Annotated in this window: 55 protein-coding genes (2 of these 55 running past the window's edge); 21 read left to right on the top strand and 34 right to left on the bottom strand. The window is 59.6% G+C overall.

The window, feature by feature from the left end:
• The 4 genes from NF676_RS14120 to NF676_RS14105 form a co-directional block, all read right to left on the bottom strand.
• A protein-coding gene (locus tag NF676_RS14120; RefSeq protein WP_252886220.1) for a TonB-dependent siderophore receptor crosses the window boundary here: on the bottom strand, positions 1–241 show its beginning. The gene continues 2,150 nt to the left of window position 1, outside the view; only the first 241 of its 2,391 coding nucleotides appear in the window; the start codon lies at positions 239–241; the stop codon falls past the left edge of the window.
• Between the two features lie 121 nt (positions 242–362).
• Positions 363–1,343: a FecR domain-containing protein gene (locus tag NF676_RS14115; protein WP_252886219.1), complete on the bottom strand. Its 981-nt coding sequence runs from the start codon at positions 1,341–1,343 to the stop codon at positions 363–365.
• Entirely contained in the window at positions 1,330–1,848 is a 519-nt protein-coding gene (locus NF676_RS14110; RefSeq protein WP_252886218.1) for a sigma-70 family RNA polymerase sigma factor, read from the bottom strand. Before NF676_RS14110 ends, NF676_RS14115 begins: the two co-directional genes overlap by 14 nt.
• 270 nt (positions 1,849–2,118) lie before the next feature.
• Positions 2,119–3,207: an NAD(P)/FAD-dependent oxidoreductase gene (locus NF676_RS14105; protein WP_252886217.1), complete on the bottom strand. Its 1,089-nt coding sequence runs from the start codon at positions 3,205–3,207 to the stop codon at positions 2,119–2,121.
• Between the two features lie 365 nt (positions 3,208–3,572).
• Here NF676_RS14105 and NF676_RS14100 point away from each other — a divergent pair, with 365 nt between their 5' ends.
• The gene (locus NF676_RS14100; protein ID WP_252886216.1) at positions 3,573–4,409 is read left to right on the top strand and encodes an MliC family protein; all 837 of its coding nucleotides are present in this window, start codon (positions 3,573–3,575) and stop codon (positions 4,407–4,409) included.
• Between the two features lie 273 nt (positions 4,410–4,682).
• Here the strand turns inward: NF676_RS14100 and NF676_RS14095 are convergent, their stop codons facing one another.
• Complete coding sequence (locus NF676_RS14095; RefSeq protein ID WP_252886215.1) at positions 4,683–5,684, bottom strand: zinc-dependent alcohol dehydrogenase family protein; 1,002 nt, start codon at positions 5,682–5,684, stop codon at positions 4,683–4,685.
• Between the two features lie 108 nt (positions 5,685–5,792).
• Between NF676_RS14095 and NF676_RS14090 the strand changes: the two genes are divergently transcribed.
• Complete coding sequence (locus tag NF676_RS14090; RefSeq protein WP_252886214.1) at positions 5,793–6,674, top strand: LysR family transcriptional regulator; 882 nt, start codon at positions 5,793–5,795, stop codon at positions 6,672–6,674.
• 186 nt (positions 6,675–6,860) lie between these two features.
• On the opposite strand, the gene NF676_RS14085 is transcribed toward NF676_RS14090, so the two are convergent.
• The 10 genes from NF676_RS14085 to NF676_RS14040 all read right to left on the bottom strand — a co-directional run bounded on the left by NF676_RS14085 (position 6,861) and on the right by NF676_RS14040 (position 14,707).
• Positions 6,861–7,490: a cysteine hydrolase family protein gene (locus NF676_RS14085; protein ID WP_207809576.1), complete on the bottom strand. Its 630-nt coding sequence runs from the start codon at positions 7,488–7,490 to the stop codon at positions 6,861–6,863.
• 84 nt (positions 7,491–7,574) lie between these two features.
• On the bottom strand, positions 7,575–8,603 hold the full coding sequence (locus NF676_RS14080) for a D-cysteine desulfhydrase family protein (protein WP_252886213.1): 1,029 nt from the start codon (positions 8,601–8,603) through the stop codon (positions 7,575–7,577).
• Between the two features lie 98 nt (positions 8,604–8,701).
• Positions 8,702–9,358: a DsbA family oxidoreductase gene (locus tag NF676_RS14075; protein ID WP_252886212.1), complete on the bottom strand. Its 657-nt coding sequence runs from the start codon at positions 9,356–9,358 to the stop codon at positions 8,702–8,704.
• Complete coding sequence (locus tag NF676_RS14070) at positions 9,355–9,570, bottom strand: tautomerase family protein (protein WP_024012974.1); 216 nt, start codon at positions 9,568–9,570, stop codon at positions 9,355–9,357. The genes NF676_RS14075 and NF676_RS14070 overlap by 4 nt, the downstream gene beginning before the upstream one ends.
• 204 nt (positions 9,571–9,774) lie before the next feature.
• Positions 9,775–10,227 carry an HvfA family oxazolone/thioamide-modified RiPP metallophore gene (locus NF676_RS14065; RefSeq protein WP_252886211.1) on the bottom strand — a complete coding sequence of 151 codons (453 nt, stop codon included), beginning with the start codon at positions 10,225–10,227 and terminating at the stop codon, positions 9,775–9,777.
• 281 nt (positions 10,228–10,508) lie between these two features.
• Positions 10,509–11,285 (bottom strand): HvfC family RiPP maturation protein, encoded by a 777-nt coding sequence (locus NF676_RS14060; RefSeq protein WP_252886210.1) that lies wholly within the window; start codon positions 11,283–11,285, stop codon positions 10,509–10,511.
• The gene (locus NF676_RS14055) at positions 11,278–12,162 is read right to left on the bottom strand and encodes an HvfB family MNIO-type RiPP peptide maturase (protein ID WP_236168811.1); all 885 of its coding nucleotides are present in this window, start codon (positions 12,160–12,162) and stop codon (positions 11,278–11,280) included. The genes NF676_RS14060 and NF676_RS14055 overlap by 8 nt, the downstream gene beginning before the upstream one ends.
• A 113-nt stretch (positions 12,163–12,275) precedes the next feature.
• Positions 12,276–12,695 (bottom strand): organic hydroperoxide resistance protein, encoded by a 420-nt coding sequence (locus NF676_RS14050; RefSeq protein WP_252886209.1) that lies wholly within the window; start codon positions 12,693–12,695, stop codon positions 12,276–12,278.
• Between the two features lie 61 nt (positions 12,696–12,756).
• Positions 12,757–13,272, bottom strand: coding sequence for an HvfX family Cu-binding RiPP maturation protein (locus NF676_RS14045; RefSeq protein ID WP_123442477.1), 516 nt, complete (start codon positions 13,270–13,272; stop codon positions 12,757–12,759).
• 373 nt (positions 13,273–13,645) lie between these two features.
• On the bottom strand, positions 13,646–14,707 hold the full coding sequence (locus tag NF676_RS14040; RefSeq protein WP_252886208.1) for an SDR family oxidoreductase: 1,062 nt from the start codon (positions 14,705–14,707) through the stop codon (positions 13,646–13,648).
• A 102-nt stretch (positions 14,708–14,809) separates the two neighbouring features.
• Between NF676_RS14040 and NF676_RS14035 the strand changes: the two genes are divergently transcribed.
• Positions 14,810–15,436: a dTMP kinase gene (locus NF676_RS14035; protein ID WP_095180028.1), complete on the top strand. Its 627-nt coding sequence runs from the start codon at positions 14,810–14,812 to the stop codon at positions 15,434–15,436.
• A 120-nt stretch (positions 15,437–15,556) separates the two neighbouring features.
• Here NF676_RS14035 and NF676_RS14030 read toward each other — a convergent pair whose 3' ends face one another.
• From NF676_RS14030 to NF676_RS14000, 7 genes are all read right to left on the bottom strand, one after another.
• A complete protein-coding gene (locus NF676_RS14030; RefSeq protein WP_252886207.1) occupies positions 15,557–16,669 on the bottom strand; it encodes a hypothetical protein in 1,113 nt (370 codons plus the stop codon).
• Positions 16,670–16,795: 126 nt separating this feature from the next.
• On the bottom strand, positions 16,796–17,143 hold the full coding sequence (locus tag NF676_RS14025; RefSeq protein ID WP_252886206.1) for a helix-turn-helix domain-containing protein: 348 nt from the start codon (positions 17,141–17,143) through the stop codon (positions 16,796–16,798).
• A gap of 416 nt (positions 17,144–17,559) precedes the next feature.
• Entirely contained in the window at positions 17,560–18,075 is a 516-nt protein-coding gene (locus NF676_RS14020; protein WP_252886205.1) for a cupin domain-containing protein, read from the bottom strand.
• Positions 18,076–18,178: 103 nt separating this feature from the next.
• Positions 18,179–20,581, bottom strand: coding sequence for a TonB-dependent receptor (locus tag NF676_RS14015; protein WP_252886204.1), 2,403 nt, complete (start codon positions 20,579–20,581; stop codon positions 18,179–18,181).
• Between the two features lie 67 nt (positions 20,582–20,648).
• On the bottom strand, positions 20,649–21,599 hold the full coding sequence (locus tag NF676_RS14010; RefSeq protein ID WP_252876300.1) for a FecR domain-containing protein: 951 nt from the start codon (positions 21,597–21,599) through the stop codon (positions 20,649–20,651).
• The gene (locus NF676_RS14005; protein ID WP_252886203.1) at positions 21,599–22,108 is read right to left on the bottom strand and encodes a sigma-70 family RNA polymerase sigma factor; all 510 of its coding nucleotides are present in this window, start codon (positions 22,106–22,108) and stop codon (positions 21,599–21,601) included. Before NF676_RS14005 ends, NF676_RS14010 begins: the two co-directional genes overlap by 1 nt.
• Before the next feature lie 81 nt (positions 22,109–22,189).
• Positions 22,190–23,086, bottom strand: coding sequence for a helix-turn-helix domain-containing protein (locus NF676_RS14000; protein WP_252886202.1), 897 nt, complete (start codon positions 23,084–23,086; stop codon positions 22,190–22,192).
• Between the two features lie 162 nt (positions 23,087–23,248).
• Between NF676_RS14000 and NF676_RS13995 the strand changes: the two genes are divergently transcribed.
• The 5 genes from NF676_RS13995 to NF676_RS13975 all read left to right on the top strand — a co-directional run bounded on the left by NF676_RS13995 (position 23,249) and on the right by NF676_RS13975 (position 29,727).
• Positions 23,249–24,607: a glutamine synthetase family protein gene (locus tag NF676_RS13995; RefSeq protein ID WP_041480368.1), complete on the top strand. Its 1,359-nt coding sequence runs from the start codon at positions 23,249–23,251 to the stop codon at positions 24,605–24,607.
• A 264-nt stretch (positions 24,608–24,871) separates the two neighbouring features.
• Positions 24,872–25,960: a polyamine ABC transporter substrate-binding protein gene (locus NF676_RS13990; RefSeq protein ID WP_150635322.1), complete on the top strand. Its 1,089-nt coding sequence runs from the start codon at positions 24,872–24,874 to the stop codon at positions 25,958–25,960.
• Positions 25,957–27,258: an NAD(P)/FAD-dependent oxidoreductase gene (locus NF676_RS13985; protein ID WP_150635323.1), complete on the top strand. Its 1,302-nt coding sequence runs from the start codon at positions 25,957–25,959 to the stop codon at positions 27,256–27,258. The genes NF676_RS13990 and NF676_RS13985 overlap by 4 nt, the downstream gene beginning before the upstream one ends.
• 244 nt (positions 27,259–27,502) lie before the next feature.
• Complete coding sequence (locus NF676_RS13980; RefSeq protein WP_252886201.1) at positions 27,503–29,158, top strand: PqiB family protein; 1,656 nt, start codon at positions 27,503–27,505, stop codon at positions 29,156–29,158.
• Between the two features lie 17 nt (positions 29,159–29,175).
• Entirely contained in the window at positions 29,176–29,727 is a 552-nt protein-coding gene (locus tag NF676_RS13975; RefSeq protein WP_122507347.1) for a PqiC family protein, read from the top strand.
• A 5-nt stretch (positions 29,728–29,732) separates the two neighbouring features.
• Here NF676_RS13975 and NF676_RS13970 read toward each other — a convergent pair whose 3' ends face one another.
• Positions 29,733–30,671, bottom strand: a complete 939-nt coding sequence (locus NF676_RS13970; RefSeq protein WP_353956295.1) for a site-specific integrase — start codon at positions 30,669–30,671, stop codon at positions 29,733–29,735.
• A 241-nt stretch (positions 30,672–30,912) separates the two neighbouring features.
• On the opposite strand from NF676_RS13970, the gene NF676_RS13965 reads away from it, so the two are divergent.
• The 5 genes from NF676_RS13965 to NF676_RS13945 all read left to right on the top strand — a co-directional run bounded on the left by NF676_RS13965 (position 30,913) and on the right by NF676_RS13945 (position 37,060).
• On the top strand, positions 30,913–32,292 hold the full coding sequence (locus NF676_RS13965) for a UDP-glucose 6-dehydrogenase (protein ID WP_252886200.1): 1,380 nt from the start codon (positions 30,913–30,915) through the stop codon (positions 32,290–32,292).
• Between the two features lie 244 nt (positions 32,293–32,536).
• On the top strand, positions 32,537–33,715 hold the full coding sequence (locus NF676_RS13960) for an MFS transporter (RefSeq protein WP_252886199.1): 1,179 nt from the start codon (positions 32,537–32,539) through the stop codon (positions 33,713–33,715).
• 156 nt (positions 33,716–33,871) lie between these two features.
• Positions 33,872–34,558, top strand: a complete 687-nt coding sequence (locus NF676_RS13955; RefSeq protein ID WP_252886198.1) for an HPP family protein — start codon at positions 33,872–33,874, stop codon at positions 34,556–34,558.
• A 240-nt stretch (positions 34,559–34,798) separates the two neighbouring features.
• Positions 34,799–35,905, top strand: a complete 1,107-nt coding sequence (locus NF676_RS13950; RefSeq protein WP_252886197.1) for an enoyl-CoA hydratase/isomerase family protein — start codon at positions 34,799–34,801, stop codon at positions 35,903–35,905.
• Positions 35,906–35,908: 3 nt separating this feature from the next.
• On the top strand, positions 35,909–37,060 hold the full coding sequence (locus NF676_RS13945) for an acyl-CoA dehydrogenase family protein (protein WP_252886196.1): 1,152 nt from the start codon (positions 35,909–35,911) through the stop codon (positions 37,058–37,060).
• Positions 37,061–37,422: 362 nt separating this feature from the next.
• Here the strand turns inward: NF676_RS13945 and NF676_RS13940 are convergent, their stop codons facing one another.
• From NF676_RS13940 to NF676_RS13915, 6 genes are all read right to left on the bottom strand, one after another.
• Positions 37,423–38,196 (bottom strand): enoyl-CoA hydratase, encoded by a 774-nt coding sequence (locus NF676_RS13940; protein ID WP_016774718.1) that lies wholly within the window; start codon positions 38,194–38,196, stop codon positions 37,423–37,425.
• A gap of 15 nt (positions 38,197–38,211) precedes the next feature.
• Complete coding sequence (locus tag NF676_RS13935) at positions 38,212–39,339, bottom strand: acyl-CoA dehydrogenase (RefSeq protein ID WP_252886195.1); 1,128 nt, start codon at positions 39,337–39,339, stop codon at positions 38,212–38,214.
• Positions 39,340–39,481: 142 nt separating this feature from the next.
• Positions 39,482–40,675, bottom strand: coding sequence for an acetyl-CoA C-acyltransferase (locus tag NF676_RS13930; protein WP_252886194.1), 1,194 nt, complete (start codon positions 40,673–40,675; stop codon positions 39,482–39,484).
• Between the two features lie 12 nt (positions 40,676–40,687).
• Complete coding sequence (locus NF676_RS13925; RefSeq protein WP_206420287.1) at positions 40,688–41,449, bottom strand: SDR family NAD(P)-dependent oxidoreductase; 762 nt, start codon at positions 41,447–41,449, stop codon at positions 40,688–40,690.
• An 18-nt stretch (positions 41,450–41,467) separates the two neighbouring features.
• Positions 41,468–43,132: an AMP-binding protein gene (locus tag NF676_RS13920; protein ID WP_252886193.1), complete on the bottom strand. Its 1,665-nt coding sequence runs from the start codon at positions 43,130–43,132 to the stop codon at positions 41,468–41,470.
• Between the two features lie 184 nt (positions 43,133–43,316).
• On the bottom strand, positions 43,317–44,330 hold the full coding sequence (locus NF676_RS13915) for an AraC family transcriptional regulator (protein WP_252886192.1): 1,014 nt from the start codon (positions 44,328–44,330) through the stop codon (positions 43,317–43,319).
• A gap of 290 nt (positions 44,331–44,620) precedes the next feature.
• Here NF676_RS13915 and efeU point away from each other — a divergent pair, with 290 nt between their 5' ends.
• Genes efeU through efeO (NF676_RS13895) form a run of 4 tightly spaced genes read left to right on the top strand, consistent with a single transcriptional unit; the run spans position 44,621 to position 48,820 of the window.
• Complete coding sequence (gene efeU, locus NF676_RS13910) at positions 44,621–45,460, top strand: iron uptake transporter permease EfeU (RefSeq protein WP_041480384.1); 840 nt, start codon at positions 44,621–44,623, stop codon at positions 45,458–45,460.
• 8 nt (positions 45,461–45,468) lie between these two features.
• Positions 45,469–46,653, top strand: coding sequence for an iron uptake system protein EfeO (gene efeO, locus NF676_RS13905; protein ID WP_252886191.1), 1,185 nt, complete (start codon positions 45,469–45,471; stop codon positions 46,651–46,653).
• Between the two features lie 17 nt (positions 46,654–46,670).
• The gene (efeB, locus tag NF676_RS13900) at positions 46,671–47,969 is read left to right on the top strand and encodes an iron uptake transporter deferrochelatase/peroxidase subunit (RefSeq protein WP_252887939.1); all 1,299 of its coding nucleotides are present in this window, start codon (positions 46,671–46,673) and stop codon (positions 47,967–47,969) included.
• A gap of 26 nt (positions 47,970–47,995) precedes the next feature.
• Positions 47,996–48,820: an iron uptake system protein EfeO gene (gene efeO, locus NF676_RS13895; protein ID WP_252887938.1), complete on the top strand. Its 825-nt coding sequence runs from the start codon at positions 47,996–47,998 to the stop codon at positions 48,818–48,820.
• 105 nt (positions 48,821–48,925) lie between these two features.
• Here the strand turns inward: efeO (NF676_RS13895) and pssA are convergent, their stop codons facing one another.
• A complete protein-coding gene (pssA, locus tag NF676_RS13890; RefSeq protein WP_252887937.1) occupies positions 48,926–50,269 on the bottom strand; it encodes a CDP-diacylglycerol--serine O-phosphatidyltransferase in 1,344 nt (447 codons plus the stop codon).
• A gap of 215 nt (positions 50,270–50,484) precedes the next feature.
• Here pssA and NF676_RS13885 point away from each other — a divergent pair, with 215 nt between their 5' ends.
• The 3 genes from NF676_RS13885 to NF676_RS13875 all read left to right on the top strand — a co-directional run bounded on the left by NF676_RS13885 (position 50,485) and on the right by NF676_RS13875 (position 52,593).
• A complete protein-coding gene (locus NF676_RS13885) occupies positions 50,485–51,048 on the top strand; it encodes a TetR/AcrR family transcriptional regulator (RefSeq protein ID WP_223631346.1) in 564 nt (187 codons plus the stop codon).
• Between the two features lie 54 nt (positions 51,049–51,102).
• Entirely contained in the window at positions 51,103–51,582 is a 480-nt protein-coding gene (locus tag NF676_RS13880) for a nuclear transport factor 2 family protein (RefSeq protein ID WP_016774707.1), read from the top strand.
• 231 nt (positions 51,583–51,813) lie between these two features.
• Positions 51,814–52,593, top strand: coding sequence for a TSUP family transporter (locus tag NF676_RS13875; protein WP_223631347.1), 780 nt, complete (start codon positions 51,814–51,816; stop codon positions 52,591–52,593).
• Here the strand turns inward: NF676_RS13875 and nudC are convergent.
• From nudC to NF676_RS13855, 4 genes are all read right to left on the bottom strand, one after another.
• Positions 52,561–53,391 (bottom strand): NAD(+) diphosphatase, encoded by an 831-nt coding sequence (nudC, locus tag NF676_RS13870; RefSeq protein ID WP_252887936.1) that lies wholly within the window; start codon positions 53,389–53,391, stop codon positions 52,561–52,563. The two genes, NF676_RS13875 and nudC, sit on opposite strands and share 33 nt — an antisense overlap.
• Positions 53,392–53,398: 7 nt before the next feature.
• Positions 53,399–54,211: a crotonase/enoyl-CoA hydratase family protein gene (locus NF676_RS13865; RefSeq protein ID WP_122881052.1), complete on the bottom strand. Its 813-nt coding sequence runs from the start codon at positions 54,209–54,211 to the stop codon at positions 53,399–53,401.
• Positions 54,212–54,397: 186 nt separating this feature from the next.
• Positions 54,398–55,543: a PQQ-dependent sugar dehydrogenase gene (locus NF676_RS13860; RefSeq protein ID WP_252887935.1), complete on the bottom strand. Its 1,146-nt coding sequence runs from the start codon at positions 55,541–55,543 to the stop codon at positions 54,398–54,400.
• Between the two features lie 52 nt (positions 55,544–55,595).
• Positions 55,596–55,916 (bottom strand): hypothetical protein, encoded by a 321-nt coding sequence (locus NF676_RS13855; protein WP_095179998.1) that lies wholly within the window; start codon positions 55,914–55,916, stop codon positions 55,596–55,598.
• 188 nt (positions 55,917–56,104) lie between these two features.
• Here NF676_RS13855 and ku point away from each other — a divergent pair, with 188 nt between their 5' ends.
• On the top strand, positions 56,105–56,339 hold the 5' portion of the coding sequence (gene ku, locus NF676_RS13850; RefSeq protein WP_252887934.1) for a non-homologous end joining protein Ku. Its footprint extends 632 nt past the window's final position; the window shows 235 of its 867 coding nt (coding positions 1–235); the start codon lies at positions 56,105–56,107; its stop codon lies off the right edge, out of view.

Genomic DNA, 56,339 nt, shown 5'->3' with positions numbered 1-56,339 from the left:
TGCGGTTCGCAACACTCGAGGCGTCGAAGGAAAGACTGATGCCAGCCTCGCGCGCAAAGCGGTCAAGCGCCGGCGCCAGCGGGCCGGGGGCGATATTCCACTGTTTGACTTGATTGCTGTGATCAGCGCCCGAGGTTTGCGCCAGCGATGGCAATGCGTAGCTGCTCACGATCAAACCCAAGATCGCACCGTGCATGGCACGACTTAATGGATGGCGCTGTGAAACCGGGGACGAACTCATTTTCTCGCTCCAAGAAAGGACATCGGCAGACTGGCCTGTATTCCGGCCTTCCTTAGAGGTCGAACGAGAATGAGAAACCACCTCATTATTTTTCAGATAGCAGAAAAATATACAGGTGGACTCAGGTGGCAGCGGTTACGGTCACCCAATAACGGGTTCGGTAATCAATGTGCAGGCGCAGTGACTGCGCGATCAATGCCAGGACCCGGTCGTTGTCGGCGAGCTGGAAGGTGCCGGAAACGCGTCGATCAGCGACCTCTTCGGCGCAGCGCAAGACTCCTGGGCGATAACGCGACAACTCCGCGATAAAGTCCCCAAGGCGCATATGGTTCGCACTGATCACTCCGTCACCCCAACCCCATGGATCAAGGCCGTTGTCCCTGAACGTTCGGGTGCCGCTTGGGGTGAACAGCAGTTGGTTTCCTGCCAGGACGTTGCGGCTCGCAGGCGTTTGACTGGAGCCGGGGAACACCGTGACTGATCCTTCCTGGGCCGCGACCAGAGTGCCGTCGTCACGCTCGCGGACCAGAAAGCGCGAGCTGTGGGCTCGCATCATTCCGTCGCGTGATTGCACCCACAATGGTCGCGCTTGCGGCGAGTGTTGATCCGCACCGACATTCACGATGATTTCACCACGGCGCAGGATGATCAGGCGCCGCTGGGCGTCGAAATCGCTGTCGACGGCGCTATCGCTATTGAGCTGGATAAGGCTGCCATCGTCGAGTTGGAAGCGCCGTTGCTCGCCGGTGCTGCTGCGCTGCCGTGCAAGCATGGAGAGCAGGGGGGTGTAGTCGCGGCCGAGCCAGGCTGCCGTGCCGACCGTCGCCAATACGCCCAGTAGCTTCAGGCTTTCCCGCCGGCGCATTCCCTGCTGGGCGCCCTTAAGGGTTTGTCGAGCCAGCTGAGCTGGCACGCCTTCAAATTCATCGCCCAGCGTTTCCACACGCTGCCACGCCAATCCATGCTCCGGGCGCTGCTGCAGCCAGTGTTCAAACGTGCGCTGTGTCTGTTCATCGGCTTGATTGAAGCGAAGGCGCACCAGCCATTGGATTGCCTGCTCGACAATGGCCGGATCCAGCGCCTCGGGCTCAGGCCTCGACATAACGCAAGCGATAGCAATGTTGCAGGGCCGTGGCCAGATCGCGCTCCACCGTCGCGCGGGAAACACCGAGCTTTTCGGCGATTTGCGCGCAGGTCAGACCGTCGAGTCGGGCAAATAAAAACGCCTGGCGTACTCTTGGTTTAAGCGAGTCGAGCAGACGGTCTATGCGCTCGAGCGCATCAAGAATCATCAGCCGGTTTTCTTCCGAGGGAACCTCGTGTTGCGGCAGCAACGTGATGCTTTCCAGGTAGGCGCGTTCGAGTTCGCGACGACGATACTGATCAATCATCAACCCTCGGGCAATGCTGCTCAAATAAGCACGTGGTTCGCGCAGGGCGCCGGACTGATGACGGTGTTTGAGCACACGGACGAAAGTGTCCTGCGCCAGATCTGCGGCGTTGTCGCGACAGCCGATGCGCCGAATCAGCCAGCCCTGTAACCACGAGAAGTGGGTGCGATAGAGCAGCCCTGGATCTGCAGTACCTAGTGTTTCGTCGCTACGCATCGGCATCCCGGGACATACATGATTGATAATGAATCGCATTCTACTCAGGCGTTGGGCCATCAGGCAAATGCGTCGCGCGTAGTGTCTGTTTCGGGCGAAATGACGCCCCTGGTTTCCTGGACAATTGGCCACAGTTCAGGCTGACGCGCCGATCCCGGTAATAGGCCCAGGCTGGGTTGCTGCGTTACTGGTCAGAGGTGCTGTCATTCTAGTTTTTCCCTTCATCGCATTATCTTAGGTTCGAACGTCTGCTCTTGGCCGATTTCTGCCTCACAAGAGGCTTCCCTCCGCTTGCAAAAATCGATCAGGCCGGCATGGGCAAAGGGCACTGGATACCTTGTCATCGATGATCTCCTCGCTGGCCAGACGTCCCACTATCGCCGCCAAAGTAATTCCAGGGTGCATCGCACAAACGTAGACGCCACCTACATTGGGGAGATAACCGATGATGGGGATGCCATCGGCAGGCATGGGCCTGAGGCCGACACAAGCCCGTTCCGGTTCTATGGAGACGACACCATGGAGTTCGTTCTGGATTGTCTTGGCAGTGCGAAGCGCTATCGCTGCCGGCTGATTTTCCACGGCATCGTTCAGATAATCTTCCGCCGCGAGCAACGCACCATCCGAACTTTGCCGCACTTCCATTTCAAGGCTGGATATGAGGGTGTGTACGAGGTCGGGTTGTGACTTGTAACGGATGAAAATGGCAGGGGAGGCCTCTATTGGCAGGGACACTCCAAGCATGTCTGTCAGTTTCGTGATGCCTGCCCCGGCTGCCAGTACGACAATATCGGCATCGAGGCTGCCTGTCGTTGTTTCGACTCCAGTCACCGTTGCACTCTGGGTTACAAAACCGAGCACTCGCGTCTGAGTGAGAATCTTTGCCCCATATGCCTGCGCACCTGCGATCAACGCATGCGTAGCTGCCACTGCGTCCAGCGCTCCTTCTTCAGCCGCATACAGAGCAGACTGGGGAGGGTTCTTGAGATTTGGTTCCAAGTCGAGAATCCGCGATCGAGACACCAGGTTTGCTGAAGCCTGGTGACCTGAGACTGGCAGCGCCTCAATCGCCATCGCACTGTAAGACAAGGCGCCTGTCCATCTTATCTCCAGACCTGGCAGCTGCGTTTCGAGTCGGCGGTACTCCTTGATGGCAGAACCGCGCAGTTGCGCGATTGGGTCGGGTTCGGGGTGTGAGGCATTGAGCCAGGCGAATGAGCTGCCAGTCACTCCCGAAGCTATATCTTCAGCTTCTACCAAAGTGACATTCGCGCCTTTAGCTGCCAAGTGATACGCCAATGACGCGCCAACGATGCCTGCACCAATGACAACGACTCGTTTGTCCTGACCATTTCCCATATCAACCTCCGTATTGTCGATGTGCCGATGGTACGGCAGCCGGATGATTTCATGACATGAGAACCTGATCGTTGAGCTTTTTAAGTGTCTGCTTCTGGCCGAGTCCGACAACGGTGCCGTGCGACTGATCCACCCCGGTCCTTCACCCACGTGGAGGGCACCACCATATACATACACAATCGCCAAATATCGACATCTGGAAATTGCTGAGCAAACCCGAACTGTGCTGAAGGCCTAGACGCATCAGGCGTGCCTGCGCAGCGAGGACTTCTTATGCTGCAATCACTGTTGACTCACCAATCACTAGCGGATGAGACCGGCTAAGATGACTGGTCGGCGACTGCGTAAATCCAGGGAAACCGCACATGCGCAAATATTTGGTTTTGCTACTGATTGGCGTCACAGGCGTTGCCAAGGCGCAATCTCAATGCTCAAACACGTGGTATCAATCGGTCGATAAGGTTATGCATACGGCTGATATGCAAGGGCACGAACCGGATCTAGGTTCTGACGAATGGAAGTCAGTGATCGAGATAAAGCTGGGGGTTCAAGAGGGGTCAGATGTCCCTGAGCGAAGCTCCGAACAGTGGTGCAATTACATTGATCAGCAAATCAGTGCGATACAGTCGACCGGGGCGCGCACGGGAACATCGTCGGCTATCAATTCGTCACCTGGTCCATCTTACGATTGCTCAAAGGCGGAGCCTGGCGGTGTCGAAGCATTGATATGTGAAGACAAGGAATTATCTGCCCTCGATCGCAAACTCTCGGCAGTGTATGCCAGTGCGAGTATCAAGGCTGGCAACGAGCATCCTCCAATGCTCAAAGCAGAGCAGCGGGGGTGGATCAAGGGGCGGGACGATTGCTGGAAGAGTGATGACGTCGGTGCATGCCTGCGCATGGAATACCATAACCGTATCGCTGAGTTGCAAGCACGGTACCGACTGATCTCTGGCACTGGGCCTGTCTTTTACGAATGCGACGGCAACCCTGCAAACGAGGTAACTGTCAGGTTCTTCGAAACTGATCCGCCGACATTAATAGCCGAGCGTGGCGACAGCGTATCGCTGATGTACCAGCAACTGCGTGGCATTGGCATCAAGTACGTCGGGCGTAATGAATCGCTTTGGGAACATAAGGCCGAAGCCATCATCACTTGGGGATATGGTGCGCCCGAAGAGCAATGCAAAAGAAAACCTTGAGCAGCGGTTTGTTCAGGCCAGGTAAATACAAATGGGTGAGAGGCCAGCTCTCATAGAAAGAGCCGCATACAGGAATCGGGTTGCCATCCATATGGTGTGCGGCCCATGCCAGTAGGTGTGCCGTACGTTCGGCAGCAACTGGCGACAGCGTTTTGCGCTGGAGAAGACCATGGGGGCGGCAGCTCTTGGCCGAAAGCGGTTGCCCTTGTGTGGCAACTAACGGCCAAAGGCGGACGCTTTTGGCCGTTAGCGCTATGAAGAGATTACAAGAAGCTATGCACCCACAAACTCGATCACCGTCTTGCCCTTGCCGCGGCCTTCGGCGACTTGGCGAAACGCCTCGTTGACGTCTTGCAGTGCAAAGTACTGTTGATCCACGCGGATCGTCAGTTGATCCGCGTTGGCCAGCGCAGCGGCCTCGCGCAGGATAGCGCCGTGATGTTCGCGTCCTTTGCCGGTGAGCAGCGGAGCCAGAGTGAAGACGCCCGAGTAGGTGGCACTTTTGAACGACAACGGTGCCAGGCTGTGCTGGCCCCAGCCCAGGCAGCTCAGCACGTGCCCGGTATAGGCTTTCACGGCTTGGAATGATGCATCCAGCGTGCTGCCGCCGACGGTGTCGTAGACAATATCGAACCCTTCGCCGGCGGTGTAGTGCTCGACATAATCCTCAACGCTCTGTGCCTGATAGTCGATCGCCGTCGCGCCCAGCGAGCGTATGAAGTCCAGACTGCCCGCCGAACCGGTGGCGTAGACATCGGCACCACGAGCCTTGGCCAGTTGCACAGCCACTTGGCCGACCCCACCCGCGCCGCCATGAATCAGTACTCGCTGGCCGGAGCGGACATTGGCTCGATCGACCAGACCTTCCCACGCGGTGATGAATACCAAAGGCAATGCAGCCGCCTCACGCATGCTGAGGGTCTGTGGCTTGACCGCGATCAGCCGGGCATCCACGGCAATGTACTCGGCCATGGTGCCTTGGGCACCGCCGATCCCGCCGGGCATGCCGAAGACTTCCTGGCCCTGGGTGAGCCCGTCGACCGCTTCGCCCACTTCGACCACCGTACCGGCAAGATCAAGGCCGAGCACGGCCGGCAGCTGTTGACGGGCGTGAGCCCCTGCGCCGGCGGCAATTTTGGTATCGAGCGGATTGACCCCTGCGGCGTGAACCTTGACCAATACTTGCCCCTTACCGGCAACAGGGCGATCGATGTGACGGATGGCCAGCGGGGATTGAGCGGACTCGGCGATGGCGACAAGCATGGAATGTTTCATGACGGGAACCTGTGTTGGGATGGACGCTTACAGATTGCCGCGCTTTAATCATTCCGATAAGAAACCCAATTCGCATATGACTTATTCCACAAAGAGAACCAATCGTCGATGGATCTGTTCGACAGCATGCATGTCTTTGTTCGCGTCGTGGAGCGCGGGTCTTTCTCGGCGGTCGCCCGTGAACTGAACATGGGGCAGCCGGCAGTGAGCAAGCAAGTGCGCGCGCTGGAGCAGTATCTGGGTGGGCCATTGTTCGCACGCAGCACTCGGCATTTGGCCCTGACCGACCAAGGTCAACGCTTCTACGACCACTGCCAGGAAATTCTCGGCCACGTCGAAACTGCCACGCGAAGCTTTACCAGTGGCCAGGAGCAGATCGCCGGCCCTTTACGAGTCGCCGCCCCGGTCAGTTATGGAAGGTTATGCATCGCACCGCTCATAGGGACTTTCCTGCAACGCCATCCTGATGTGCGGATTGACCTGCGGCTGAGTGACCACAATGAAGACCTGCTCAAGGAAAACATCGATCTGGCTATTCGCATTGGCGCGGTGAAGAGCGAGGGATTGGTGGCACTGCCACTGGGCAATAGCCCACGGCGTGTCTATGCCGCGCCCGCTTACCTGGCTCTGCACGGCGTGCCACGTGAGCCCAGCGAACTGTCCGATCACAACTGCATCGGCTTCACGTTGCTGGAGCATTACGACCGTTGGCACTTTACCCACAGCGCCGAAGAACTCGATGTAGCCATTCAGGGTAACGTCACCAGCAACAGCAGCGAGGCCATCCGCGAAATGGTGCTCTCCGGTTTGGGTATTTCTCTCTCACCGCAATGGCTGTTCACAGCTGACGTCGAGCAGGGCAGGGTGAGTACCGTACTCGACAGCTATCAGACCAGCGCGCTGCCTGTCAGCGCCGTACTCAGCCGCGAGCGACGACGTTCAGCGCGGACGATGGCGTTCATCGATTTTCTACGCGAGCAAATGTTGTAGAAGCGTTTCGCCGGGAAGACGGATCTACATCGACCATCAGCGAATTTTCCTGCCATTGAAGCCGACACGAACAGGTGGCTCAAGCTGATTTCTGCACAGCTCTTATTGGCGGTCGATCAAGCGCTGAGTTGTCCTTGGAGTGAGCGCGCTACGGCAAACTGGCGAAATCGGTGAGGTTCATCGCCATTACTCCTGCGCTGCAAGCGCCTCAATCAGTTCTTGGGTAGTCACGATTGAATGAGCGAAGGTCGGCCCGTTCAACTCATGGGCGGCGTGCATCATTTCCGCACGGAAAGCGGCGGTCGCATCGCGCACCAGCGTGACGTGGTAGCCCAGTTCCGAGGCGTAGCGGGCGGTCGCTTCGATGCAGGTGTTGGCGAGCAGGCCGACGATGATGACGTGGGTGATGCCTTTCTGCTTCAAACGAAAATCAAGGTCGGTATTGGCAAAGCCGCTGGAGCCCCAATGTTCCTGCACGACAATGTCGCCGTCCTTCGGCGCGAAATCGGGATGCCATTCGCCGCCCCATTCACCACGTGCGAAGTGGTGCATGTGCATGATTTTGCATTGGGTCGGTGTTGGATGATCCCAGCCTTCGTAGTCGCCATGTTCCCAACGGTGGTGCGGCACGATGACCACCGGAATGTTCTGCGCTCGTACGGCGCGATCGAGGGCCCGCAGGTTGTCGAGCAGCCCGACCTGTTCGGCAATCGGCTTGATCAAGGGGAAGACCTTGCCGTTTTCCGAGAGAAAATCGTTGTACGGATCGACCAGCAGATAAGCGGTGCGGTTCAGCGGGTAAGAGGCGTTCGACATGACGATGTACTCCACGCAAGTTGAGTGACCGATGCCGTGGGCTCGCCCGGGCATCAGTTTTTTATGACGACGAAAAAGCTCAAGTCAGTTGAAGGCGCTGCGGTAGGCAAAGAGGCCAGGCAAGCCGCCGGTCATCACAAACAGTAGATTGCTTCCTGCCGGGTAGTCGCCTTGGCGCACGGCAGCGAGCAACCCGGCGAAGGCCTTGCCACCGTAGACCGGATCCGTCAGCAAGCCCTCAACGGAGGCCAGCAGCCGGACCGCTTCGAGCATCGATTCGGTGGGGGCGCCATAGGCGTCGCCACGTTGACTGCCATCCACAGTGATTGCGCTTTCCGCAAGGGTTGCGGACGGGTCCAGGAGCTGCAAGGTTTCCCGAGTTTTGCTCAGGGTCGCCGCCGTGGCCTGCTCCTCAGTTGCCAATACCGAATAGCCGATAACTTCGGTTGATGATCGAGCGAGTGCCAGACCCGCTTGCAGTCCTGCATGGGTTCCGGCGCTGCCGTTGGGGATGATGATCCGCTCGAAGTGAACGCCGAGCGCGTCTGCCTGGCGGAGGATCTCCCCTGCACAAGCGGCGTAGCCCAGACTGCCCCTGGGGCTGGAGCCGCCCAACGGTATGAGGAAGGGTTTTTTGCCTTGGCTTTTGAGCGCGCTGAGCAATTCGCCAGCGTAGATGTCCGGCGTCAGACCCCGCGGCAGTCGATGAACCTTTGCGCCAAACAGGTCATCAAGCAATACGTTGCCGTTATGACAAAAATCATCATCGCTGCGCACCGCAGACGGGGTCAGGATAAGCTCGCAGGCCAAACCTTGGCGGGCCGCGACGGCGGCGGTCAGCCTGGCGTGATTGGATTGAAAACCGCCCCAGGTAACCAGTGTGTCGGCGCCTTCGGCCAATGCTTCGCCAAGCAGGAATTCAAGTTTGCGCAGTTTGTTACCACCACCGCCAAGGCCCATCAGGTCATCGCGTTTGACGTAGAGATTGCAGCCATGCAGCTCGGCTGCCCGGCTCAGGCGGGACAGCTTCTGAATCGGTGTCGGACCTTCCAGCAGCGCCACTCGAGGGTAAGCAGCCAGCGCAGTTTCCAGTTGATTCAAGTCGTGAGGCATGACGGTTCACTTGACGTTGATGAAAGGAAGTGGGGCGGTCACTTCACCAAGGCCCCGGCCAAATGGTTAATAACTGGTATTGAAGTTAAGTCGCTTTGTCAGGCTGTGGCGGGCTCTCGTGCGACTTGCCTGAGGATTTGTTCGTATTCCTTGACGGATAGCGATCCGGACACCAACTGACGACCGTTCAGTACCATGGCCGGGACCGAATTAATTCCGCGCTCAAGGTAAAAACTCTCAAGTTCACGGACCTCGAGAGCGAACGCCTCGCTGGCCAAAATCTCTCGGGCGCGGGTGGTTGAAAGTCCCGCTTCACCGGCCAGGCGCACCAATGTTTCGTGGTCGCTGGGGTTCTCGCCATTGGTGAAATAAGCCTCGATCAGGATTTTCTTCAGCGCGACCTGGCGGCCTTCCTGCACGGCCCAGAGCAAAAGGCGATGGGCATCGAAGGTGTTGTAGAAATGACTGCGCTTGTCCAGGTCGAACTGAAAACCGATGGCTTTGCCGCGCGCGACGATCATTTCATTGCGCGCGGCGACTTCTTCGGCGCTGCGCCCGTATTTGCGCATCATGTGCTTGATGGCGTGCTCGCCCTCGGCCGGCATGTCCGGGTTCAGTTCGAACGGCTTGAAGGTCAGTTCTACGGCAACCTCGCCGGCAACATTGGCGATGGCTTGTTCCAGCGCCGTGGCGCTGAGTGCGCACCAGGGGCACACCACATCCGACACAAAGTCGATACGGACGGGGAAAGTCATTTCTTCGACTCCGCCAGCTGTTGGCGGTACTCGGTGGTGGTAATTCCGGCATAGCCCCAGTTATCGGTGTCGACCTCTTCAATGACGATATGGGTGAGGTGCGGGTCCTTGTTGAGGACTGTTTGCATGGTTTTGGTGATCTCGGCGATGACTTGGGATTTCTGTTCTTTGGTAACGCCGTCGCGAGTGATACGAACGCTGATGAAAGGCATGGGATAAGTCTCCTGTGGGCGCCCCATCGACATGATGAGGGGAGCAGTGGGATGGACTTTAGAGTGTTGCGTTCAGGGGATAAATCAGGGGCGGAGAACATCACTTATAACGCGGTGTAATCAATACAACTGGTGGCTTTGCAGAAGGTAAATCGCCCTCCCTGGCTGCAGGCGCGGGGAGGGCGAATGCTACGGCGGGAGGAATCAGTTCTGCGCTTTGCTCATGCGGGTAAATAGCTCGGTGGGTACTTTCTTGCCGTTGGAAATGTACTGGTTGGTTCTGAACTTGTAGACCTCACCTTCCGAAAGAAAACCATCGTGGTTGGTGTCCATCGCTTTGAATTCTTCACCGCCCTGAGGTGCCACAGCCAGCAGCTCTTTAAGAGAAACGAGGCCATCATGGTCGGTATCTGTGCGAGCGAAAGAGTCGTCCCCACATTTGCCTTCACCGCACTTGCCCTCGGCAGTAGCGGACTTGTCGCTGGCTTCGCTGGCGCCGCATTTGCCTTCGCCACACTTGCCTTCGCCGGTTTTATCGGCCGATGCCAGTTGGTAGCCTTGGGGCAATGGCTCAACAGCAAAAGCCGCAGACGATGCCAGGCTCATGCCACCGGCTAAGGCAATTGCGGCCAGGCCGAGACTGGTTTTGTTCGACATTGGTTTACGGTACATAGTGCTTCTCCAGATGCTTTGCGCGGCGAGGCCGCGATTCATGTCACGGGGCGGATAGACCCTCAAGGAAGCTCGAGGCGAAGGGCGCAAGCGTCTTCCACTTCGACAGAGCGACCTTATTCGGGCAGGCCTATTTAGCGGGAGTCATGTATCGGCGATGTATCGGCGAGAGGAGCATTTGTAAGCCAATCCCAAGACTTCGCGTTTGGGTACATAGAGATACAAAAACCGACCTCAGCCTTTGCGCGTCAGTCAGGACAACAGCTTTAAACGGGTGTCGCTGCTACCCCGACGGCAGCTTGCGCATGCAGCTGGCGCAGCAGAACCAGTGCGTCAGCGACGAAGCCGGTCACGTCTGAAGCACCAGCCTCCGCAGCCAAAGCGTGCAACTGCGCTCGACCATCCATGTCAGGGAACTGCTCGATCCGCTGCAACAAACGGAACGCGAGAGGGCTGACCTGGGAGAATTGCACCTGGCCACTCTGCACACGGCTGATCAGCAGCAACGTCGGTTGTTCTGGCGGTTCAGAAGGCAGATGACCTGGCCCGAGACGATGTACGGCCCAGGTGTAAGCCAGCGGCCAGACGAGCGGGGAGAGCCTGAGGGGGCGGTCGAGTAAGTGCGCCGCATCACTGGCCTTTAACGGCGCAGCGTCCAACTGTTGCAGCGCCATTTCCACCCACTCGTAATGCGCCAATTCAGGCAAGAACGGGTACCAGGGGTGTTCGTGATCAGGCGAGTCCTCCAGGCTCGCTACGAAGTCTACAAACTCACGAGCAATTTCTCCGAAGCGTGGCGTTTGCGCGCGGTAATCACGCAAAAAACGTCGCACCAGCGCACGCCAACCGGCATCACCCAGCACGGCAACCAGCACCGGAAACGTCCCACCCAGCAACCCCAACAGATTGTTCAACACCAAGTTGAGATAGACCTGCGCTCTTGCGGGATTCATCTGCGCAGGCGGCGCATAACTGTCCGGGTCACGCAGGTACCGGGTCAGCGCGAGCTGCTGACTGTGCAAACTTGAAGGGGAGTCAGCCATCGACAGTCACCCGCGCCAAAGCACCCGCGTCGCGTTGCAAGCGCCTGATGGTGTTCAGCTCAGCCACCAGTTCGTCGTAGGACGGAAAGTTGAAATCGCGCTCCAGCAGGGTTGGCTTCACGCCGAAAAGGTCATAAGCCTGTCCCAGCAATGACCAGACTACCGGTTTGACCGACGCACCATGGGTGTCGATGATCAGGTCATCAGCTTCGTCGTAATGCCCAGCCACATGCATGGCGACTACGCGTTCTGGTTCCAGGCCGGCGAGGAAAACCGTTGGATCAAAGCGATGGTTCACTGAGTTGACGTACACATTGTTGACGTCGAGCAACAGGTCGCAATCGGCCTCGCGGAGCACTGCATTGGTGAACGTCAGTTCGTCCATGTCCTGATGAGCAGCGGCGTAGTAAGAGACGTTCTCTACAGCAAGACGACGACCGAGAATGTCCTGTGCACGGCGGATGCGCGCAGCAACGTGATGAACGGCCTCCTCAGTGAATGGCAACGGTAGCAGGTCGTATAAATGGCCATCGTCATTGCAGTAACTGAGGTGTTCGCTATAAAACGGCACGTTGAAACGATCAAGAAACCCGCGGACTTGCTCAAGAAAAGACTCGTCCAGCGGCGCACTGCCACCCAGCGACAGTGACAGGCCATGGCATGACAGCGGGTAGCGTTCAGCCAGCAACTGCAGGACCTCACCATGAGCGCCGCCGATGCCGATCCAGTTCTCTGGAGCCACCTCCAGAAAATCGAAATCACCGACCGGAGCGTCACGAAGCGTATTGAGCAGCGCACGGCGCAACCCGAGCCCGACTGTCGCCTCCAGGGGGAGCTGTGGATCTAAATGCGTTGGTGATGAAGTGTTCGTTTGCATGAGCTCAATACTCCGATTCGACGTCTGAAACGCCCGATCCACGCCACCTCCACGGTCACCTTTGGCAGCCGGGTGGGCGTGGATCGGGCGATTGAAACCCGCCACGGTTCTGCTCAAACGAGGTTGATCACCACGTTGATGTTGTTCCGCGTCGCTTTAGAGTACGGGCATGTCTGGTGTGCGGTATCGATCAGGTCTTGAGCAACGTTGCGATCCAGCCCGGGAAGGTAGACGTTGAGGCGAGCCTGGAGGAAATAAGCGCCATCGGTTGTGCCTAGATCGACTTCGGCGTCGACCGCAAGGTCAATCGGGAGGGTGACTTTCAGCTTGCTCGCCGCTAGTCCCATTGCACCGATAAAACAAGCCGACCAACCTGCGGCGAACAACTGCTCTGGGTTGGTACCGGCGCCAGAAGTGCCAGGCGACGACAGCTTTATATCCAGTCGGCCGTCGTCACTGAGGGCGGTGCCATTGCGACCACCCGAAGAGGTATGGACTTTGCCGGTGTACAGCACTTTATCAATATGGGTCATGGTGAAACTCCTGATTAACTAGCGGGGGTTGAGAGCGATAACCTCGGTGACGCGATAACACTCAGCGTGCATTCAAACGCTTGAGATACCGACCGATGCATGCATCCAGGCTCAGCTTGCCGGCGCCTGTGAACACCAGTGGGAGAAGGGCTACGAGATAGATCAACGGCAGCTTGAAATTGCCGTAGCCTTTGTTGCTGATGGAGTACCCCATAGCCAGCTCACTCAATGTCGACCACTCTGCTGGCCAGTGAACTGCGGCAGTTGCCACGACGGTGACCACGATGAGGATCAGTGCCGAGAGGCGTGTTCCCAGGCCTACAAGCAAAGCGATGGAACAGAGCAGTTCTGCCCACATGGATAACTGCCAATTGAACGTAGCCGGCAGCTGATTGAAGGGAAAAGGAAAGGCCCCTTGAATGCTGGGGAACCAGTTCTCACCGTTCCACTTTTCCCATCCCGCTTCAAAAAACTCCCAGGCCAGAAAAACGCGCAGGCTCAAAGGGGCGATCCAGTCCCCAGCGCGATCGAGATTAAGTTGCAGCCGATTCAAGACCGATGACGCGTTTGTATGCATGGGTTTAATCCTCCGACTTGTCGTCAAGAAAGTGGAAGCCGTTCAGGTGCTCCCAATGACAGGTGTCAGGCACAGGAGCACTGCGCTGGCCGTGGGCGCAGTTCATCGTGCTGGTGTATCTCGCTTGTGTCTGAGGGGGCGGGAAGATCAATGTTGTGTAACGTGTTTGCGTCCGTACACACTTGGATACAGAGCGATACCTGTGGAAGGCGCTATTTTGGAGTTGGGATATACGATTGGCTGCGTTCTGCCGGTGACTGGCAGGAGGATTTCACAGGGCGAATGAAAGTCGCAGATGTGGGGGGCGAGGGCGTGGAAATGACTGTTGAATGAGGGGGCACGCCAGGTGCCCACCTTATCAGTCTGGAACCGCCTAGGGGATCAAGCGCATCTCCCGCAGTTTGTCGAACACGTCGAAAAATGCCTGATCGCTCGCCTGGTAGGCAGTGAAGCCCATCAGGCGGCTTTTCGACATATCCGTGACCACTTCGATGGGGCGGCCAAGGTCGGCATCGGTATGCCATGGGGAAATCAGACGTCCAATGTCGGACTCTTTCAAACCGTGCTTGGCGACTATTTGCGCCCATACGGCTTGATCGTCCGCCATCTGCTTCTCTAGAGGCGAGGGTGACGCGGGATAGTCAGCAGCAGGCAGGTCGAAGTATTCGGCAATGCGGCCCCACATCCATTTCCAGCGGAATACATCGCCATTAGTGACGTTGAACGCCTGGTTGGCCGCAGCCGGGGTGGTGGCCGCCCACAGTTGTTGCTTCGCCAACTGCCGCGCATCGGTCATGTCGGTGAGACTGTCCCACTGCACCCTGGAACCGGGAAACACAAAAGGGCGATTGGTGTGTTTGCAAATCGAGGCATAGACGGCGAGGGTGGTTGCCATGTTCATCGCGTTGCCCACGGCCACCCCAGTGACGGTATGCGGGCGATGAACGCTCCACGTGAAGCCATCCTTTTCAGCCGCGGCGAAGAGTTCGTCTTCCTGAGCGTAATAGAAATTCTCGACTTCCAGACGACCCTGTTCTTCGCGAAACGGCGTCTGTGGCAGGCTGCCTTTACCATAGGCTTCGAACGGGCCGAGGTAGTGTTTCAGGCCGGTAACCAGTGCTACGTGTTTGACGCTTTTGGCTGGGCGAATGGCGGCGAGGACGTTGCGTACCATGGCCGCATTGACGCGAATGTTCTCGGCCTCCGTGGCTTGCCGCGACCATGTGGTAATGAACACATGCGTGGGTTTCACATCCCTCAGCGCCTGTTCCAAAGAGGCTGGATCCTGAAGGTCCGCCGCGACAGGGATCACGCCTGGCGCTTGCGACGGATGCCTCGACAGCGCGGCGACTTGCCACTGGTTGTCGATGAGTAACTGAGTGATGGCGCTGCCGACAATGCCGCTGGCGCCCACGACTAAAGCTGTCTGGGTCATAGGTTTCTCCTGAATTCAGGTTTGGGAGTCCGCCTGAGCAGAAGAGGTTCAACCTGAAAATCCGTTAGAGTGTTCCCCACTCCCCGTTAAAGCCTGTGAACAATGACTCGTCCGCTGTTTGTTTCCCTTGATGGCCCCAAAGGCGTCGGCAAAACCTCGCTGTTGGAGGCCATCACTGAAGTCCTGAGGGCAGACAACCAGAAAGTCATCCGGTTGTGCGAGAAAAAAAGCGACCCGTTCAGGGGCGAGACAATGCATCTGGTGAACCGACTCGTCCGACATCCTGACCGGGATCTGGAACTGGAAGTCTGCCAACGCCTCGCTGATAGCCGCAGCTGGATTTCCCGAAACGTGCTGACCAGACAACCCACCGACAGCATCATCCTGATCGATCGCTGGTATCCATCCGATGCGGCGTTTCGCCGGATAGTCCCGTTTGCTGAAATCCTGCAATTAAACCGTGATCGCAACGTTCAGGTGCCCGACCTGCATGTTGGCGTGGTCACGGCGGCGGAAATTTCGTGGGCGAGGGCGGGGGCGCGACGGCGTGGCTTGAGCAGTACTGTGCTTCGCGGTCTGGAGGAGCATGTCGCTTGTACTGAGGCGTTTGAGGTGGCCGCTGCCGATCAGGGTTGGTTTTTGTGTCGGAATGAGGGAACGATCGAGGAGGCGACGGGGCGGGTGGTAGGGGAGATTAATCGGGTGGTGAGCCGTCTACGCGTTCCTTAGCGCCAGTCCCTCAGGGCAGATCACGGTCGACTAAGAAAGGCAGCGCGGAAAGTGCCATTGCACAAAAAAACGGGGCTCCAGCGTTGCGAATATGTGCTGGAGCCCCGCATCGATCGGCTATCAGTCGAAACTCAGTTCCTGAGTCTTGATGTGATTGGCCACTGCGCCGGAGATGGCGTCGAAGATTGCTTTTTCATTGTTGCTGTAGACCTCCATGTCGAGATCCAGGGTAATGGCTGCGCTGCGGATCATTACACCTTCATGGTGGTAGCTGACAAACAATGAGTGCCAGTCTGTGAATTCCACATCCAACACGAGGTAAACCACCGTCACCGAAGCCATGCCCTGGTCGTTCTTGATGGGGCCAAAGGCGACAGTCGTGCGGCCGTCCTTAGTGCTGGCCTTGTTCCACCAGAAGGTCATGAAGTCGTGGGTGCCCGAATCGTTGGGATCCTTGGCCAAGAGCGTCGCGAGCTGCTTGAAACTCTCGAGTTCCGTCGCTCCCAGATACGTGCCAACGATGGTGGTCAGCAAACTACCGATGTCCACGTTACCTGAAGAGACATCCTGCCTGACCTGGCCGCCACTCGCTGCCTTTACGGTAAAGCCCAGATCGGTCAGTTGGTAAACCACAGCATCGAACCATTGCTTCGTCTGCAGATAGTCCGTATTGGTGATGTCCACGCCCTTGCTTTTCAGGACCGCACGCGCAGCCCCCTGTGCGTAGAGGTTCAGGTGGGAGTATGCGCTGACCTGCTCCGGGGTAGCATCGGTCATGGCATAAACCAACTGCGAGTCGATGGCTGTGGCGTCGATTGTCGTCGTAGTTCCACCGGTTACCACGCTGCCCAGCTTAGGCGGCGCAAGGGCAGGCCATGCGCAGGTGATGATCCTGCTCGTAAATCCCACACCATCGCGAAGATAGGCTTGACGAGAGCGCCAGTCGGGATGGGAAGTGCGGTCGATAGTGAAAGGGACGTCACGCAAGCCTTCGGGAGGGTTACCTATGGACTTGTCGATTGCCACGTTGAGTCTCTTCAGAAGCCCGTCGCACTCGCATTTCGCGAAAACATTTAGATGGTAGTTCAGGCCTTCTGTGTTGGTGACTTGCACGTGAGCACCAGCCCCCAGGGCCGCTTGGCAAGTTGAGATGTTCCGACCGAAAAGGCTGAACGTTTTCTGGGACTCGAACTTCACTTCTACATCAGCTTTTGCAGATTCCTTAGTGCACATGATGATCTCCAGCTCATACCCAGGCGTCATTGCTTGGGCATCTAGAAGTTATCAATATCGGCCCCTTCGTGAAGCTCAGTCGGTTGAGCAGGGCTCACGAATTGCCCTGAAAATATTGCGTGGCGCTCAAGGTGCTGGAGTAGTCACTTCATCAAGAAACTTGGCGAGGTTACGAACATCGTTGTCGGCCATTCTTTCAATTACGTCCGCGAGCGCTTTGCGATGCGGCGCGTCATGCATGGCGCCGAGCGAGTGCTGTCCACGGCCGAGCAGAAGCCAGTCGGCATTGACGTTCAGCTCGACGCACAGCTTGGCGAAGTTCTCCATACTGATTGGCTCTGAACGAAACCACCGACTGAGGGCGCTGTCCGTCACACCGATTCGGTGTGACAGCGCGTAGAGTTTTGGAAACCCACGAAGGGTATATGCGAACTGAAGTCTCTCGCCGTAGCTCTTGATGCCATGCATTTCCATATCTTTCTTCGTCCTTTACTCGGAGAGGCATCGAAAGCTTCAGAAGTCCGCAGCCTCTCCGGGTTTAAGGCGGGTGAAGCCCCCAAGAGCGAATCGAATATTGTGAGAGGCACATGGCAGCGCGCCAACGATTGCTCTCGGCCATGCTAAAGACGAACTCATGTGCAGTGATATGAACTTTGCCGACTGAGAGCTCAGGTAGGTGTCCGGCCAAGGTGGTGAGAGGTCAAGGTGGGAGAAAAACGACGCTGGATAAGTTTAAGCCCAGACGATGCTGCATACCTTATTTAACATAATATACATTACACGTAACAAGATGTTACAGGGTTAGCGTGGTTGCCCGAGAGATTTGAATCTGCGCGGTCGCTTCAAAACCAGCTTTCCCTGCAAACTGCATTTGTCCCAATCTACAACTCTCAATCTTCACCGCGCGTAAGCATTTCAATCAGCGCTCCATGCTGCGGATGCTGTGCCGTGAGTTTTGCGCGATTACCGACTTCCATGTCCGCGAAATCAAACCCAGGCGAAACCGCTTCGCTGATCAAGCCAAAGCCATTCGAGCCTTCCAGCAATCGAGAGGCTTTCCAGATTCCACCCGGTACGTGCAATTGCAGTTGCTGACCAGCCAAAACATCGCTGCCCATCACCAGCGTTTGCAGTGAGCCGTCGGCGTGGATCAGGTTGTATTCGATGGCGTCGCCCAACTGAAAATAATGCAGGATGTCGGATTGGTTGAAATGAAACTGGCCCGCCGGCGATTGCTCAGTGAGCAGATAGTAGATCGAGGTCAGCAGATATCGCGTGCCTTGCTGCGTTTCGAGGCAGGCACGGTGATCGGCTTGATAGGTTCTGCGGTAATAACCGCCCTCGACATGGGGCTGTAGATTCAGCGCAGCAATCACATCTGTAGCATTCGGCTTGCGCTGAATCATGGCCTTCTCCGTTGCAGGTACGGTTTTTTGTTAGCTCAACTAAACGGTCATTTAGTGTAGTTAACGTGTTTTCGAAGACGATCGACGCACTTACCCTGCTCTATTAGAAATCTACCGTCGCCGACAGCAGATACGTTCGCGGCGTAGAAAGCGTCAACCCCGGCTCACTATCATCCGATGCACCCGCCGAGCTCCAATAGCGTTTATCCAGAACGTTTTCGACATTGGCGCGCAAGGTGATCGTTTTCTCGTCCAGCCTGAAAGCATAGCGTGTGCCTACGTCGAACCGTTCCCAGGAGTCGATTTCCTTATCATTCGCCTGATCCAGATACTGCGAACTCGAATAGATTCCACGACTGGTCAATGTCAAACCCTGCACAGTCGGCACGTCCCACTCTGCACCAAGGTTGACGTTGTATTTCGGTGTTGCCGGTGCGCGGTTGCCGTCGAATGTACCGTTGGTGGTATCGGTCAGTTCGCTATCGATGTACATCACCCCGCCGAGCAATCGGAAGCCCTTCAGCGGTTCGCCAAACACGCTCAGTTCTACGCCGTTGTTCTCACGCTTGCCGTTCGGGCCGAAGACTCGCGTGGTCGCATTGGTTTCGTAGGCAGGCTGTTTGATGCGGAACACCGCTGCCGTCAGCGCGTATGAGCCCGCGTCGTACTTGGCGCCGACTTCAACCTGACGGCTGATGAATGGCGGGAAGATTTCGTCTTCGTTGATAGATGTCGATGGCGCGATTTTGCCTTGGCTGAGGCCTTCCATGTAGTTGGCGTACAGCGAGAGTTTGTCCGTCGCCTTGAACAGAATGCCGCCCGACGGCGAGACTTTTTCCTCATCGTAAGCCGTGTCGCCCTTGATGCCGTCGCTCCAGTCATCGACTTTGACTCGCTGCCAGCGCGCCCCCAAAGTCAGCAACAGGCGATCGTCGAAGAAGCCAAGCGTGTCGGACAACGCCACGCCGCTGAAGCGGTTCTCGGTATAGACCTTGGCGTCATTGCGGGTCGGCGTGCCGGGTCTGGCTATTTCCACCGGGTCGTAGAGATTGCTGCGCCCGGCCGCGTAACGGGCGCCGCCGTTTTCGAAGTCCATATAATAGTAGTTGGCCGCCAAGTTCACTTCATGGCTGACCGGTCCGGTCTGGAACCAGTTACGCACCCCAGCGGTAGCCGTGCGAACGTTTTCGTCGCGAGTGAAGTGGCGCGGCTGGACGCTGAAGTCGCCGGCGTCATTGGTCACCGAAACCGCGTGGCGCAAGAAGTCGTGATTGCTTTTACGTGCGCCGACGCCGCCATACAGCATGACTGAATCGCTGACATCGTACTCGCCGTTGAGCGTGCCGAAAGTGTCTTTGGTTCGCGCCCGGCTCCAGGGTTGCGCATAGTTGTCGCGCACATCATTGGCGTTCGGCACCTTGGCATTGGCGGCGACTTGCACGCGTTCCTGCGGTGCGTCGGTGTCGCGCTCGGTGTGGCCGATATCGGTGGAAAGTCGCAAGCGTTCACCACGGAAATCCAGACCGAGTACCGCCATGTCGCGATCGACGCTCTGATGATCCCATTCGGTATCGCCGGACTGTTTGACCCCGTTGAAGCGCACCCCGAATTGATTGTCTTCGCCAAAACGCCGTCCGACATCCACCGCGCCGCCGACTTGATTGTTCGAGGCGTAATTGGCTGTCAGCGAGGTGATCGGCTTGTCGGTCGCGCGTTTCGGCACGACGTTGATCCCCCCTCCTACACTGCCCCGTGGCGAAATCCCGTTGATCAATTGGCTCGGGCCTTTGAGGATGTCGACGCGATCGGCCATTTCCATGTCGATGGTGTAAGTCGGCAACACACCGTAGAGGCCGTTGTAGGCAACATCACTGTTGAACAAGCTGAAACCACGAATGGTGAATTGCTCATAGCGGCCACCGGCCGGGTTGGTGGCGCGTACCGAAGGGTCGGTACTGATCAGATCGCCGAGCGTGCGCGCCTGTTGGTTTTTCACCGTTTCGCTGGTGTAGGTGGTCATGCTGAACGGGGTTTCCATGAAATCCCTGGAACCCAACAACCCTTGCGAGCCACGCCGCGCGACCTGACCGCCAGCAAACACGTCGGCATCCGCTGAACCGCTCGCGCCCAGAATGGATGTCGGCGCCAGTTGCAAGGTGCTGCCTTGCGCTGCGGGCACCAGCGTATAAGCCTGATCGCCGACCGGTTGCAGCTGCAAACCCGAACCCAGCAACAACCGGCTGAACCCCTCCTCCACGCCATATTCACCGGACAAACCATTGCTGTTGCGGCCGCTGACCAGTGCCGGATCCACCGACAGATTGACGCCGGCGAGACCGGCGAAGCGCGTCAGCGCTGTACTCAGACTACCGGCCGGCACCTGATAACTGCGGCGACTGCCATCGTCGGCCCAGCTCGATTGGATCAACACGGGGCTGGCACTCAGGCTCAGCAAAAGGCTCAACTGCAACAACGGACGCAAACGACCTGGAAATACTGCGGGCATTGGAAGAAGCTCTCGATTTTGTTCACTTGCCTGGAATGACCAGCGAGGCGAAAAAAAGGGACAGGCTTCAGCCAGTTTTTTCCGCACGCGGTACCAGTGACACCCAAAATCGCGTTCGCGCATGCACATCGACGGGCAAACTGGCAGCCAGCAGTGCCAGCACTTGATCGGTATCGTCGAGGCGAAAGCTGCCAGTGACGCGCAGCGATTCCAGCGCCGGATCCCAGCGCAGAACACCCGAGCGGTAGCGACTCAGCTCGCGGAGGAAATCACCCAGCGGCTGGTTTTGCGCCATCACCACACCGTCGCGCCACCCGGGCATCAACGCATCGAACGCCGTCACCGCCCCGGCGCCCGAAGCTTGCAGGCTGACTTGCTGGCCCTGCTGCAATACCAGCGCCGGGCCGTGCAGCGGCTGCAATTGCACCGAACCACGGAGCACGCAGACCTGGCAATCGCGGGAATTGAGGCGCACCGAGATGTCGCTGTGATTGACGATCATCCGCCCATAAGGCGCGTTGACGATAAAGGCTGAATCGCCCGCGACGTTGAGCGCCATCTCGCCACGAATCAGCGTCAACTGACGTGCCGCCAGATCGACATTAACCGCGCTGTCGGTGTTGAGTTGCAATGAATAATCCTGGGCCAACTGCACTTTGCGCCGCTCGCCAGTGCTGGTGTGCAGGTCGGCGCGCCAGACCTCCAGCGGCAGCTCCCGACTGATCAACCACGCCGCCGGCACCAGCGCCGCCACGCCCAAGGCACGCTTGAGAGCAGCGCGCCGCGCCGGATCCGGCCGATCCAGCGTGGCCAGGGCAAGCGCCGGGGGCAAGCCTGCAAAGCGTTGACGCAGTTGTTGAATTTTCTGCCACGCGTTCTCGTGGCGACTGTCGCTGGCGCGCCAATGCTGTAATCGCGCGTGATCTTCCTCGCTGGCACAACCGGACTCGAGCAGTGCCAGCCAGTGCGCCGCTGCCCGCGCCACTTCCCGCATTTCATCATTGGGTGCAACGCGCATCAGAGATCCACCAGCAAACAATGCTCGTACGCCTGGGCCATGTAACGTTTCACCGTGCGCTCGGAAACCTGCAAGCGTTCGGCAATCTCGCGGTAGCCAAGGCCCTCGAGTTGACTCCAAAGAAATGCCCGGCGCACGGGGCGCGGCAAGCCATCGAGCAATTCATCCAGCGCCTGCAAGGTTTCCAGCAGCAACCAGCGCTGCTCCGGCGACGGTGCGCACGCTTCCGGCAATTGCGCCAAGGCATCGAGGTAGGCTTTTTCCAGATGGCGCCGCGTGTAGAAATTGCTCAGTAGCCGTTTGCCGACGGTGAGCAGATACGCGCGCGGCTCGCGCAACTCGGCCAGTGGCGGCGCGTTACACAGGACGCGTAGAAAGGTGTCCTGACTGAGGTCCGCCGCATCCCACGCATTGCCCATGCGCCGGCGCAGCCAGGTTTCCAGCCAGCCGCGGTGCTCGCGATACAACTGCTGCAGGCTCTGCTCCGACGGTGACGTGGCTTCAATCATCTCAAGAGACCCTGCGCGAAGGTAGATTCAAATGAGACTGATTCTATTTAACTTCTGCGAGGACACAAAGCCTTTTTCTGCTCAGCGCTTGAGCGTTTCGCTCGGCAGCTCCTTGAACAGCGCGCGGTAACTGCTGGAAAACCGTCCCAGATGCCAGAACGACCAGCGCATCGCCACTTCCGCAACAGTGGTTTCCGTCGGCCGACGCTTGAGCAATTCACGGTGCGCACTGTTTAGCCGCCTCAGGCGCAACCAGTGGCTCGGGGTCATCCCGGTGTAGGCCTTGAAAGCTTGCTGCAACTGGCGCAGGGGTACGCCGGCAACGTGGGAAAGTTCGAGCAGATTGACCGTGTCTTCCGGCGAATCAGCCGCCCACTCCCCTACTCGCTTCATGATTTGGCGTTCGTTATTGCGCTGCTGCAATCCTCCACGATCAAGACGGGTTTGAGCGTTGTCGAGGATGAACAGGCAGTCCTCAAGCAACTGCTGAGTCAGGCGATCTTTATCAAGTGGATCAGCAGCTTGCGACAACTTCGTGAGAATCGAGCTTAACCAGCCGCTGAACAAAGCGTTCTGTCCGCAGTTCAGCGGCGACATGAACAATCCCTCGAGCTTTGCCACTTGTAAACCGTACTCGCGGACAAAATCCGGGCCGAACACCACAGCGATTTCACGGTAGTTCTCCGGGGTGATCCAGATGTTGCGGCTCTCTTCGTTGAGCAGATACAGCGCGTTGTCACTGCGATCAAAACAGAACGCCAGAGCCCCGGATGGCGCGCTGAAATTCTGCTCGACCCGGGTGTTCATCTGTTCTTCGTAAACCTCGACGCCCTGCAGATCCAGATAGCGAATCTGCCCGGCGAAATGCCCCGGCGACATCTGCTGGTAATGCTGGACCCAGCCCGGTGTAGCGCGGATTTGCTCGGCCACATCGGCGGTATTGAACGCTTGAACCTGAAGCGGATTGCACGTTGTCATGGGGTGACCCTGCGCACTCTTTTGGTGCGCTTTGGTGCTGCTGAAAGTGGATAGATGGAATCGCAAGCCGCGCCCAAGATAGTCGCCAACGCGCCACAGGGGAAGGGGCGGAAGATGAAACCCGCCCTCCCCGGCGTCTACAAAGCCAATAACGAGGTCTTTATGAACGCCCCTTTCGATCAGCTGTTCACCTGGCTGAAAGATCACAAGATTACCGAAGTCGAATGCGTGGTCAGCGACCTGACCGGCATCGCCCGCGGCAAGATTGCACCGACCAACAAGTTCCTGCATGAGCGCGGTATGCGCCTGCCGGAGAGCGTGCTGCTGCAAACGGTAACCGGGGATTTTGTCGACGACGACATCTACTACGACCTGCTCGACCCGGCCGACATCGACATGGTCTGCAAGCCGGTTTCCGACGCTGTCTACGTCATTCCGTGGGCAATCGAGCCGACCGCCATCGTCATCCACGACACCTTCGACAAATTCGGCAACCCGATCGAACTGTCGCCGCGCAACGTGCTGAAGAAAGTCTTGCAGCTCTACACCGACAAGGGCTGGAAGCCGATTGTCGCGCCGGAAATGGAGTTCTATCTGACCCAACGCTGTGAAGACCCGGACCTGCCGCTCAAGGCACCGCTGGGTCGTTCGGGTCGTGCGGAAAGCGGTCGCCAGTCATTCTCGATCGATGCCGCCAATGAATTCGATCCGCTGTTCGAAGACGTCTACGACTGGTGCGAACTGCAAGGTCTGGATCTCGACACGCTGATCCACGAAGACGGCCCGGCGCAGATGGAAATCAACTTCCGCCACGGCGATGCGCTGGATCTGGCTGACCAGATCACCGTGTTCAAACGCACCCTGCGCGAAGCAGCGCTCAAGCACAACGTCACCGCGACGTTCATGGCCAAACCGATCGGCGACGAGCCCGGCAGCGCCATGCACCTGCACCAGAGTGTGGTCGAGATCGCGACGGGTCAGCCGATCTTTGCCGATGCCGAGGGCAACATGAGCGAGCTGTTCCGTCATCACATCGGTGGCTTGCAGAAATACATCCCGAAAGTGCTGCCGATGTTCGCGCCGAACGTCAATTCGTTCCGCCGCTTCCTGCCGGACACCTCGGCACCGGTCAACGTCGAATGGGGTGAAGAGAACCGCACGGTGGGCCTGCGTGTGCCGACTTCCGGGCCTGAATCGATGCGCGTGGAGAACCGCTTGCCCGGTGCCGACGCCAACCCCTATCTGGCGATTGCCGCGAGCCTGCTGTGCGGCTACATCGGCATGGTCGAGAAGATCGAGCCGAGCGCGGCGGTCGAAGGCCGGGCCTATGAACGCCGCAACCTGCGCCTGCCCATCACCATCGAAGAAGCCCTGACGCAGATGGAAGACTGCCCGAAAGTCGCCGAATACCTGGGCAGCAAATTCGTCCGCGGTTACGTCGCGGTCAAACGCGCCGAGCACGAAAACTTCAAGCGCGTGATCAGCTCCTGGGAGCGAGAGTTCCTGCTGCTCAGCGTCTGACGGCGCGCCCGTCCCTGTGGGAGCGAGCCTGCTCGCGAAGACGTCGGCACACTCACCATAGATGTCGACTGAAACACCGCTTTCGCGAGCAGGCTCGCTCCCACATGGGATTGTGCAGCGCCTGAGAATTTGATCGTTCCCACGCTCCCGCGTGGGAATGCATCCCGGGACGCTCTGCGTCCCATCCAAAGCCGAACGCCGAGCGTCCGTTGCGGCATTCCCACGCACAGCGTGGGAACGATCATTACAAGAAGAGGTGTCGATATGCGTCTATTGAAATCCGTACTCCCGGTCGCGCTGAGCGTGCTGTTCAGTGCAGCAGCCCACGCCGAGCCCCAGGTCAGCGTCTACAACTGGACCGACTACATCGGCGAAACCACCCTTGCAGACTTCCAGAGCAAGACCGGGATCAAGGTGATCTACGACGTCTTCGACTCCAACGAAACCCTTGAAGGCAAACTCCTCGCCGGCCGCACCGGTTACGACGTGGTAGTGCCGTCCAACCACTTCCTCGCCCGTCAGGTAAAGGCCGGCGCGTTCATGAAGCTCGATCGATCACAGTTACCAAACTGGAAGAACCTTGACCCGAAACTGCTTGAATTGCTTGAGAAAAACGATCCAGGCAATGAGCACTCGGTGCCCTATCTGTGGGGCACCAACGGCATCGGCTACAACGTCGACAAGGTCAAGCAAGTGCTCGGCATCGACCACATCGATTCCTGGGCCGTGTTGTTTGAACCGGAGAATCTGAAGAAGCTCAGCCAGTGCGGTGTGTCGATGATGGACTCCGCCGACGAAGTCTTCCCGGCCATCCTCAACTACATGGGCATGGATCCGCGCAGTGAAAACCCTGAAGACTACAAAAAGGCCGAAGCCAAGCTGCTGAGCATCCGTCCGTACATCACCTATTTCCATTCTTCCAAGTACGTGTCGGACCTGGCCAATGGCGACATCTGCGTCGCGTTCGGTTACTCCGGCGATGTGTTCCAGGCGGCCAACCGCGCCAAGGAAGCCAAGAACGGTGTGAATATCGCTTACGCCATCCCCAAGGAAGGCGCCAACCTGTGGTTTGATCTGCTGGCGATTCCGGCCGACGCGAGCAACGCCAAAGAGGCGCATGCCTTCATCAATTACCTGCTTGATCCGCAGGTGATCGCCAAGGTCAGCGCCACCGTCGGCTACGCCAACCCGAACCCGGCGGCCAAGCCGTTCATGGATGAGGAACTGGTCAACAACCCTGAGGTTTATCCGCCGCAGTCGGTGCTCGACAAACTCTACATTTCCTCGACCCCGCCCCAGGCGATCATGCGTCTGATGACCCGGTCGTGGAGCAAAGTGAAGTCGAACAAATGAATCAGCACAATTCACAGCACGCCCGCTCCTGGTACGCCGCTTCTGCGCGGGCGAGCACGGCCTACCCTGCGCTAAACGGGGATTTGATTGCCGATGTCTGCGTGATCGGTGGCGGTTTCACTGGCGTCAATACCGCGATTGAGCTGGCGCAGCGCGGTCTGTCAGTGGTTTTGCTCGAGGCGCGACGTATCGGCTGGGGCGCCAGCGGGCGCAATGGCGGGCAGCTGATTCGCGGCATCGGCCATGAAGTCGAGGGTTTCGCCCGTTACGTTGGCCAGGACGGCGTGCGCTATCTGCAGCGCGCCGGCATCGATTCGGTGGAGCTGGTGCGCCAGCGCATCACTGACAACGCCATCGACTGTGATCTGCGCTGGGGCTTTTGCGAACTGGCCAACACCGCCGCGCAATTTGCCGCGTTCCAGCAAGAGCAGGACAGCCTTGCCGAACTCGACTATGCCCACGCAACGAGGCTGGTCGGGCCGGAGCAGATCCGGCAGCAAGTGGTCGACGCCGGTGTGTACGCCGGCGGATTGATCGACATGGGTTCGGGCCATTTGCATCCGCTTGATCTGGTTCAGGGCGAAGCGCGTCTCGCCGCGTCGCTGGGCGTGCGGATCTTCGAGCAGAGTCCGGTCCTGGAAATCCTCCATGGCCCGACCGTCGAGGTGCGCTGCGCCACCGGTTCAGTACGCGCCGGCAGCCTGGTGCTTGGCTGCAACGCGCATCTGGATGACCTCGAGCCGAAACTCAGCGGCAAAGTGCTGCCCGCCGGCAGTTACATCATCGCCACCGAGCCGCTGGACGAAAGCCGCGCCGCGCAGTTGATTCCACAGAACCTGGCGCTGTGCGATCAGAAAGTCGGGCTCGATTATTACCGTCTCTCGGCGGATCGACGTCTGCTGTTCGGCGGTGCTTGTCATTACTCCGGGCGCGATCCGGCGGATATCGCCGCCTACATGCGACCGAAAATGCTCAAGGTGTTCCCGCAACTGGCCGACGTGCGCATCGACTACCAATGGGGCGGGAAGATCGGTATTACCGCCAATCGTTTCCCCCAGGTTGGCCGGCTCAAACAGCACCCGAACGTGTTTTACGCGCAGGGCTATTCCGGCCATGGCCTCAACGTCACCCATTGGTGCGCGAAATTGCTGGGCGAAGCCATTCACGCCGGGCATAGCCAAGGCATGGACGTGTTCAGCAGCGTGCCGCACATGACCTTCCCCGGTGGCCCGGCGTTGCGTTCGCCGCTGTTGGCGCTTGGCATGTTCTGGTATCGCCTGCGCGAAATGCTCGGCTGAGCCCGCCACGACTCTGGCCCCTGTAGGAGCTGCCGAAGGCTGCGATCTTGGGACGCAGAGCGTCCCGGGCTGCATTCCCACGCAGAGCATGGGAACGATCAGGTCGCAACCTTCGGCAGCTCCTGGACTGCAATCGCGTCCCACGCCAGCTATACAAATTTGCTCTATCGCCAAGCACTTCTATATTGATGAAGTGCTTTTGCGTTCCTGACGCTCAGTGCCCGATTAATTGAGGAGGACATGGATGAAGTCGTCAGCCAGCGACGAGCCGCGAGCACCCGGTCAGGCGCCGATCAAAACCCGCCGATTCGGTATCTCGCTGGTATGGATCGTGCCGATCGTGGCGGTGCTGGTGGGCATTTCGCTGGTGATTCACAACATCCTCCAGGAAGGCCCGACGATCACCGTCACCTTCAAGACCGGCGATGGCCTGACCGCCAACAAGACCGAAGTCAGGTACCGCAACGTAGTCATCGGCCATGTCTCCGATGTTGAACTGGCCAACGACCATAAACACGTCAACGCCACGATCAAACTCGCCAAGCAGGCCGAAGCCTTCACCCGCGAGGACTCGCAATTCTGGGTGGTACGTCCGCGCATCGGCGCCGGCGGGGTATCGGGCATCGACACATTGCTGTCGGGCGACTACATCGGTGCCGACATTGGCCAGGCCAATACCCGCTCAAAAAACTTCAAGGGTCTGGAGAACCCGCCGCCGATCACCTATGGCGAACCGGGCAAGCGTTTCACCCTGCACACCGCCGACCTCGGCTCGCTGGACATCGGCTCCCCCGTCTATTACCGCAAGATCCCGGTTGGCCAAGTGGTGTCCTATGCCTTGGACCAGGACGGCAAAGGGGTCAACATCGAAGTCTTCGTGCATTCTCCGAACGACGCCTACGTCACCGAAAACACTCGTTTCTGGAACGCCAGCGGCATCGACATCAATGTCGGTGCCAACGGCTTTGCGGTGAAAACCGAGTCGCTGTCGACCCTGCTGGTGGGCGGCATCGCTTTCCGCGCTCCGGATTACAGTCCCAACGATTCGCCAGCCAGTGAAGACAAGGGTTTCGAACTGTTCGCCGACCAAGCCACCGCCCTCGCCCCGCCCAACGGCAAGGCACAGTATCTGGCGCTGCGCTTCGATCAAGCCTTGCGCGGGCTCAAGGTTGACGCGCCGGTGGAGTTCCTCGGAGTTGAAATCGGCCGGGTGGTGGCAGTCAATCTCGACTTCGACGAGGTCAAGCGCACCTTCCCGGTGAATGTCGGCATCGTCATCTATCCGCAGCGCCTGGGTCGCGCCCACGCGAAAATGCTCAAGGCTTACCATGGCGACGAAAACGATGAGGCCACCGGCGCGCGCCTGATCGGCACGTTCATCGAAAACGGCCTTCGCGCCCAGGCCCGCAACGGCAACCTGCTCACCGGTCAGTTGTATATCTCCCTGGATTTCTACCCCAAAGCGCCGAAAGTCGCTTTTGACCCTACGGCACGGCCGGTGACCATTCCGACCGTCCCTGGCAGCCTCGAGCAATTGCAGGAAAAACTCGAGGCGATGGTCAACAAGATCAACGCGCTGCCAGTGGAGCGCATCGCCAGCAACCTCGACGGCAATCTGGTCGAACTGCGCAAAGGCCTGAAGCAGTTCAACGCCAGGACCCTGCCGGGTGTACAGAGCACCCTCGCCGACGTCAGCAAGACCTTGCAGTCCGCCAATTCGACCCTGGCCGAGGATTCACCGCAACGTGAGCAGTTGACCGAAACCCTCGACGAACTCGGGCGCATGTCGCGCTCGTTGCGAGAGCTGTCGGATTACCTCGGTCGCCACCCTGAGTCGCTGATTCGCGGACGCCCCGACAACGCCGCACCGCTGGACCTCAAAGGACCGCCACGCAATTGAGCACAGGAGCTGCATCCATGGCTTTACCGTTGAAGATCACCGTGCTCGCTGCCTTCGTGCTGCTGACTGCGTGCCGTAGCGACCCGATCAGCTTTCACACACTGACTCCGGCGCAACCGGGTGCCAGCCGCAACGGCGCCGACATCGCCATCGAAAGCATCAGCGTGCCGCCGCAGGTCGATCGCGCGCAAATCGTGATTCGCCAAGGCAACAGCGGCGTGGCGATTCTGGAAACCGATTGGTGGAGCGCCACTCTTGCCGATGAGTTGCGCGGCGCGCTGATCGACCAATTGAGCAGCGGTGTCGGCCAGCAGCGCGCCTCCGTGCGTATCGACGTGCAGCGCTTCGATTCGATTCCCGGCCAGTACGCCTTGATCGACGTGAAATGGCGAGTGCGCCCGCTGGGTGCGGCGGACGCGGCGCTACTGACCTGTCGCTCGGTGTTGCAGACGCCTTCAGGGCCAAGCATCGAAGAGCTGGTGACTGCGCAACAGAACAACGTCAAACGTCTTGCTGCACAAATCACTCAGGCGTCAATGGCCGCGCGCAATTGCCCTTCATCGGGCTAATCGCTTCATAAATCGAAGCGATCCACCGCCCGCCGCCGCTCGTTGTCATCGCGCACATCGTAGTTGGCAGTCGTCTGGATATTGCTGTGATGCGCCAGTTTCTGTGCGATCGACAGGTCGTGCTCTTCGATCACCCGGGTGATGAATGAACGACGGAAGTCATGGGGCATGATTTTCACCCCGACCTGCGTACCGCGCTGGCGGGCAATGTAGTAAATCGCGTGTTTGGTGATGCGCTCGCGGGTGATGTGGCTGCCCCGGCGAATACGGTTGAACAGAAACGCATCGTCGCTCTCGCCTTCCTTGACCTGTGAACGACGCAGTTCCAGCCAGGCGTCGAGCTTGGCAAAGGCCCAGGCCGGCGCGTACTTGATCAACTGTTTGTTGCCCTTGCCGGTCACCGTCAGGCTGCGTTCGTGAAAGTCGACCTGGCTCAGATCCAGATCCACCGATTCCGACTTGCGCATGCCGGTGCCGTACAGCAGCGCAATCACCGCCGCATCACGCAGGCCCTGCGGACGCGGGTCGGCAGCGCAGACTTCCATCAGTTCGTGAATCAGCGTGCGCTTGAGGTTGCGCCCCTGGGACAGCCGTGTGCCGGCTATGCCCTTGACCGAACGCATCTTCAACAGGTGATCCTGGCTGATCAGGCTCATGCGCCACGCCTCGTTCATCACCCCGCGCACGGCATTGACGTACAGCGAAGAGGTGTTCGGTGCATAACCATCGGCACGCAAAGCGGCGACCAGCGCTACCACGTCTTCCGGTTGCAGGCCGTGCCAGGGGATTTCTTCGATATCGACGTCCTCGAAACCGAGGCGGTCAGCGGCGTCTTGCAGCACATAACGCATGGTCAACTGGCTGGAAGGTGCCAGTCGCGCCAGGTAAACGGTCAGCGGATTGTTGTTGGACGGTGCAGGTTGGGTACTCGACAAATCACTCAAACGAAACGGCCTTGAAATAAAAAACGATTCAACAAAAACAATAAATGCATGAAATGAAAAGCAAAAAACGGCATGACTCGATGACAGGGGTTACCGCGAAAGGCCGACAACCTGCCGTTCGAGGCGGTAAAAGTCAATCGGGCATTCCCCGAACGGTCTGTTTGCTGGTTCTTCAGCAGTAGGCGAACTGAAACATCGCGCTCTTATGTTCAGTGCAGGGAACTGCGAGCAGGAGTGCGGCATGAAGATCACGGTGTTTGGCAGTGGTTATGTCGGTCTGGTGCAAGCGGCGGTGATGGCCGAGGTCGGTCACGACGTCGTGTGCATGGATGTCGACGCGCAGAAGATCGAGCAATTGGGCCAGGGGCACGTCAGTATTTACGAGCCGGGGCTGGCCAGCCTGGTGCGCGAGGGCCTGGATTCGCAGCGCCTGCAATTCACCACCGATGAGCGGCTCGCGGTGTTGCATGGGCGTGTGGCGTTCATCGCGGTGGGCACGCCGTCACGCGAGGATGGTTCGGCGGACCTGCGCTACGTCCTCTCGGTTGGCGACGCGATTGCCCGACATCGCGAGCAGCCATTGATCGTGGTGGAAAAGTCCACGGTGCCGGTGGGCACGGGCGACGCTTTGCGCAGCCACATCGAAAAGGCCCTGATCAAGATTGGCCGCCTGCTGCAATTCGATATTGTCTCCAACCCGGAATTTCTCAAGGAAGGCTCAGCGGTTGCTGATTGCCGGCGACCGGATCGCATTGTCATTGGTTGCGAAGGTACTGAAGTGCGCGATGTGATGCGCGATCTGTACGCGCCGTTCAACCGCAACCATGACCGCATCCTGTTCATGGACTTGCGCAGTGCCGAGCTGACCAAATACGCCGCCAACTGCATGCTGGCGACCAAGATCAGCTTCATCAACCAGATCGCCGAACTCGCCGAGCATCTGGGCGCAGATATCGAAGCAGTGCGCCAGGGCATCGGTGCCGATACGCGGATTGGCTATCACTTTATCTATCCGGGTTGCGGCTACGGCGGTTCGTGTTTTCCCAAGGACATGCGCGCGTTGATTCACAGTGCCGAGCAGGCACATTGCTCCAGTGATCTGCTGCAAGCGGTCGAGGCGATCAACCAGCGCCAGAAGCACAAGCTGTTCGAGCGCATCAACGCCTTCTACCGGGGCGATTTGCGCGGCAAGACCTTTGCCCTGTGGGGCCTGGCGTTCAAGCCCAACACCGACGACATGCGCGACGCGCCGAGCCGGGTTCTGCTAGAAGATTTATGGGCTGCCGGGGCCAATGTTCGTGCGTTTGATCCTGAGGCCATGGTCGAAACGCAGAAGCTCTATCCGGATGAGTCGAAGCTGACGTTGATGGGGACGCCGGAATCGGTACTGGCCGGCGCCGATGCGCTGATCATCTGCACCGAATGGCAACAGTTCAAGGCCCCGGATTTCGAGCTGATCAAACAGCGCCTCAACAGCCCGGTGATCTTTGACGGCCGTAATCTGTACGACGCCGAGCGCCTGGCGCGCAATGGCTTTCAGTATTTCCCGATGGGGCGCGGTGAATCGTGCAAGTTGCCGATCACCTTGCGGCAGTGGCCCGCGGCTTCGGATGTGGCTTGAACTGGCCCTGTGGGAGTCATTGCAAATTGTGAGCTACACAGACCCTGTGGGAGCGAGCCTGCTCGCGAATACGGTATGTCAGCGACATAGCAGGTGACTGATCCGCCGCCTTCGCGAGCAGGCTCGCTCCCACAGGGAAATCATGTGCTCCGAGAGACGCTGGTGTATCAGCTTGACCGGTGGCGGCTGCCCAGAGAGGATGGCGTTCGCCCTAGGCAATCCGAATAAGGACATTCCCCCTCCCTTGGCCATCTATTCGCCGTTCATTCGCCGGTTGATGCTCAGCTCGCTGACCGTGGTCATCAGCCGCGCCCTGATCAGTCCTCTGCTGACGCTGTTCCTCAGCAACAAGCTTGGCCTCGATCCGGAGGATGTCGGTTTGCTGCTCGGTATCGCCGTGTTCAGCGCAACATTGCTGTCGCTGTACGGTGGCTACATCATCGACAAGCTGGACAAGCGCCAGTTGCTGGTCCTGGCCATGCTCTCCAGCGGTATCGGCCTGATCCTGCTGACCTTCGCGCAGAATCTGTATGTGGTCACCCTGGTGCTGATCATCAGCGAAACCGCGTCGGCGCTGTTCCTCATCGGCTCCAAGGCGATCCTCAGTGAAAACCTGCCGGTGGGCCAGCGGGTCAAGGCGTTTTCCCTCAATTACACGCTTACCAATATCGGCTACGCCGTCGGCCCGATGATTGGCGTGGTGATTGCCGGGGTGCAGCCGTCCGCGCCGTTCATCGTTGCCGGTGCGATCGCCATTGGCAGTATTTTTCTGCTGCTCGGCGCGACCAGGGATGCCAGTCCGATAACATCCGGCAGTGCGCCGCAAAGTTTCCTCAACACGCTGATGATCCTGAAAAACGACCGCACCATGGTGCTGTTCACCCTTGGCTGCCTGCTCAGCACGTTGGTGCACGGGCGCTTCACCCTGTACCTGTCGCAATACCTGCTGGTCACCCACACCCAGCAACAAACGCTCGACACCATGGCCGCCCTGCTCGCCTGCAACGCAATCACAGTGATCCTGCTGCAATACCAGGTCGGTCGCTGGCTCAGTCGCGAACACCTGCGTCACTGGATTGCTGGCGGCACTGCGCTGTTCATCGTCGGGTTGATTGGCTTCAGTGTGGCGGACAGCCTGCTCGGCTGGTGCGTGGCGATGTTCATCTTCACCCTGGGCGAGATGATCATCTACCCCGCCGACTTCCTCTTCGTTGACACCCTCGCCCCGGAGGCACTGCGCGGCAGTTACTACGGCGCGCAGAACCTGTCAGCGCTTGGCGGGGCTGCCAGCCCGGTAATGTGCGGTTTTCTATTGATGCACACGCCTGCGCCAAGCATGTTCTACGCCTTGAGCGGTTTGGCGGCGCTGGGTGGATACCTATGCTTCGTCAGCGCTCGGCGCACCGCTTCAATGCAAAAATAGTGCACTAAAACTGCATTTATATGAATTTGTCAGCATCGATTTTGATCGGCAAACTACGCGCGTTCCTCCCCCAATGTTGGAACGCTTCTAGGGCTTTCCGGATTTGCCGGACAAGTCCTTTTTTTTGCCCCGGATTTTGTAAAGGATCAGTTCTACATGCTTGCTCGCTGGTTGCCCGCTGCCATCAACACCCGCCCCACTGAATGGAGCCGTGCCGCGATCGGCATGGGCCTGGGCACGCTGTTCAGTGTGTGGATGTGCGCGCAGGTGTTCGGCCATGACGTTGCATTTCACCTGGTCGGCCCGCTCGGCGCTTCGGCGGTGCTGCTGTTCGCGGTGTCCTCGGGCGCCCTCGCCCAGCCATGGTCGATTCTTGGCGGCTACCTGTGTGCTGGCGTGGTCGCCTTGCTGGTCGCCCATGTTCTTGGCCGTACGCTGGGCAGCGCCTGCCTTGCTGCCGGCATGGCGGTGATTCTCATGTGCTGGCTGCGTTGCCTGCACCCACCGGCCGGTGCCTTGGCGTTGACGCTGGTACTGGCCGACCCGGCAACCATCGCCATGGACTGGAAAGCCATGGAGCCGGTCATGCTTGGCGCCCTGTGCATGCTCGTCAGCGCGCTGGCCTATAACAACCTGACCCGCATCCGCTATCCGAAGCGCGCTGCCGACCCGGCACCGCCAGTGGTCCCGGTCGACCGCCAGGCAATTACCGCCGCAGACCTGAAACTGGCGCTGGCCGACATGGAAGCCTTCATCGACGTCACCCCCGAAGACCTCGAACGCCTGATTCACGCCAGCGAACTGCACGCCAAGCGGCGCAGCATTACCGAAACGTTCAGATGATCCCTTTGTAGGAGCTGACGAGTGCAACGAGGCTGCGATCTGTTGATTTCAAAAAACAAGATCAAAAGGTCGCAGCCTCGTTGCACTCGTCAGCTCCTACACGGACAGCGGCGCTAAGAGAAAAACGCAGATTCCCCCTGCACATATCCCCGTTGTACACGACAAATTTGCACTGTTACGATCCGCTAACGCCCGCGCGCGGGCTTTTCGAATAAAGACAATAAAAGCAGGGAGTTACTGATGACAGCTCAGGCTTCATCCCGGCGGACCCCGTCCATGGATGCCATGCAAAACGACGTGCTGGCCGAGGTGCGCAATCATATCGGCCACCTGACCCTCAACCGCCCAGCGGGCCTTAATGCAATCACCCTGGACATGGTGCGTCTGCTGCAACAGCAGCTCGATGCCTGGGCGTCTGACGCCGATGTGCACGCCGTGGTATTGCGCGGCGCTGGTGAAAAGGCCTTCTGCGCCGGTGGCGATATTCGTTCGCTGTACGACAGCTACAAGAGCGGCGACACGCTGCACGAAGATTTCTTCGTCGAGGAATACGCCCTCGACCTGACCATTCATCACTACCGCAAACCGGTGCTGGCCCTGATGGACGGTTTTGTCCTCGGCGGCGGCATGGGCCTGGTGCAAGGCGCCGATCTGCGTGTGGTCACCGAAAAGAGCCGTCTGGCGATGCCGGAAGTGGCCATCGGTTATTTCCCTGATGTCGGCGGTAGTTACTTCCTGCCGCGCATTCCCGGTGAGCTGGGGATTTATCTGGGCGTCAGCGGCGTGCAGATTCGCGCCGCCGATGCGCTGTACTGCGGCCTCGCCGACTGGTATCTGGACAGCAGCAAACTGGCGCTGCTCGACGAGAAACTCGACCAGATGGAGTGGCAGGACACGCCGCTCAAGTCGCTGCAGAACCTGCTGGCCAAGCACGCCGTGCAAACTCTGCCCAATGCACCCCTCCAAGTGTTGCGCCCGGCCATCGACCATTTCTTTGCCCTGCCCAACGTGCCGAGCATGATCGAGCAATTGCGCGCCGTCACTGTCGCTGACAGCCATGAATGGGCGGTCACCACGGCGGATCTGCTGGAAACCCGCTCACCGCTGGCCATGGCCGTGACCCTGGAAATGCTCCGTCGCGGCAGGCACCTGAGTCTGGAGAATTGCTTTGCGCTGGAGCTGCATCTGGACCGCCAGTGGTTTGCCCGTGGCGACCTGATCGAAGGCGTGCGCGCCCTGCTGATCGACAAGGACAAGTCACCGCGCTGGAACCCGCCGACCGTCGCTGAGCTGGACGCTGCGCAGGTTGCGAGCTTCTTCCATGGTTTTGATGAGAGCGGGAGCTGAGTCATGCACGATCTCGAACTGACTGAAGAACAAGTGATGATCCGCGACATGGCCCGGGATTTTGCCCGTGGCGAAATCGCGCCCCACGCCCAGGCCTGGGAAAAGGCTGGCTGGATCGACGACGCCCTGGTGGCGAAGATGGGCGAGTTGGGCTTGCTCGGCATGGTTGTGCCGGAAGAATGGGGCGGCACCTACGTCGATTACGTCGCTTATGCGCTGGCGGTTGAGGAAATCTCTGCCGGTGACGGCGCGACCGGCGCGTTCATGAGCATTCACAACTCGGTGGGCTGCGGCCCGGTGCTCAACTACGGCAGCGACGAACAGAAACAGACCTGGCTGGCCGACCTGGTCAGTGGGCAGACCATCGGTTGCTTCTGTCTGACCGAACCCCAGGCCGGTTCCGAAGCGCACAACCTGCGCACCCGCGCCGAACTGCGCGACGGCCAATGGGTGATCAACGGTGCCAAGCAATTCGTCAGCAACGGCAAACGGGCAAAACTGGCGATCGTCTTCGCGGTAACCGATCCGGACTTGGGCAAGAAAGGCCTGTCAGCGTTTCTGGTGCCGACCGACACGCCGGGTTTCATCGTCGATCGCACCGAACACAAGATGGGCATCCGTGCTTCCGACACTTGCGCGGTGACGCTGAACAACTGCAGCATCCCCGAGGCCAATCTGCTCGGCGAGCGTGGCAAGGGCCTGGCGATTGCCCTGTCCAACCTTGAGGGCGGACGCATCGGCATCGCCGCGCAGGCATTGGGCATTGCCCGGGCAGCGTTTGAAGCGGCGCTGGCCTACTCGAAAGACCGGGTGCAATTCGACAAGCCGATCATCGAGCACCAGAGCATCGCCAATCTGCTCGCGGACATGCACATGCAGATCAACGCCGCGCGGTTGCTGATCCTCCATGCAGCGCGGCTGAGGACGGCGGGTAAACCATGCTTGTCCGAGGCTTCGCAGGCCAAGCTGTTCGCATCGGAAATGGCCGAGAAGGTGTGCTCGTCGGCGATCCAGATTCATGGCGGCTATGGCTATCTGGAGGATTACCCGGTCGAGAAGTACTACCGCGATGCGCGGATTACCCAGATCTATGAAGGGTCGAGCGAGATACAGCGGATGGTGATTGCGCGGGATTTGAAGAACTATCAGTTGTAATGGCGTTGGCCCTTCCCCTCACCCCAGCCCTCTCCCCAGGGAGAGGGAGCCGACCGAGTCGGTTACGGATTCAGCGGCAACATTTCAGGTCGGCGTAATTCGCCCATATCACGCGGTCAGTCCCCTCTCCCCAGGGAGAGGGAGCCGACCGAGTCGGTAACGGATTCAGCGGCAGCCTTTCAGGTCGGCGTAATTCGCCCATATCACGCGGTCAGTCCCCTCTCCCCAGGGAGAGGGAGCCGACCGAGTCGGTTACGGATTCAGCGGCAACTTTTCAGGTCGGCGTAATTCGCCCATATCACGCGGTCAGTCCCCTCTCCCTGGGGAGAGGGCTAGGGTGAGGGGCTTTTGAAGCTCACACACTATTTGCCTTGGAATGCAGCCTCACGCTTGGCAATAAACGCCGCCATCCCTTCCTTCTGATCCTGCGTCGCAAACGCGGCATGAAACACCCGCCGCTCGAAACGCACGCCTTCGCTCAGGTTGACCTCGAACGCGCGGTTGACGCTCTCCTTGATCATCATCGCAATCGGCAGTGACTTGCCAGCGATCACCGCTGCGACTTTCAGCGCTTCATCAAGCAGCTCATCGCTCGGCACGATCCGCGCGACGATGCCGCAGCGCTCGGCTTCCACCGCGTCGATCATGCGCCCGCTCAGGCACATTTCCATGGCTTTGGCTTTGCCCACCGCGCGGGTCAGGCGCTGAGTGCCGCCCATGCCCGGCAGCACGCCGAGGTTGATTTCCGGCTGGCCGAATCTGGCGTTGTCGCCCGCCAGGATGAAGTCGCACATCAGCGCCAGTTCACAGCCGCCGCCGAGGGCGAAACCATTGACCGCGGCGATGATCGGCTTGCGTCGGTTGGCGACGCGATCGCTATCGCTGAACAGATCGTCCATGTAGATCTGTGGATAGGTCAGCTCAGCCATTTCCTTGATGTCCGCGCCGGCAGCGAAAGCTTTTTTCGAACCGGTGAGGACGATGCAGCCGATATGCGCATCGGCTTCCAGCGTATCGAGGGCGTGGTTCACTTCGCTGACCAGTTGCGCATTGAGCGCGTTCAGCGCCTGCGGCCGGTTGAGGGTGATCAGGCCAACGCGGTCGCGGGTTTCCAGCAGAATCGTTTCGTAAGTCATGAATAAAATTCCTTGTCAGAGATTGCGCGAAATGACCATGCGCTGAATGTCGCTGGTGCCTTCGTAGATCTGGCAGACGCGCACGTCGCGGTAGATGCGTTCCAGCGGGAAGTCGTTGAGGTAACCGTAACCGCCGAGGGTTTGCAAGGCCATGGAACAGACCTTCTCGGCCATTTCCGAGGCGAACAGCTTGGCCATCGACGCCTCGACCAGCGCCGGTTGGCCGCTGTCACGCAAGGCTGCGGCGTAATGCACCATTTGCCGGGCGACGGCAATTTGCGTGGCAATGTCCGCCAGGCGGAACGCCACGGCCTGATGCTCGATGATCGGCTTGCCGAAGGTGTCTCGCTCGCGGGCGTAATCACGCGCGGCCTCGAACGCAGCGCGGGCCATGCCGACGGCTTGTGAGGCGATACCGACGCGGCCGCCTTCAAGGTTGGCCAAGGCAATCTTGTAGCCCTCGCCCTCCTCGCCCAGCCGGTTGGCCACCGGCACTTTCACATCTTCGAAGAGGATCTGGCAGGTGTCGGAGGCGTGCTGGCCGAGTTTGTCTTCGACCCGCGCAACTTTGTAGCCGGGCGAGTCGGTCGGCACGATAAACGCGCTGATCCCGCGTTTGCCGGCGCTCGGGTCGGTGACGGCAAACACGATCACGATGCCGGCGTTCTGCCCGGAGGTGATGAACTGTTTGCAACCGTTGAGCACGTAGTGATCGCCGTCCAGCCGGGCGCGGGTTTTCAGGCTGCTGGCATCGGAACCGGCCTGCGGTTCGGTCAGGGCGAAGGCGCCGAGCATGGCGCCGCTGGCCAGCGGTTTGAGGAAGCGCTCGCGCTGGTCGTCATTGCCGAACTTGAGAATCGGCACGCAGCCGACCGAGTTGTGCACGCTCATGATCGTCGAGCACGCACCGTCGCCGGCGGCGATTTCTTCCAGAGCCATGGCGTAGGCCAGGTAGCCGGTGTCACAACCGCCCCACTGCTCCGGCACGAGCATGCCGAAGAAACCCAGCTCGGCCATCTCGGCGATGGCTTCCTTGGGGAAACGGTGCTCGCGATCCCATTCGGCGGCGAACGGCTTGAGCCGCTCCTCGGCAAACTGCCGGGCCATGTCGCGGATCTGGGTCTGGTCTTCGTTGGGGATCATGGTGAGTCCTTGAAATCTGAGTACGACATTGAACCCTGTGGGAGCGAGCCTGCTCGCGAAAGCGGTGTATCAGTCACGCATGTGCCGGCTGAAACGACGTCTTCGCGAGCAGGCTCGCTCCCACAGTTGATCGGCGATGCCTTCAGTAAACGCATTCCACAGCCATGGCCGTGGCTTCGCCGCCGCCAATGCAGATCGCCGCAATGCCGCGCTTGAGCTGTTTCTGCCGCAGCGCCGCGAGCAACGTCACCAGAATCCGCGCCCCCGACGCACCGATCGGATGGCCCAGCGCGCAGGCGCCGCCGTGCACGTTGAGCTTGTCGTGGGGAATCTCCAGGTGCGTCATCGCCGCCATGCCGACCACGGCAAACGCTTCGTTCACTTCAAACAGATCCACTTGATCCAGCGTCCAACCGGTCTTCTTCACCAGTTTCTTGATCGCGCCAATCGGTGCGGTGGGAAACAGCCCAGGGGTATCAGCGAACGCAGCGTGGCCATGAATCACCGCCAGCGGCTTGAGGCCCAGTTGCTGCGCGTGGGACTGGCGCATCAGCACCAACGCCGCCGCGCCGTCGGAAATCGAGCTGGAGTTGGCTGCGGTGACCGTGCCACCGTCGCGGAACGCCGGTTTCAGCGAGGCAACCTTGTCGAGTTTGGCTTTTGGCGGCTGCTCATCGTTGCTGATCACTACCTGCTCTTTGCCGACGGTCACCGTCAGCGGGACGATTTCGTCCTTGAAGCTGCCGTCCTTGATCGCCTGTTGCGCGCGGGTGGTCGAAGTAATGGCGAAAGCGTCCTGCGCCTCGCGGCTGAAGCCGTTGGTCTCGGCGCAATCCTCAGCGAAGGTGCCCATCAGGCGGCCCTTGTCATAGGCGTCTTCGAGGCCGTCGAGGAACATCGAATCGAGCACGCGGCCATGGCCCATGCGATAGCCGGCGCGGGCGCGGTCGAGCAGGTACGGCGAGTTGGACATGCTTTCCATGCCGCCAGCGATCACCACGTCGGCACTGCCGGCAAGCAGCATGTCGTGGGCCATGATGGTGGTCTGCATGCCCGAGCCGCACATCTTGTTGACCGTGGTGCAGCGCGTCGATTTATCCAGCCCGGCACCCAGCGCAGCCTGACGTGCCGGCGCCTGGCCAAGGCCGGCGGGCAGTACGCAACCGAACAGCACCTCGTCGACCGCATCACTGGCGACACCGGCGCGTTCGACCGCAGCCTTGATCGCCGCCGCGCCGAGTTGCGTTGCGGTAAGGCTTTTCAACTCGCCCTGAAAACCGCCCATCGGCGTGCGGACGGCGCTGACGATAACAATCGGATCATTGAACATAGTCATGACTAATCCTCCTTACTTGGCGGCCATGCGCAAGGCGCCGTCGAGACGGATCACCTCGCCATTGAGCATGCTGTTTTCGATGATGTGGCGCACCAGCGCGGCGTATTCGGCGGGCTTGCCCAGACGCGGCGGGAATGGCACACCCGCGGCCAGCGAGTCGCGCACTTCCGGGGTCATGCCGGCCATCATCGGCGTTTCGAAAATGCCCGGTGCGATGGTCATCACGCGAATGCCGAAGCGCGCCAGCTCGCGGGCGGCCGGCAGGGTCAGGCTGGCGATCGCGCCTTTGGATGCCGAGTACGCGGCCTGGCCGATCTGGCCGTCGAACGCTGCGACCGACGCTGTGTTGATGATCACGCCACGCTCACCGTCAGCATTGGCCTCGCTCTCGGCAATCGCCGCAGCGGCGAGGCGCAGCATGTTGAAACTGCCGATCAGGTTGACGTTGATCACTTGCGCAAAGCTGCTGAGTGCGTGCGGGCCATTCTTGCCGAGGATCTTCTCGCCACGCACGATGCCCGCGCAGTTGATCAGGCCGTTGAGGCTGCCAAATGCGGCAACGGTCGCCTGCACAGCGGCTTCGGCGGCAGCTTCATTGCTGATGTCGCCAACCACACTTTGCGCACCGAGGCGCTGGGCCTGCGCGGCGACGGCTTCGGCGTTCATGTCGACCAGCATGACTTTGGCGCCGGCACTGACCAGCAATTCAGCGCTGGCGGCACCAAGGCCGGAGGCGCCGCCGGTGACGATAAAAACCTTGTTCTCGATCTGCATGACGGTGTTTCCTTGGATTCAAGCTGAAACGTTGTGCGCCGCGGCCTCTTGAGCCTTGGCGATTTCCTGGTTGCGCAAGATAAAGCGCTGCAATTTGCCACTCGGGGTTTTGGGCAATTCGCTGACAAATTCGATTTCACGCGGGTACGAATGCGCCGCCAGACGCTTGCGTACGTGTTGGCGCAGCTCTTCGGCCAACTCCGGCGCGGCGCGGTACTGCGGGCTCAGCACGACAAAGGCTTTGACCAGTTCGGTGCGTTCCGGGTCGGGTTTGCCGACGACCGCCGCTTCGATCACAGCCGGGTGTTCGATCAGCGCGCTTTCCACGTCGAACGGGCCGACGCGGTAGCCCGAAGTGGTGATCACATCATCACTGCGGCCGACGAAGCTGATGCTGCCGTCCGGGTTCCACTCCACGGTGTCGCCGCTCAGGTAGTAGTTGCCGACGAAGGCCTTGGTCGGCGCGCCTTCGTAGCCGCCGAACCAGCACATCGGCGACTGCGGGCGGTCGATGGCAAGAATGCCCGGCTGACCGACGCCGAGTTCGTTGTATTGCTCATCAAGCACGACGATGCGATGGCCCGGCGAAGCGAAACCAGCGGCGCCGACATGCACCGGGTGCTCCAGGCCGTGGTGGTTGCACAGCACCATGCCCAGTTCGGTCTGGCCGTAATGGTCGTGAATGACCACCTCGAGGTTGTCAGCGAACCAGCGGATTACTTCCGGGTTCAGCGGCTCACCGGCGCTGCTGACGATGCGCAGTTTGCCCTTGATCGATCTGGCGAACTCCTCTCCCCCGGCTATCAGCAAGCGATAGGCAGTGGGCGAACCGGTGAGATTGGTGATGCCATATTTGTTGATCACCCGGCAGGTGCTTTCGAGGGTGAACGGGCCATCGTAGAAGGTGATTGGATGGCCCAGCGCCAACGGCCCGGTGACGCCGAAATAAATGCCGTAGGCCCAGCCCGGATCAGCGACATTCCAGAACGCGTCTTCAGGACGCAGGTCCACCGCATCACGGGTGTAGCTCTGGAAGGCGACGATGGCTTTGAGCGGCACTGACAGCGCTTTCGCCGGCCCCGTGGTGCCCGAGGTAAACATCAGCAGGAACGGGTCTTCGCCGGTCAGCAATACCGGCTCGCAGACATTGGAATAGTTGGCCAGCTCAGCCCAGAAGCTGAAATCTCCACGTACGATGCCCTGACCTTTGGCGCTACCAACGGTGACGATGGTCGGGCATGCGCTGACTTCATTGAGCTTGGGGCGATTGACCGCATCGGTCGCCACGACCTTCGCCCCGGAGCTGTTCAGGCGATGTTCGAGAGCTTTCGGCCCGAATGCGGTAAACAGCGGCTGATACACCGCGCCGATGCGCCAGGTGGCGAGCACGGTGATGAGTAATTCGACGTTGCGCGGCAGCAGGCCGGCGACCTTGTCGCCCTTCTGCACGCCCTGGGCGAGGAGGAAATTGGCGAAACGCGCGGCTTTGTCTTGCAGATCAGTGAAGGTGTAAGTCGCACTTGAGCCGTCGCGACCTTCCCAGAACAACGCAATTCGCCCGGGCAAGGCATGGCGGTCGCAACATTCGACGCAGGCGTTGAGTGCCGCAAGCGTACCGCTGAGTGACGCGTCGACGGTGTGCTGATAATCGAACTGTTCGGTGGCAGACAAGTAATCGCGCATTGCCAGAATCCCTCGGTGTTTTTATTAGGCTGGGAACCGTAAACAACACAGGGATAGTCGCGCCGCGCGGGGCTCGGGGCAATGGTCAAAGTTATCAAAGTGGCTGACTGGTTTGGCCAAGCCTTTTGAGGGGAATGGTCACGCGGCCCTGGGTGGGAGCGAGCCTGCTCGCGCAGGCGTCGGGTCAGACCACCTCATTAAGGATCAGTGTGCGGTAATGCCCCGGGTTCGACCCGGACCACTTGCGAAACGCCTTGTAGAACGAACTGGCATCAGCAAAACCCAGCCGTGCAGCGATCTCGACGAAACTGATCGAGGGCTCTGCCAGCCAGGTGATTGCGAGCTCCTTGCGCACACTGTCCTTGAGGCCCTGATAGGTCTGCCCTTCCTCCGCCAGTCGCCGGCGAAGGGTCGACGCGGACATGCACAGTTGCTGGGCCAGCGCCTCGGTTTCCGGCCAGTGCTCGGCGGGCACTTGCCGCAGATCGTGCTTGATCCGGCTGGCCAGGCTGTCGGGGTCGCGGTACTTGACCAGAATGTTGGCCGGCGCCTGGGCCAGGAAGCGCTTGAGTTCTTCGGCACTGCGTTTGACCGGCAGATCGAGGCAATCGGCGGAAAAGATTATCCGCGTACGTGGGCGCTCAAACCGCAGGTTTTCCGAAAACATCACCCGATAGTCGTCGGTGAAGTCCGGTTCGGCGCAGCGCAGTTCAATCGCCAGAATCGGAATCCGCCGCCCGGCCAGCCAGCACGCGACGCCGTGCACGATCATCCAGTAAGTGAAATAGGTAAAGGCGCGGCGCGGTTCGGCGTCGTCTTCGAGCAGGACGATTTCCGCAAGGCTCTGCTGATGCACCAGTTGCGCCGGCAGTTTTTCCAGCATCAGCGACAGGAACGTCAGACCGGTATCCAGCGCCGCCAGCGTCGGTTGCGCCATGGCGCTGCGACACAGAAACGCCAGGCTGCCGGACTTGAGCGGGCGCGGGTCCATGCCGAAGAACTCGTCATCACCGCGTCGTGCCAGCAGGCGCCAGAGTCTGGCGTATTGCGAGGCCGGCACCCTGCCCTCATCGGCCGTTAACAGAGCCGGATCGATGCCGACCTTGCTCAACGCCTCATCCGTCGCCGCGCCCGGGGCACAACTTTGCAGCAGCGCTTCGCGCACCAGTTGAATGGCAATGGTGTCTTTTTCCGCCATGGAGCGAGGTGAGCCTTGTTGTTTTTTGGGTGGTGGGCATCTTAACCCAGCTGCTGAAGTCACCGCAGGGCCAATGTGGGAGCGAGCCTGCTCGCGAAGGCGGTGTGTCAGACACGGATGCGTCACAGGCATACCGCATTCGCGAGCAAGCTCGCTCCTACAGGTAACTCGGCGATTCAAACATCGCAGTTGTTCAGCTCAGGTTCAGCTAAATGTCAATGAATGCCATTTGGGAATGAGTGTCATTATGTTACAACTTAGCCTCCTATCTAAATCGCTGTGGCTCGCCAATGCTCGTTCCCTTTTTGATCATGTTGCGCGAAGGCATCGAGGCCGCGCTCATCGTCGGCATCATTGCCAGTTATTTGCAGCAGACCGGCCGTGGCCAATGGATGCCAGCGGTATGGATCGGCGTCTTCCTCGCCGCCGCCCTTGCCCTGCTGGTCGGTGGTGGTCTGGAGCTGGTCAGCGCTGAATTCCCGCAAAAGCAGCAGGAGTTGTTCGAAGGCGTGGTCGGTCTGGTCGCCGTGGGCATTCTCAGTTCGATGGTGTTCTGGATGCGCAAGGTCGCGCGGTCGATCAAGCACTCGCTGCAAGCCTCGCTGGATCAGGCGCTGACGCAATCCAGGCATCAGGTGATTGCATTGATCGCCATGGTTTTCTTCGCCGTCGCTCGCGAAGGCCTGGAGACGGTGTTCTTCCTGCTCGCCGTGTTCCAGCAAAGCGAAGGCCCGGGCGCGCCGATTGGCGCCCTGCTCGGCCTGATCCTGGCGGTGATCGTCGGTTTCCTGATCTACAGCGGCAGCATGCGCCTCAACCTCTCGGCGTTCTTCAAGTGGACCGGATTGTTCATCCTCGTGGTCGCCGCCGGGATTCTCGCCAACTCGGTGCAGGCGTTGCATGAAGCCGGGCTGTGGAATCACCTGCAGACCGTGCTGTTCGACTTCAGCGCGACGCTGCCGATGGACGGCCCGCTGGGCTCGGTGCTGGCCGGCATGTTCGGTTATCAGGATGCGCCGACCGTCAGCACCTTGGGCGCGTACCTGATTTATCTGCTGCTGGCACTGGTGATGTTCTTCATGCCCGCGCCTCGCCAGGCGACGCCAACCACTTCCGTTTCCAGCCAATAAGGCCCTTCATGTCTACTACCCAAACACCTCCGGCCCTGCGTTGGGCGCTGGCCGGCTCGGTGCTGCTGATGGTCGCCGCCGGCGGGCTGTTCTGGTACGCCTCGAACATGGCCGCCGCCAAGCGTCAGCACAACCACGATGAAATCGTCGTAAACATCCATCCGCACAGTTGCGAGCCAAATGCCCTGACGGTGCCCGCCGGCCGCGCCAGTTTTCGCATCGTCAACCGCTCCGAGCGTGCGGTCGAGTGGGAAATTCTCGACGGCGTGCTGGTGGTCGAAGAGCGGGAAAACATCGCGCCGGGCCTGAGCCAGGTGATCAATGCCAACCTGCAACCGGGCGACTATGCGATCACCTGCGGCTTGCTCAGCAACCCGCGCGGCACCTTGCACGTGACGCCGACGGCAGCCTCGGATGCCGCGGCCAAGGCCAAGCCGTCGATGGTCGCGTTCGTCGGGCCGTTGTCGGAGTTTCGCGTGTATCTGGCCGTTCAGGGCAGCGCGTTGATCAAAGCGGTGACGGCGCTGAACCAGGCGATCGCCAGTGGTGATCTGGCGCAGGCGCAAGCGTTGTACCTGCCGGCGCGTGCCGCTTATCAGCGTCTGGCGCCGGCGGCGCAGCGTCTGGCCGAGCTGGACAACCACATCAATGCCCGCGCCGATTATTTCGAAAAGCGCGAGCAGGATCCGGCGTTCGTCGGTTTCCATCGCCTCGAATACGCGCTGTTCGAGCAACGCAAACTCGACGATGTCGCGCCGATTGCCCAGCGCTTGCTCGCTGACGTCACCACCCTCAAGCAACAGTTGCTCGCGCAGTCGCTGCCACCGGAGCAACTGGTGAGTATCGTCGTGCGCAACCTCAACAGCCTCGCCGATGTGCGCGCTGGCAGCGGCGAGGAAGAACGCTACAGCCACAGCGATCTCAACGGTTTCGCCGCCAACGCGCAGACCGCGCGCAAGGTCGTCGACCTGTTGCGCCCGATGCTGAGCAAATCCTCCGCTGACGTGTTGGCGAATGTCGACCAGGCCATGAGTGACTTCGACAACCAGCTCAACGCGTTCAAATCCGCCGATGGCTACGTCAGTTACGACGCCGTGACCGCCGCGCAACGCCAGCAGATCGCGGCCAAAGCCAAGGCTCTGGCCGCGGCAATGGATGGCATCGACCCCGCCCTCGGCCTTTCCGGCCTGTAAGCAGAAGACCACGACAGATGAACGATTCAGAACCTCTCAACCTGCAACGACGTCGCGTGCTGATGGGCATGGGCGCCGCCGGTGTCGCCCTTGCCGGCTCGGCGCTGAGCTGCCCGGCCATGGCCGCGCAGCCTGCGCAAGTCACCGAAGCGCCGAGCAGCGACAAGACCGAAGATCGCCACGATTTCCACGGTGTGCACCAGACCGGCATCGTCACCCCGCGCCCGGCCTCCGGGATGCTGGTGGCGTTCGATGTGCTGGCCAGCGATCGCGAAGACCTCGAGCGGCTGTTCCGCACCCTCAACGAACGCATCGCGTTTTTGATGAAGGGCGGCCCGGTCGCGCAGATCGACCCGAAACTGCCACCGCTGGACTCCGGCATCCTCGGCCCGGTGGTCACCCCGGACAACCTGACCATCACCGTTTCTGTCGGCGATTCGCTGTTCGACGAGCGCTTCGGTCTGGCGGCGGCAAAGCCCAAGCGTCTGCAACGCATGGTCGGTTTTCCCAACGATGCGCTGGACGCCGATTGCTGCCATGGCGACCTCAGTCTGCAGTTCTGCGCCAACACTGCCGACACCAACATTCACGCCCTGCGCGACATCGTCAAGAATCTTCCTGATCTGTTGCTGGTGCGCTGGAAACAGGAAGGCAGCGTCCCGCCGCAAGCCCCGGCCAAACCCGGTGTACCGGCGCAGTCGGCGCGCAACTTTCTCGGTTTTCGCGATGGCTCGGCCAACCCCGATTCCAACGACGCCAAGGCCATGGAGCGGATTGTCTGGGTACAACCGGACAGTGACGAACCGGCCTGGGCTGCCCACGGCAGTTACCAAGCGGTGCGCATCATCCGCAACTTCGTCGAGCGCTGGGATCGCACGCCGTTGCAGGAGCAGGAAAGCATTCTCGGCCGGGTCAAGAGCAGCGGCGCGCCCATCGGCGGCCACAAAGAAAGCGAAGTGCCGGATTACAGCAAGGATCCGGCCGGCAAGCTGACCAGGCTCGATGCGCACATTCGTCTGGCCAACCCGCGCACCGCCGCGACCCAGGCCAATCTGATCCTGCGGCGGCCGTTCAACTACTCCAACGGCGTCAACAAGAACGGCCAGCTCGACATGGGCCTGCTGTTCATCTGCTACCAGGCCGATCTGGAAAAAGGCTTTATCACCGTGCAAACCCGCCTCAACGGCGAACCGCTCGAGGAATACCTCAAACCGGTCGGCGGCGGTTACTTCTTCACCCTGCCCGGCGCTACCGGAGATGACGACTTCATCGGTCGCTCGTTACTCGCTGCCACCTCCCAAAACAAAACCGCATGACACCCAACCGACACTGGAGCCGCCCCATGAAAAAGACGCCACTCGCGTTATTGCTGACCCTTGGTTTGCTCAACACCCCGCTGTCGGCGTTCGCCGCGACCGCGCCGCTGGATCTGGTGGGGCCGGTGTCGGACTACAAGATTTACGTCACCGAAAAGCTCGATGAACTGGCCAGCCACACCCAGCAGTTCACCGACGCAGTGAAGAAAGGCGATCTCGCCACCGCGCAGAAGCTCTACGCGCCGACGCGGGTCTATTACGAGTCGATCGAGCCGATCGCCGAGCTGTTCAGCGATCTCGATGCGTCCATCGACTCGCGTGTCGACGATCACGAAAAAGGCGTAAAGGCCGAGGACTTCACGGGCTTTCACCGGATCGAATATTCGTTGTTCGCGGAGAAATCCACCCAAGGCCTGGACGCATTGGCGGACGGTTTGAACAAAGACGTGCAGGATCTGCAAACCCGTGTGGCCGGTCTGACCTTCCCGCCGGAGAAAGTCGTTGGCGGCGCTGCTGCGCTGTTGGAAGAAGTGGCGGCGACGAAGATTTCCGGCGAGGAAGACCGCTACAGCCACACTGACCTGTATGACTTCCAGGGCAATATCGACGGCGCGAAGAAGATCGTCGACTTGTTCCGCCCGCAGATCGAACAGCAGGACAAGGCGTTCGTAGCGAAAGTCGACAAAAACTTCGCCACGGTCGACAGGATTCTGGCCAAGTACAAGACTGCGGATGGCGGATTTGAGACCTATGACAAGGTCAAGGACAACGACCGCAAAGCGCTGGTCGGGCCGGTGAATACGCTGGCGGAAGATTTGTCGATGATGCGCGGGAAGTTGGGTCTGAACTGATTTTTTAGCCTCTGGTCTGGCCCCTTCGCGAGCAGGCTCGCTCCCACAGTTGGAATGCATTTCCCTGTGGGAGCGAGCCTGCTCGCGAAAGCAATTGCGGACGCTCTAGAGAATCCGGTAGAGCAACCGCTCAATCCTCACCCGACTCACCCGCTTGAGAAACTTCGCCACCCCTGCCGGGTAATCCGGCAGTGTTTCCAGGGCCTGGAAGCTGTCGATCCGCGTGGTATGGCGGAAGATGTTTTCCAGCTCTTTCGCCCGTGGCTCCAGCCACTCGCCTTTCGGGTCTTCGATCAGCAGCGCGTTTTCCAGGTCGAGGCGGAACGCCCGTGGGTTGAGGTTGTTGCCGGTCAGCAAGGTGTAGCGCTGATCGATCCACATGCCTTTAAGGTGATAGGTGTTGTCACCGTCGCGCCACAAGTGCAGGTTCAACTGGCCACTGTCGATGCTGTGCTGATGGCGTTTGGCGAAGCGGCGCAGGCTGATTTCGTACAGATACGGCAGCGCGGCGATCACCTTGAACGGCTCGCTCGGCGGAATGTAGAAATCGTTGGCAGTCTTGTCGCCGACCACGATATCGATCTTCACGCCACGGGCCAGCGCGCGGTTGATCTCACGGATCACGCCCAGGGGCAGGTTGAAGTACGGCGTGCAGATGGTCAGCTGCTTTTGCGCGCTGGCGATCAGCTCGAGAATCGCCCGGTTCAGCGGGTTGTTCTTGCCGACGCCGAGCAGTGGCGTGACCGACAGACCTTCTCGGCTGGTGCTGCCGGCGCCGGTGTCATAGGTCGCGTATTTCAGACGGCTGCGCAGGTCGCCGATGTCGTTGCGCAGGCTGCGGGTAGTCGGCAGGTTGGGCAGGTCGAGGCGGTGCACGGCTTTCGATTCGATCAGGCCATGCTTGACTAGGTGATGCATCGAATCCGCCAGCTCGCGACTGCGCAGCACGTGGTAACGGTCGAAACGGTACTTGTCGAGTTTGTGCAGGTAGACGTTGTTGAGGCTCGCGCCGCTGTAGACCACCTTGTCGTCAATCACGAAGCCTTTGAGGTGCAGCACGCCGAACAGCTCGCGGGTCTGCACCGGCACGCCGTAGATCGGCACTTCGCTCTGATGTGTGCGGGTCATGTCCTGATACCAGGCGGCGTTGCCCGGCTGCTTGCCCGCGCCGATCAGGCCGCGCTGGGCGCGCAACCAGTCAACCACCACGGCGATTTCCAGTTCGGGACGCTTGAGTTTGGCAGCGTGCAGGGCATCGAGGATTTCCTGGCCGGCTTCGTCCTGCTGCAGATACAGCGCGACGATGTAGATGCGCTGGGTCGCTGCGGCGATTTGCTCGAGCAGGCAGCGTCGGAATTCGGCAGCACTGGACAGAATGCTCACCGCCTCGGCGGTCAGCGCGAAGCTGCGCAGTTTGGGCAGCAGAGAACGTTTGAAAAGCAACGGCATAAGGCTCGCAAGGTTCGATTCCGAAGAGTTTGAGAGCTTACACCATCGTCTGCGCCGGGTCTTGTCAGTGTCCGTAATGGCCCCTTCGCGAGCAGGCTCGCTCCCACCGTTGAAATGCATTTCCCTGTGGGAGCGAGCCTGCTCCCGAAAGCGTTTTCACACACGCCGAAGAAAATCGCTTGACCAAGGAGAACACTCGTTCTACTGTTCGCCACATGAACGAATCAATCAGCAATGACACACGCGACATCATTCTGGATGTCACCGAAAAGTTGATCTACAAAAGTGGCATCGCTGCCACCAGCATGGATCTTCTGGTGAAGACCGCCGGCGTCTCCAGAAAAAGCATTTACCGTTACTTTGCCGACAAGGACGCACTGGTTGTCGCAGCGCTTCAGCGACGCGATGTTCGCTGGATGCACTGGTTCACACATGCTGTCGATCAGGCCGAAACCCCGGTTGATCGCCTGCTCAACCTGTTTACCGTGCTCAAGGGCTGGTTCGACTCGGAAGGCTTTCGCGGCTGCGCCTTTATCAACACCAGCGGCGAAACGGGCGATCCGCAGGATCCGGTGCGGCTGGTGGCCAAAGAACACAAACAGAAGCTGCTCGACTACGTGTGCGAGCTGTGTACCGAATATGGCGCCGAGGATCCGCAACTGCTGGCCAGACAGTTGCTGATCCTGATTGAAGGCGCCATTACCGTAGCGCTTGTGATGGGTGATCACAGTGCCGCCGATAATGCGCAATGCATGGCGCGAAAGTTATTGGGCCTGTAACTCTTAATAAGCCGGACTTGTTGTTCATACATTAAATGAATCAGGAGATTGAACATGTCGACTGCAGCCCAGGTACGTCCGCCATTGCCGCCATTCAACCATGCGTCAGCGATCGAGAAGGTGCGCCTCGCCGAGGATGGCTGGAACAGCCGCGATCCGGAAAAGGTGTCGCTCGCTTACACCCTCGACACCAAGTGGCGCAATCGCGCCGAGTTCGCTAACAACCGCGAAGAGGCCAAGGCATTCCTGACGCGCAAGTGGGCGAAGGAACTCGATTATCGCTTGATCAAAGAACTCTGGGCCTACTCCGATACGCGCATCGCCGTGCGTTACGCCTATGAATGGCACGACGATTCGGGCAACTGGTTCCGCTCGTACGGTAACGAGAACTGGGAGTTCGATGACAACGGCCTGATGTTCCAGCGCTATGCCTGCATCAACGACATGCCGATCAAGGAAAGCGAGCGCAAATTCCACTGGCCGCTGGGCCGCCGGCCGGATGATCATCCGGGGCTGAGTGAACTCGGTCTCTAAAGCCAACCCACCCCTGTGTAGGAGCTGCCGAAGGCTGCGATCTTTTGATCTTGATTTGATCGTTCCCACGCGCCCCAGAAGATCGCAGCCTTCGGCAGCTCCTACACAGGAATGTATTCCAGACTGTAATTGAGGACGGCATGCTCTGGCTCGCCGCAACAGTTCGATACAGGTAACATAACCGCCCTCCCCGCAGCCCACGTTCTGCGCCTTGCCGAATAAGCCGAATCCATGCCTTTCGAACTCAGCGTTGACCTCACCACCCTGGCCATTCTGGCTGCTGTTGCTTTCCTTGCCGGTTTCATCGATGCCATCGCTGGCGGTGGCGGTCTGTTGACTACGCCGGCGCTGCTGACGGCGGGCCTGCCGCCGCACCTGGTGCTGGGCACCAACAAGCTGAGTTCGACTTTCGGTTCGGCGACCGCCAGCTTCACCTTCTACAAGCGCAAACTGTTCCACCCACGCCAGTGGACCCACGCGATTGTCGGCACTCTGGTCGGCGCGCTGACTGGCGCGGTGGTTGCGCATTACCTGCCGGCCGAGTGGCTGAACAAGATGCTGCCGGTGATCGTTTTCGCCTGCGGCCTGTATTTGCTGTTTGGTGGCACGCCTAAAGCGCCGCTGGACAGCGATGCGCCGATCAAAAAGAAATGGCAATCGACGCAAGGCTTCAGCCTCGGCTTCTACGATGGCGTGGCCGGCCCCGGCACGGGGGCGTTCTGGACAGTCAGCAGTCTGCTGCTGTACCCGATCGACCTGGTCAAGGCCAGCGGCGTGGCGCGCAGCATGAACTTTGTCAGCAACATCGCGGCGCTGTCGGTGTTCATCTTCTCCAGTCAGGTCGACTGGATCATTGGCTTGTGCATGGGCCTGTCGGTGATGGTCGGGGCTTTCTTTGGCGCGCGCACCGCGATCAGCGGCGGCGCCAAATTCATTCGTCCGGTGTTCATCACCGTCGTGCTCGGGCTGACTGTGCGCTTAGCCTGGCAACACTGGTTCAGCGTGGCCTAAGCGCCGCGCCACATAGACGTCGATCAGGTAACGGGCAATCGAACGCGACGCTGGCAACGGCGGCAACTCGTGCACGTTGAACCACTGAGCGTCCTCGATCTCGTCTTCCTGACAGACAATCTCGCCACCGGCATATTCGGCATGGAAGCCGAGCATCATCGAGTGCGGGAACGGCCAGCACTGGCTGCCGATGTACTGGATGTTCTTCACTTCAATCTGCACTTCCTCGCGAACTTCGCGAATCAGGCAATCCTCGGCTGATTCCCCCGGCTCGGCGAAACCGGCCAGCGTGCTGTAAACCCCGGAGACGAAACGCGGCGAGCGTGCCAGAAGGATTTCGTCGCCACGGGTAATCAGCACGATCATGCTCGGTGAAATGCGCGGATAACTGCGCAGCTCGCACGGCTGGCAATACATCGCTCGTTCGCGCGGTACTTGTGTCATCGGCTGGCCACAGTTGCCGCAGAAGCGATGCTCGCGAGCCCAAGTGCCGATCTGTGCGGCATAACCGAGCACTTTGTACAGCGTGTGATCGCCTTCGAGCATGAACGCCCGCAAGCCTTTCCAGCCGCATCCGGGCACATCGCTGACGCTGCGCAACTCAAGCAGATAGACCGGTTCGCCATCCAGATGACCAATCCCATGCTCGGCGAGGACTGAAAGGTCCTGGCGCTTGAGCCATTCGCGCGGGAACAAGGCGCCATTGTCATCGAACAGAAAGCCTTCCGGGCTGCGCGCTACGGCCCAGCCGCCGGGTTGATCGGTGTCGAGTACTGCAGTGGTCCAGCGAGAGGTCATGGTTAACTCAATCCAGAAATTCGGGTTTCTGTTTGCTCATGTGGGCGGCCATGGCCACGCGCAGATCGGTGGATTGCAGCATGGCGGCGTTCCAGGTGGCAACGTATTCGAGACCATCGTCGATGCGATGATCGCGCATGTAGCTGATCATTTCCTTGGTGCCGGTCACGGCAATCGGCGACTTCGCCGCGATGTCACGGGCAATGCCGAATACGCCTTCGAGCAGTGTGTCCTTGTCGCTGTAGACGCGATTGACCAGGCCCATGCTGCGTGCTTCCTCGGCGCCAAAGGTGCGACCGGTGTATGCCAGTTCACGCAGCATGCCGTCTCCGATGATTCGCGGCAACCGTTGCAGCGTACCGACGTCAGCGGCCATGCCGATGTCAATTTCCTTGATGGAAAATTGCGCGTCCTCGGCGGCATAACGCATGTCACAAGCCGAGATCAGATCGATCGCCCCGCCCAGGCAATAGCCCTGAATCGCAGCAAGCACCGGTTTGCGGCAGTTGTCGACGGCGTTGAACGAGGCTTGCAGATTAAGGATCTTGCGCCGCAGCAGGCGCGCATTGCGGCCCACGTCCTTGCCCAGCTCATTGGCGACGCCGGCAAGCATCATCAGGTCGATGCCGGAAGAAAAATGTTTGCCATTACCGCTGAGCACCACCACGCGGACTTCGTCGGTATCGTCGATCCATTGGAATATCTCGATGATTTCGCTCCAGAACGCCGCGTTCATTGCGTTGATCTTTTCCGGGCGATTGATCTGCACATGCGCGATGTTGTCGGCCAGTTCGACGCTGAAGGCGGAGTATTGAGTCATGGCAGTGATCCTTTACCGAGCTGGGAAATAAGGCCCGAACTATAACAAGGCAACGGGGCGGCGGTTCGGCCAAATGCGGGACTGACTGGCGCGGCTGATTGGGGAGCAGCCGAAGGCTGCGATCTTTTGGGACGCGCAGCGTCCCGGGCTGCATTCCCACGCAGAGCGTGGGAACGATCGATTGGCTTATTTAAGCCCCAGCCTGTACAGCGAGCCATTTTCTTCATCCGTCAGCACATACAGATAGCCATCCGGCCCTTGGCGCACATCGCGTATGCGCTTGTTCAACTCACCCAGCAAACGCTCCTCATGGACGACTTTGTCGCCATCGAACTGCAGGCGAATCAGTTCCTGACTCACCAGTGCGCCGATAAACGCGTTGTGCTGCCACGGCGTGAAGCGATCGGCGTCGTAGAACGCCATGCCGGTAACCCCGGGGGATTTTTCCCAGACATGATGCGGCGCCACGGTGCCTTCAGCAGTTTTGCCCTTGGCCTCTGGAATCGGCTGCATCGAGTAATTGATGCCATGGGTCGCCAACGGCCAGCCGTAGTTTTTGCCGCGCTCGATGATGTTCACTTCATCACCGCCACGTGGCCCGTGTTCGTTCTCCCACAGCGTGCCGGTCCACGGATTGAGCGCCGCGCCCTGCGGGTTACGCAGGCCATAGGACCAGATTTCAGGCCTGACACCGGATTGGCCAACGAAAGGGTTATCGTCCGGCACTTTGCCGTCCGGGAAGATGCGTACGACTTTGCCTTGCAGCTTGTCGAGGTCCTGCGCAGTCGGGCGGTCGTTGTTTTCGCCGAGGGTGATGAACAGATACCCGTCGCGATCGAACACCAGGCGTGAACCGAAGTGGTTGCTCACCGACAGTTTCGGTTCCTGACGGAAGATCACATTGAAGTCCTTCAGCGTCTTCAGGTCATCGGAAAGCCGTCCGCGCCCTACCGCCGTACCAGCGTTGCCGCCCTCACCACCGCCTTCTGCGTACGACAGGTAGACCATGCGGTCCTGCTTGAAGTCTGGCGACAGCGCCACATCAAGCAAACCGCCCTGCCCTTTGGCCCAGACTTGCGGCACGCCACTGATCGGCTCCGACAGTTTGCCGTCCTTGCTCACAACGCGCAGATGACCCGGACGTTCGGTCACCAGCATGCCCTTCTGATCAGGCAGAAACGCCAGTGCCCAGGGATGTTCCAGGCCTTGGGCAATGGTGGTGACTTCAAGAATGCCCTGTTCGCTTTTCAGCTCTTTGGGCGCGGCGGCGAACGCCGGGGCACTGATCAGCGCGGCGGCGCAGCAGGTGGCTAGTAGGGTTTTACGCAACATGCACGATTCCTTTTGTTCGTGTGAAAGACTGACAGAACATCAGTCCTGCCGTTCAACGGTTGTTGCCGGTGCCCCGTGAGGGCGGGTTGGGAATGAAGGTTGGCGGATTGCTCGGCACCGAACGAATCGGTTGACCATTGCCGATGCCGCGATTTTCAACGGTCGGCTGACGTGGCACGGGAACGGTGTTCGGCCCGCGAAGCGGCGGAGCGCTGGGCTGGGTGCCCTGCATGCTGTTGGGATTGGCCCGGCGGATCGGGCTGTTGTAGGGATTGTTGCTGTTGCCGGTGGGGCTTTGTGCGAGCACGACATCGGCATGAACCAGGCCACCACTTAAGGCGAGGACGGCGATGCCAATCAGAAACCGGTTCATGGGAATACCTCTCGATGTGCGTGGACTAGAGCCTTGGAGCCCACGCTACGCCGTGGGTTCGGATTTGTTAACCCTCGTGCCTTAAACAACATGTAACACGGCTTGACCGTACCGCTGGAAGCCGCGCAATCACTGGAAACTTTCTCGCCGCGCCACGGGTCACCTGATCATCACTCGGAGGACAAGTCATGGCTCGGGCAATCTGGAAAGGCGCAATCAGTTTTGGACTGGTACACATCCCCGTGGCGCTGGTTTCAGCGACGTCGTCCCAAGGCGTGGACTTCGATTGGCTCGACAGCCGCAGCATGGACCCGGTGGGCTACAAACGCATCAACAAGGTCACCGGCAAGGAAGTCACCAAAGAGAACATCGTCAAAGGCGTGGCCTACGAAAAGGGCCGCTACGTGGTGCTCAGCGAGGAAG

It is taken from the genome of Pseudomonas siliginis (assembly GCF_024072275.1).
GTDB lineage: Bacteria > Pseudomonadota > Gammaproteobacteria > Pseudomonadales > Pseudomonadaceae > Aquipseudomonas > Aquipseudomonas siliginis.
The sequence above is the reverse complement of the archived record's forward strand: the minus strand, read 5'-3'. Positions and strand labels throughout refer to the sequence as shown.

Bases quoted from the DNA above. Each gene is read 5' to 3' on its own strand.
- NF676_RS13990 (WP_150635322.1), top strand. From the start codon at position 24,872: ATGCGTCTATTGAAATCCGTACTCCCGGTCGCGCTGAGCGTGCTGTTC.
- pssA (WP_252887937.1), bottom strand. From the start codon at position 50,269: ATGCCGTTGCTTTTCAAACGTTCTCTGCTGCCCAAACTGCGCAGCTTC.
- NF676_RS13925 (WP_206420287.1), bottom strand. From the start codon at position 41,449: ATGCAGATCGAGAACAAGGTTTTTATCGTCACCGGCGGCGCCTCCGGC.
- NF676_RS14095 (WP_252886215.1), bottom strand. From the start codon at position 5,684: ATGAAACATTCCATGCTTGTCGCCATCGCCGAGTCCGCTCAATCCCCG.
- NF676_RS14035 (WP_095180028.1), top strand. From the start codon at position 14,810: ATGACTCGTCCGCTGTTTGTTTCCCTTGATGGCCCCAAAGGCGTCGGC.
- NF676_RS13860 (WP_252887935.1), bottom strand. From the start codon at position 55,543: ATGTTGCGTAAAACCCTACTAGCCACCTGCTGCGCCGCCGCGCTGATC.
- NF676_RS13965 (WP_252886200.1), top strand. From the start codon at position 30,913: ATGAAGATCACGGTGTTTGGCAGTGGTTATGTCGGTCTGGTGCAAGCG.
- NF676_RS13915 (WP_252886192.1), bottom strand. From the start codon at position 44,330: ATGGCGGAAAAAGACACCATTGCCATTCAACTGGTGCGCGAAGCGCTG.
- NF676_RS13985 (WP_150635323.1), top strand. From the start codon at position 25,957: ATGAATCAGCACAATTCACAGCACGCCCGCTCCTGGTACGCCGCTTCT.
- nudC (WP_252887936.1), bottom strand. From the start codon at position 53,391: ATGACCTCTCGCTGGACCACTGCAGTACTCGACACCGATCAACCCGGC.
- NF676_RS14020 (WP_252886205.1), bottom strand. From the start codon at position 18,075: ATGATTCAGCGCAAGCCGAATGCTACAGATGTGATTGCTGCGCTGAAT.
- NF676_RS13975 (WP_122507347.1), top strand. From the start codon at position 29,176: ATGGCTTTACCGTTGAAGATCACCGTGCTCGCTGCCTTCGTGCTGCTG.
- NF676_RS14045 (WP_123442477.1), bottom strand. From the start codon at position 13,272: ATGCATACAAACGCGTCATCGGTCTTGAATCGGCTGCAACTTAATCTC.
- NF676_RS14010 (WP_252876300.1), bottom strand. From the start codon at position 21,599: ATGCGCGTTGCACCCAATGATGAAATGCGGGAAGTGGCGCGGGCAGCG.
- efeO (WP_252887938.1), top strand. From the start codon at position 47,996: ATGAAAAAGACGCCACTCGCGTTATTGCTGACCCTTGGTTTGCTCAAC.
- NF676_RS14030 (WP_252886207.1), bottom strand. From the start codon at position 16,669: ATGTGCACTAAGGAATCTGCAAAAGCTGATGTAGAAGTGAAGTTCGAG.
- NF676_RS14090 (WP_252886214.1), top strand. From the start codon at position 5,793: ATGGATCTGTTCGACAGCATGCATGTCTTTGTTCGCGTCGTGGAGCGC.
- NF676_RS13880 (WP_016774707.1), top strand. From the start codon at position 51,103: ATGTCGACTGCAGCCCAGGTACGTCCGCCATTGCCGCCATTCAACCAT.
- NF676_RS14085 (WP_207809576.1), bottom strand. From the start codon at position 7,490: ATGTCGAACGCCTCTTACCCGCTGAACCGCACCGCTTATCTGCTGGTC.
- NF676_RS14105 (WP_252886217.1), bottom strand. From the start codon at position 3,207: ATGGGAAATGGTCAGGACAAACGAGTCGTTGTCATTGGTGCAGGCATC.
- NF676_RS13980 (WP_252886201.1), top strand. From the start codon at position 27,503: ATGAAGTCGTCAGCCAGCGACGAGCCGCGAGCACCCGGTCAGGCGCCG.
- NF676_RS14040 (WP_252886208.1), bottom strand. From the start codon at position 14,707: ATGACCCAGACAGCTTTAGTCGTGGGCGCCAGCGGCATTGTCGGCAGC.
- NF676_RS14005 (WP_252886203.1), bottom strand. From the start codon at position 22,108: ATGATTGAAGCCACGTCACCGTCGGAGCAGAGCCTGCAGCAGTTGTAT.
- NF676_RS14000 (WP_252886202.1), bottom strand. From the start codon at position 23,086: ATGACAACGTGCAATCCGCTTCAGGTTCAAGCGTTCAATACCGCCGAT.
- NF676_RS13935 (WP_252886195.1), bottom strand. From the start codon at position 39,339: ATGATCCCCAACGAAGACCAGACCCAGATCCGCGACATGGCCCGGCAG.
- NF676_RS13945 (WP_252886196.1), top strand. From the start codon at position 35,909: ATGCACGATCTCGAACTGACTGAAGAACAAGTGATGATCCGCGACATG.
- NF676_RS14015 (WP_252886204.1), bottom strand. From the start codon at position 20,581: ATGCCCGCAGTATTTCCAGGTCGTTTGCGTCCGTTGTTGCAGTTGAGC.
- NF676_RS13930 (WP_252886194.1), bottom strand. From the start codon at position 40,675: ATGACTATGTTCAATGATCCGATTGTTATCGTCAGCGCCGTCCGCACG.
- NF676_RS13920 (WP_252886193.1), bottom strand. From the start codon at position 43,132: ATGCGCGATTACTTGTCTGCCACCGAACAGTTCGATTATCAGCACACC.
- NF676_RS13955 (WP_252886198.1), top strand. From the start codon at position 33,872: ATGCTTGCTCGCTGGTTGCCCGCTGCCATCAACACCCGCCCCACTGAA.
- NF676_RS13855 (WP_095179998.1), bottom strand. From the start codon at position 55,916: ATGAACCGGTTTCTGATTGGCATCGCCGTCCTCGCCTTAAGTGGTGGC.
- NF676_RS14100 (WP_252886216.1), top strand. From the start codon at position 3,573: ATGCGCAAATATTTGGTTTTGCTACTGATTGGCGTCACAGGCGTTGCC.
- NF676_RS14115 (WP_252886219.1), bottom strand. From the start codon at position 1,343: ATGTCGAGGCCTGAGCCCGAGGCGCTGGATCCGGCCATTGTCGAGCAG.
- NF676_RS14055 (WP_236168811.1), bottom strand. From the start codon at position 12,162: ATGCAAACGAACACTTCATCACCAACGCATTTAGATCCACAGCTCCCC.
- NF676_RS14075 (WP_252886212.1), bottom strand. From the start codon at position 9,358: ATGACTTTCCCCGTCCGTATCGACTTTGTGTCGGATGTGGTGTGCCCC.
- NF676_RS13995 (WP_041480368.1), top strand. From the start codon at position 23,249: ATGAACGCCCCTTTCGATCAGCTGTTCACCTGGCTGAAAGATCACAAG.
- efeO (WP_252886191.1), top strand. From the start codon at position 45,469: ATGTCTACTACCCAAACACCTCCGGCCCTGCGTTGGGCGCTGGCCGGC.
- NF676_RS14070 (WP_024012974.1), bottom strand. From the start codon at position 9,570: ATGCCTTTCATCAGCGTTCGTATCACTCGCGACGGCGTTACCAAAGAA.
- NF676_RS14060 (WP_252886210.1), bottom strand. From the start codon at position 11,285: ATGGCTGACTCCCCTTCAAGTTTGCACAGTCAGCAGCTCGCGCTGACC.
- NF676_RS14110 (WP_252886218.1), bottom strand. From the start codon at position 1,848: ATGCGTAGCGACGAAACACTAGGTACTGCAGATCCAGGGCTGCTCTAT.
- NF676_RS13875 (WP_223631347.1), top strand. From the start codon at position 51,814: ATGCCTTTCGAACTCAGCGTTGACCTCACCACCCTGGCCATTCTGGCT.
- NF676_RS13865 (WP_122881052.1), bottom strand. From the start codon at position 54,211: ATGACTCAATACTCCGCCTTCAGCGTCGAACTGGCCGACAACATCGCG.
- NF676_RS13950 (WP_252886197.1), top strand. From the start codon at position 34,799: ATGACAGCTCAGGCTTCATCCCGGCGGACCCCGTCCATGGATGCCATG.
- NF676_RS14080 (WP_252886213.1), bottom strand. From the start codon at position 8,603: ATGCCTCACGACTTGAATCAACTGGAAACTGCGCTGGCTGCTTACCCT.
- NF676_RS13885 (WP_223631346.1), top strand. From the start codon at position 50,485: ATGAACGAATCAATCAGCAATGACACACGCGACATCATTCTGGATGTC.
- NF676_RS13940 (WP_016774718.1), bottom strand. From the start codon at position 38,196: ATGACTTACGAAACGATTCTGCTGGAAACCCGCGACCGCGTTGGCCTG.
- NF676_RS14065 (WP_252886211.1), bottom strand. From the start codon at position 10,227: ATGTCGAACAAAACCAGTCTCGGCCTGGCCGCAATTGCCTTAGCCGGT.
- efeU (WP_041480384.1), top strand. From the start codon at position 44,621: ATGCTCGTTCCCTTTTTGATCATGTTGCGCGAAGGCATCGAGGCCGCG.
- NF676_RS14050 (WP_252886209.1), bottom strand. From the start codon at position 12,695: ATGACCCATATTGATAAAGTGCTGTACACCGGCAAAGTCCATACCTCT.
- efeB (WP_252887939.1), top strand. From the start codon at position 46,671: ATGAACGATTCAGAACCTCTCAACCTGCAACGACGTCGCGTGCTGATG.
- NF676_RS14025 (WP_252886206.1), bottom strand. From the start codon at position 17,143: ATGGAAATGCATGGCATCAAGAGCTACGGCGAGAGACTTCAGTTCGCA.